We start from the raw sequence: 49,024 nt of genomic DNA, 5'->3' as shown, positions 1-49,024 counted from the left end.
GATGAAGAAGAATCGTTGCTCTGACCAGGAACCCTGGGCTCACACCGGTTCCTGGCAGCCGATCGAACCCGCGCGGACTCCAGTGGCCAACGCGGGGTCTGCGTTGTCGGCGGCACATCGTGGGTGAAGCTGTTCTCGCGCAACGGAAACGACATCTCCGCCTCGTTCCCGGATGTGGCGGCTGCGTTGTCGGACACGACTGCGGGTCGATCGGTGACCCTGGACGGCGAGTTGGTGGCACTGGATTCGGGCGGTCGGCCCGATTTCGGGCTGCTGCAACGCCGAATGCATGTCGCGCGCCCGTCGGCGGCGTTGCTGCGGTCGACCCCGGTGACGTATTTCGTGTTCGACGTCCTCGACATCGACGGCGAATCTGTCCGGACGCTCCCCTACACGCAGCGCCGTGAGCTGCTAGAGGGCCTCGGCGTGGCCGACGGGCGGCGAGTGCAGGTGCCGCCGAATATGACGGGAATCGACGGGGAGACGTTGATGGGCATTGCCGCCGACAACGGCATCGAGGGGGTCGTGGCGAAGAAAGCGGAGTCGGTGTACCGATCGGGGATCCGGTCGCCATCGTGGGTCAAGGTTCCGATCCGGAACACACGCGAAGGCGTGATCTGCGGATGGGTTCCCACTGGCGGGCGCGCCGGTGGGACACTGGCGGCGCTGCTACTCGGAGCGTACGACGAGGCGGGCGAGTTGGTCTACATCGGCCGTGTGGGAACGGGTTTCACCGATCGGATGCGCCGAGAGCTGCGAAGCACACTCACCGAGCGCACCCGTCCGGACAGTGCGCTACACGGTCCGGTTCCACGCACCGACGCAGTCGGAGTGTCCTGGGTGACACCGGAATTGGTGGCGACCGTGGAATACCGAGAACAATCGGCAACGGGGCGTTTACGGCATCCCGCATTCAAAGGAATCCGATCCGATATCACTCCCCGCGATGTCGTGACATGAAAGGGTGCAGCTTGTCGTCGCATTCTTTGGTTACGCTGGCCGGTACCCGAGTCCGTGACAAATGTGTGTGATCGAAAGGTTTTCCGGCTGTGGCCAAACGAGTGACAACCCAATTGGTGGACGATATCGACGGGTCGGTCATCGACGACGAATCCGGCGAAACGATCGAATTCGCGGTGGGCGGTGTCGAGTACTTGATCGACTTGAAAGCGAAGAACGCCACCGAGTTTCACAAGAAGCTCGACCACTACATCCAGCACGCGACGCGGGTCGGTGGCCGCAAGCGTAAGCCCTCCCCGAGTTCCGGGTCGACCGCGGCCGGCGGATCGGCCAAGCGCGATCCGGAGCAGACACGCGCGATCCGGCAGTGGGCGTTCGACCAGGGCTACGAGATCAGCGAACGTGGCCGAATTCCGGCCGACATCGTTGAGGCGTACAACGCCGCACACTGACGGGCGGTGAGCCGCCTGCGCGTCGTGAGCAGTGCGGTGGTGGGGCGTCGAGCGGGGGAGCTCGAGGGCGGCGGCAGCCCCCTCGACCCGGACCGGGGACGAGGCCACCGGCGGCGGGCACCCGGAGAGGTACCCGCCACCGATGCCGGTTCTAGTCGGTGATGCTCTCCTCGCTGGGTGCGGTGAGTGCGTCGTATGCCTGCTCGGGGGTGAGCGTTCCGGCCCCGACCTGTTCGACCACGGTCAGCACGTGGCCGTGCTGGTCGAGAAAGCCCAGGTAGTTGTCCTGGTTGGAGCCGCCGACTCGCTTCCACCAGTCTTTACCGGTCCCGCTCATCCGCGCTTCGTAGGCGGCGAGGATCTGCGCGAGCGCGATCACCTGTGCGCGTGCGTCGCTGGCCGTGTCGATCACCGGAGCCAGAGCGGTACGGGCGGCGCGTTCTTTCCAGTCGCCCCACAGGTGGCCTTCGGGCTTGCCGATCGTGATACCGAGCAACTCTGCGAGGTGCTCGGACGCTTTGTTCTGGGTGAGCAGTCCAGGCTCGTCGACGAGTGTGTCGGTGATCCACTTCGCGGCACCCTTCGGCAGGGTCTTGCGGGTGAGGAACTTCGCGAGCCATTCCTTGCGGACGATCGTGGCGGCGGCGCTGGCCTTGTTGAGTGCGATGGTGCGCCGACGTGCGAGCTTCTCGGCCTCCTTCGCCGCGAGCACTTTCTGTGCTGCTTCCTGCTCGCGCACTCTCTTTGCGGCTGCATCGGAGGACTCGTCGGCGGCGGGTTCGGCCGATGCGGCGGCGAGGATCGGACCCAGTTTCACACCGGCGGCATCGGGGTCGGCGGTGAAGTACTCCGGCACCCACACTTCGACGGACCCGACGTCCTTGTAGTGGTGCAGTCCCTCCTCCGCGTCCCCTGACAGATCGACCTGGGTGTCCCAGTCGATACTGTCCTTGTCGATGAACTCGCCCGTCGCGACGAGGGTGAGCTTCTCCTCTTTCGTCAGCCACACCGCCCAGTGCTCGGCCGCGGCCTCGATGATCGCTTCGGTGATCGGGTCTCCATCTGTAGTCACCAAGTCCTCAGCGGCGGTGTAGGGGTCGCCGTAGTAGGGCTCTTCCTCGAGGACCGTCAGTCCCTTCTCGGCGTATGGTGCGCTTGCTGCGGTGCGGGCCTTGCGCTCGGCGCGGTCGGCGAGCAGCTGCTGCGCTTCGGACCGGAACCACGACCCGGCATTGAGCAGTTGTGCGACGGCGTCGGTGTCGCCCTCGGCGTCGAACACGGCCACGATCGCGGCCTGGTCGAGGGTGAGCTGTCCCGCGTCGAGGGCATCGATCGCAGCCTGCGACCGGCCCGCTGCCCCTGCTGCTTTGACGGTCTCGCGCTTGACCTGGACGGCCTTGGCGATCTTGGGCACCGAGACACCGAGTTCGAGCATGTCGGTCACGGCCTTCGCCCGCTGGCCTGCGGTGAGGTCGATACGGCGGTCGTTGGCGACGACCTGCCGAGTGAGACGCTCGATTTCCCGGTCCTTCGCTGTGCTCGCGTCGGGCCGGATCAGCACCGGCACGCTCTCGGCCCCGGCTTCGATTGCGGCGAGGGTGCGAACCTGGCCGTCGATGACCACGATGAGGTCGCCGTCGCGGCGCGCGAGAATCGGTAGCAGCACTCCGTGTTCGATGATGGAGGCGACCATGTTTCGGAATGCCGTTGTGTCGGTGACGACCTCGTCGCGGACGTTCGGTCCGACCTCGAGGGCGGTGGGGTGCAGGCGGGCGTACTCCTCGCCCGCCCCCACGACCGGCGTGGTGCCGGTCGTGGGGGCTTCGGTTGCGGCGGTGGTGGTTTCGATGCTTGCGGTCATGGTGGTGTCTCTCTCCCTGGTAGATTCTTCGGTTGGAGACACCGGGCAGTTAGGAGCTGTCCGGTGTTTCTTGTTTTCCGGGGGCGGTGTGGGCCTCGGGGGTTACTGCCGGGCGGTGGCCACGTGGTGGTGGCCTGCGAGCCGTGCGGCGTGGATTTCGGCCTCACTGGCTCCGTGTTCGCGGGCGGTGCATGCCCAGAACGCGGCCCGCTCGAGGTGCGCGTCGACGGTGGTCGAGTTCGCGTCCGATGCGGCTCGGTTGACCTGCTCGGTGTAGGCGGTGACCTGTGCGAGTGCGTGGGTCTTGACCTGTACCGGGACTCCGGCGATCGCGGTCATGATCGCGGTGCGCAGTCCCACCGTCCTCGGTCCTGTGATGGTGTCGTGCATGTCGTGACGTCCCTTCTCAACTGGTGGCCTGGCCTTTTGCCCTGCCACGTTTTTCGCCGTTTCTGGCGTGAGGAGAGAAGTCAGCGCACGGGGACGACGGGGCAACCCCTCGGCCGGACAGTTTTCGTGGGAGCGCAGCGACTGCTCTACGAAAAGTGTTCGGAGCCTTCGGTCGTAGCGCAGCGGAGCGAGGGGTTGAGGCGGCGGGCACGGGTGATGGATGCTCGCCGGTAGCCAGAACCGCAGTGAAAAACGTCTTTGCTCTTCCACGGTGCGGAGCGCAGCGGAGCTCCATCCAGGGGACGCCCGCAGGGTGGCCGGCACCGCCGTCAGGCGGAATGCACCCAGCTCGTCGACGCCGGCGGAGTGCCCACCTCCCGGCCGCGGAGCTCGCGAGGCGATTGTGCGGGAGCGACGGAGACCGCCACGCTCGGTGTCGCGGTAGCGCTAGGGCGTCGGCTCCACGACGGTAGGTGGCCAGTCGTGTGGTTTGACGTTGTCCGGTTTGGATCCTTCGGCGGCGTAGGGGACTTCGGTGTCCCAGTCGAAGTAGACGTTATTCCACGCTCCCGGCGAGTTGAATAGCGTCTCACCGTGGAACTGCGCCTCGCTGAACGTCGTCTCACCGTGGAACTGCGCCTCGCTGAACGTCGTCTCACCGTGGAACTGCGCCTTTCCGAACGTCGTCTCACCGTGGAACTGCGCCTTTCCGAACGACGCCTCACCGTGGAACTGCACCTCACCGAACGACGCCTCACCGTGGAACTGTGCCTTTTCGAACGTCAACGCACCGTGGAACTGCGCCTCACCGAACGACGCCTCACCGTGGAACTGCGCCTCACTGAACAACGTCAACGCACCGTGGAACTGCGCCTTTCCGAACGACGTCCACATACCGTGGAACTGCGCCTCATCGAACGACGTCCACATACCGTGGAACTGCGCCTCGCTGAACGTCGTCTCACCGTGAAACTGCGCCTTTCCGAACGTCAACGCACCGCGAAACTGCACCTCACCGAACGACGTCCACATGCCGTGAAACTGCGCCTCGTCGAACGTCGTCTCACCGTGGAACTGCGCCTCACTGAACGACGTCCAATCACCGTGAAACTGCGCCTTGTCGAGGGTGGTTGTGCCGTAGAAACGGGCGTCGTTGAAGTCGGCGTTGTGGAAGTACGCGCCGGTGAAGTCGTAGTTGTAGTTGCTCCAGTTGTGTTGGTGGTCGGGTTTCAGGTGGGTGGCGATGGTGCGGGTGATGGCTTGCCGGACCGTGAGGTCGTCATGGGGGTGCTGGTAGGTGCTTTCGACGGTGGTGGCTGCGTCGACCGTGACGACGGTTTGGCGTAGGTGGGGGTCGTGGGTGGGTGGTGCGTATGGGCGGGTGAGGTAGCCACAGAGGTAGTTGATGCAGGTTTGGGCGTCGGTGTTTCTGTTGTGGTCGATCCAGTCGTTGGTGAGTGCTTCGAGGGCATAGACCCCGGCGAGTCGGACTTCGGGAGATGGGTCGGCGAATTGTGCTGAGGTGGTGACGAATCGCCGGCGTAGCTCTTGAATGTCGGCGAGCGTGTGGGTTGCTTTGTGGTGCCGATCTAGCTGTCTGCGACTGAGATAGCCGATGATGAAGGTTATGACTGCAGCGACGATGATTCCGACGCTGGCGAGAACAGTAGCGGCGGGTTGTGTGAGGTTGTCGAGGAACCACACGCCGATGCCTGGCGGGTCAACTGCTTCGACCGGCACGGTTGGAGTGGCCGGGGCAGGGGCCTGGGCGTGGAAGCTCACGGGGGTGACAGTAGCGGCTTGACCGTAGTTTTCCTGGTGGAGTCAACGCCGGTCGCGTACTGCTGACCGAGGCCGTGGCGGAGGGCAATTGCGCGGGCTGCCTGTTCGGCTATTTCGCCGGGTAGTGGTGGTCCGTCGAGGGTTCTGATTCGCATGGTGCCGAGTGTGGCAGTGGGTACCGACAGAAATGGTTCTCTTGCAACGACTTTAGCGGGGTCCGCGGCCGCACGGTTCTAGAGGTAGAGCAGGTGGGTGGCGGTGCCGTCGAAGTGTTCGAGGTTGTCGAGGACGCCGGTGTAGTTGGCGGGTCGGCAGGCTCCGAGGCTGACGATGAGGGCGCAGGCTCCGTCGATGGTGACGAGGTAGGTCGGTGGGGTGTTGGTGGGGCTGGCATCGGCGTGGGCCTGGGCGTCGAGGAGGGCGTAGCGGACGGCGTCGGCGGCAGCTCGTTTCGCCGCGTCGAGGCTGGGTTCTGCTCCTGCGGCGGTGATGGTTTCGGGTCGTCGGTCGGGGCGGGTGGTGACGGTCCAGGTGATCATCGGTGTCGTGTTCCTTCGGTGGGTGAGCCGGGCGACCTGCGGGTGCGGGGGTTCTTCCAGCATCGCGTACCGAGCGCCAGCGAGGTCCGCGATGCACAGGCATTTTCCGGAATCTGGGGATAGAGAGTTTCCCTGTGGATGGATACGACTCGGCCCCGGAGCCCGTGTCGGGTCCGGGGCCGCGTCCGTGCGCCGGGGTCAGAGGCGTCGTCGCCAGGGTGCGGCCATGTCTTCCTGGTGTTCGCGTTCGGCGTCGTCGAATGCGTCGGTGAGGGTGGTGGGGTCGCTGAGGTACTGGTCGCCGTCGGTGAAGATCGCGACGGCCATGCGGTGGACGTTTCGGAGCTCGTCGAGCATGGTGACGTAGCCGAGGCGGTCGATGATGCGCCAGGTGACCGGTCCCATGTGGACCTCGACCCAGTGCATGGTGCGTCGACGTGCGGGTACGTACTGCTCGCGTGGGGTGACGGCGGTTTCCGGTGGCGCGATCCAGACGACGGACATGGCGGCGCGGGCGTAGTCGTCGCCCGGTCCCCCGGGCTGGGGTGCCTGGTTGTCGATGCGGCCGATGAGGGTGCGGGCGTCGGCCAGTCCGGCGATGAACGCGTGGACGGCGGCGGCGGAGCGGAAGGTCATCATCAGGCGGCCCATGGTGACGATCATCTGGGCGTCGTCGGTGGCGGCGGCGTGGACGTTGACCACGGCGTTCTGGCGTCCGACGATGGTGGCGGTCGTGTGGGTGACCACTGCGCCGTAGTTGTCGGTGTCGGTGCTGCTGTGGGCTTTCTGGGCGGTAGTCTTCGGCATCTCGCGCTCCCCTACTCAACGTGGCGACCTCGCGGCCCGCCAATTTTTTTGCCGTTCTGGCAGAGGAGAGTTGGACCGGCATGAGGGGGCCGGAGTGCAATGGTCGGGCCGGAAAGTTTTCAGCCGGAGGCGTCTGTGAAAAGTTTCCGGAGCCCTTCGGGCCGGGAGCGCAGCGGACGCCGGCGGTTGCGCGGAGGTCACCGCCGGTCAAAATCGGAAGGCCAGAAGGGAAAACAAGAATTCTTTTCACAGGACGGAGCGCAGCGGAGTTCGATGCGGTGGACGCCCGCAGGGTGGCCCGGCCCCACGCGAGCCGCTGAGCCCTTATTGCGCAACGGATAAGGCCCGCACCCTGTGTCGGGTGCGGGCCTTATCGGTCTGCGGCTGGTGCCTGTGTCAGGTCAGCTCGGCGGGTGGGGTGGTCGGGCGCCCTTCGGCGGTGTCACGGAGCCACTGCGGCACCTCTCGGCCGGTGCGTTCGCGGAGCGCGATCGAGGCGCGGGCTGCTGCGGCGGCGACTCGGGGACGCTCGGCGGGGCGGTCGGTGCGCTTTTCGGTGGTGGTCATCATGGGTCCTCCTGATCGTTCTGGTTGTCAGTGTCCTCGGTTTGGTCCTGGTCCGCCAGTGCACGTCGGGCTGCAGCTCGATCGGAGACCGCGACCAGGACGTCCTGCTCGGTTCGGGTGATCAGTGCGGAGTCGGTGACGGTGGCGTAGATGTCCCATCCGAGTTCGGCTTCGGTGTCGTTGTCGCTGGTGGTGCGCTCGAGGCACCAGGTGATCCGTTGCCAGGCTTGGGCGCGTTTGTCGGCCACGGTGCGTTGGCGGACGGTCAGGGCGACGCCGACGACGGCGAGGACGCCGACGATCAGGGTGACCCATGCTTGAGCGGGCATCAGGGGCGTTCCTTCCAGGTGGTGCCCCGGTGCCGTCTGGCACCGGGGCGGGTGTTCTACCGGCGTGAGGTTCCGCGGACGATGTCGCCTTCGATGTAGGTGAATCCATCTCCGCGGCCGTCACGGAGCGCGAAGTGGTAGTCCGCGTGAATCCAGACGGTAGCGAAGTGTCCGGCGTCGGTGAGTGTGCCGAGTAGGTCTCGGTCGGCCCCGTTCGGGAAGAACGCCACTCCGGACGAGGGCGGGTAGTAGCGGTTGAGGGTGTCGATCAGCGATTCGACGCTCCGACATTCGGCGGCCGCGTCGAGGGCCTTGTCGTAGGTGGTCCAGTAGTCGTCGATGTCGTTGGCGGTCATGGCTTCTGCTCCTCGGTCGGTGCGGTTCGGATGGGTGAGCGGGCAGGGTCAGTAGTCCTCGTCCCAGTGCTCGCCTGCGTAGGTGGGGTCGAAGTCGGCGGGTGCGTGGGCCGGGTAACGGCGGCGGAGGTCGTCCTCGAGGTCGAGACGGCCTTGCCAGTGCTTGTCGCACCTCGGATGCGATACCCCGGTCCCGGACAGTGCGTCCCGGTATTCGACGTCACCGGTGCAGTCGGGGCCGTCCGCGATGCAGGTGACGGCGTCGGTGTTCGTGGTCTCGGTCATAACTGTTGCTGCCCTTCGGAACTCGTGCCGGGTCGGTGTTGCGTCCTCCCCTGCGTTCTTTCGCCGTCATCTGGCGTGGGGAGAGTAGGCGGCGCACGGGAACGGCGTCCTGCCCCTGGGCCGGGAAGTTTTCAGCCGGAGGCGTTCGTGAAAAGTTCTCGGCGCGCCCGCAGGGCCGGAGCATCGCGGAGTCAGGGGTGGGTAAGGCGGGCACGGGTGACGCAGACTCGATGGCAGCCAGATGCCCGAAAGAACGATGCTCTTCTACGGTGCGGAGCGCAGCGGAGCTCCACTCAGGGGACACCGCAGGTGGCCGGCACCGCCGGCAGGCGGAATGCGCGACCGCTCGTCGATGTCGTCAGATGGCAACCTTCCACCTGTGGAGCACTTCGGGTAACTGTGCGGGAGCGACGGGGACCGACCACGCTCGGTGTCGCGGTAGCGCCGCGAGGCTCGCTGGTGAGGCATACTTCTGCGTGCTCCAACAGGCATGATGCTTCAGACTATTAATAAAACTAGCTATAGTTCGTGCCACGAAGCTGGATAGTTTGCTACGTTCTCGGCATGACAACCAACGAAGACACAGTGGCAGTGTTCACCGGCAAGAGCCTCGACTCGATTCTGGGTGAGGGTGGGTCGCAGTCGTGGAAACTGGATGCAGCGCGAGCCAGGAAGTGCCAGTACGTGGTGTGCACGCAGAATGCACACAACGTCGAGGCGTATGCGGACGGCACCGAGGATCATGGGAGCGCTTTTTTGGTGGGGCGGATTTCTCGGCTGGTTCCCGCGACGGACGATAGGCCCGACCGGTGGAAGATTCAGTTCAGCGAGTACGCCCACATCAGCGTCCCTGATGTCTGGACGGGTGACCGAAATCCGGTGCGGTACACCACGTTGGACGATCTGGGAATCGACCTGGCGGATGCGAATTTCGAGAAATTCGACGATCAGTCCACGAGTACGCAAGCACCGACGACGGAGGTCGCCGCGTTGACGATCCGGCAGGCGAAGGCCGGTCTGGCGAAGACGTACGACGTCGATGTCGACGCCATCGAGATCGTCATCCGCGGATAGCCGAACGTCCGCCTGACTGTCGCAGGCGGCACCGGAACGTGTGTCGACTGCCTTACCCTCGCCCGTACGACGGACTGTGGGCGTCGATGACGAGATCTGTGTAAATAGGTCGGCGCTGGCCGGTAACGTCCGCTCTCATCGACCCAGAAGGGATCCACCGTAAATGGCGACGACGGACGCAGGCGATGTCGAGGTGCTCGTCGGTTACCTCACGGCTGAGATCACTGAGATGCACGCTGCCCCGGACGGATGGCCGGGGCATGTGGAATTGGCGTTGATCGATGCGGTCCTGTCGATCAGAGCGGTCTACGGAGTCTCTGCCGACACGGGCGTACGCGGCGCGATCAAGCGGTACAAGGCCGAGTCCGGCAGGCAAAGTTGGGACGACCTCGGTGTACTGGGCGAGGCCGACCCGCAGTGGCTTCAGACGGTGCTCGGCAATAAGCAGAAGACCGGGGGTGTGCCGAAGGCTGAGGCGATTGTCTCTGCTGCCGGCCGGCTCGCAGCGTCGGGCGCGCGCCACGCATCCGACATCGATCGGGACTCGGCAGCGCAGCGAGCCGCGTACTGCGGAACTCGCGGCTTGGGCCCGGTGACGTGGGACTACTTCCTCATGCTGGTCGGCCACGACGGCGTCAAAGCCGACACTCTCGTCACTCGATTCGTGGTGGAGGCGTTGGGTCGCAGACTCGGGAGCGAAGAAGTCTCACGGCTGGTGACCGACGCTGCGAGGCGAATGGACATGCCGGTGTCGGCACTCGACCACTCGATCTGGCGGCACATGAGTAGACCTCGGAAGAGCTAGTTCCGTTCACCTGTCCGATCGAGGGAGAATTTTCATGGCCATCGATTTCGAGTTCATCGGCATGTCGACCCATCGAGTGCGATGCTGCACGACCACCACGGGACCCGGTATGCGGCCGACGTGGCCGAATGCTCGTCGATCGAGCTCACGAACCGCTTCGACTCACTCGTGACAGCACCGAAGAGTGGCGACGAGCCCTTCACGCAGCAGGGGCAGTCGATCGGATCGGATCTTCACCAGTTCTGGCGTTGGGCGTGCTCGGATCTCATCGGGAACGCCCAACGCGGTGTTCTCGCCGAATACATCGTCGGACTCGCACTCGGATGCGTAGCCGATGGAGTCCGAGTGGAGTGGGATGCTTCTGATCTACTGACCGAAGGGGGAATTCGCGTCGAGGTGAAATCGTCTGCGTACCTGCAAAGTTGGAAGCAGGAGAGGTTGTCGACGATCAGCTTCGGGATCCAGCCAACGAACGGCTGGGACGCGACGACGAACACAATTGCCGCGCAACGGAAGCGGCAGGCCGACGTCTACGTCTTTTGCGTCTTCAAACAGACTGATCGGTCCACCGCTGACCCGCTCGACCTAGACCAGTGGGACTTCTACGTGATGTCCACCCAGCGCCTCAACTCCACGTTCGGGGAGCAGAAGTCGATTGTGTTGAGCAGTCTGCTCTCGCACGATCCCGTCGAATGTTCGTTCTCCGGACTCGCCAGTGCTGTCCAGGCCGCCGCGCGCGAACAATCCTGACTCCGACCGAGCAGGCTTCGTGGCGGCACGCCTGTTCGCACTCGAGGATTCGACACCGGAGCGTCCTGCGTCTGCGGCTCGACCAGGAAGACTCCGCTGGGCCACGACCTCTTCAGTGACCGAAACGCCGAAGAGTCCCCGTGGATGGCGGTTGTCGTCGATGTAAGCGGCATACTCGGTCTGATCGTCCCCGACGTTGAGGTGGTTTCGGTAGTCATGGCGAGTGTGCACGAGGTTATCGAAGCGTTCCGCGGTGAGCCGTCGAATTCGGAGCGGGGCACCAAGTTCGAGCAGCTGATGGTTCGATACTTCGAGCTCGATCCGACGCTGGCGCAGCAGTACGAGCAGGTGTGGCGGTGGATCGACTGGCCCGACCGTCAAGGTAAGGCCGACACCGGCATCGACCTGGTCGCCCGCGAACGCGACACCGGCGACTACACCGCGATCCAGTGCAAGTTCTACGAACCGACCACCACGTTGAGCAAAGGCGATCTCGACTCGTTCTTCACCGCCTCCGGACAAACATTTCCCACCGCCGATGGGGATCGGTCGTTCACCAACCGCGTGATCATCTCCACCACCGACCGGTGGGGAAAGAACGCCGAAGACGCCATCAACCACCAGACCATCCCCGTCCAACGGATCGGTCTGGCCGAGATCGCCGAAGCCCCGATCGACTGGGACATCGCATGGCCGCAGGGCGAACTGACGGTCGAGTTGAGTGAAGCGATCCGCAACGAACCCCGCCCACACCAGGTCGAGGCGATCGACGCTGTCTTCGCCGGATTCTCCGCCGGCAACGACCGCGGGAAACTGATCATGGCCTGCGGAACCGGAAAGACGTTCACCGCACTCAAGATCGCCGAACGCACGGCAGCCGAAGCCGGCGGCAGTGCACGCATCCTGTTCGCCGTCCCCTCCATCTCCCTGCTCTCGCAGACACTCCGAGAGTGGACCGCACAAACCCAGCTCGACATTCGCGCGTTCGCCGTGTGCTCGGACTCGAAAGTCTCCCGCTCCGCCGAGGACTACAGCACCGTCGACGTCGCGATCCCGGTGACCACCGACCCCGACAACCTCGCATCGCACATGGCGCACCGCAAACGCTCCAAAGGACTGACCGTGGTGTTCACCACCTACCAGTCCCTGCCGACGGTCGCTGCGGCGCAAGGACTGGGGGTGGATGCGTTCGATCTGGTGATCTGCGACGAAGCGCATCGCACCACCGGTGTCACCGTCGCCGGCGCGGACGAATCGAACTTCGTCCGCGTCCACGACGCCAAGTTCCTCAAAGCATCACGGCGGCTGTACATGACGGCCACGCCCCGGATCTTCGACGACGCCGTCAAGGAAAAAGCCGCCGACCACTCCGCCGAGTTGTCGTCGATGGACGACATCGACATCTTCGGCCCCGAGATGCACCGATTGTCCTTCGGTGACGCCGTCGAGCGCGGGTTGCTCACCGACTATAAAGTCATCGTGCTCACCGTCGACGAGGACCTCGTCGCAGCCCCTATGCAGAAACAGCTCGCCGGCAACTTCGCCGAACTCCAACTCGACGATGCCTCCAAGATCGTCGGCTGCTGGAACGGTCTCGCTAAGCGCGCCGGCCGCTCCCCTGACGGCGACGGGTTCGCGATCGGCGCACCCCCGATGAAACGGGCCGTGGCGTTCGCCAAGGACATCGCCGCCTCCAAGCAGGTCGCCGAAGTGTTCCCCGACGTAGTCGACGCCTACCGCGCCCTCCTCGAGGAAAACGAGAACGACGGCGAACAGGTCGACGCCACCAACCGAGACCTCGTCGTCTCCGCCCGCCACGTCGACGGCACATTCAACGCTCTCAAGCGCAACGAGCAACTGTCCTGGCTCAAAGCACCCGTCCCCGAGGGTGAATGCCGCATCCTGTCCAACGCACGCTGCCTGTCCGAGGGCGTCGACGTCCCGGCCCTCGACGCCGTGTTGTTCCTGCACCCCCGCAACTCCGTCGTCGACGTCGTCCAGTCCGTAGGCCGCGTCATGCGCCTTTCCCCCGGAAAGGACTACGGGTACATCATCCTGCCCGTCGCCGTGCCCGCCGGAGTGTCACCGTCGCAGGCCCTCGCTGACAACCGCCGCTTCAAGGTGGTGTGGCAGGTCCTCAACGCCCTTCGAGCGCATGATGATCGGTTCAACGCGATGGTCAACTCCATCGCCCTCAACGCCACCACAAAACAAGCAAAAGCCGGCCAGGGGAACGATCGCCTCCTCGGCGGACACATCGGCCCGACCACCGACTCCGACGAAACGATCGGCGACGGACACCCCACCCCGGACACGGATCCGAAGCAGGACAACGGCGAAGGTGGCGGTGGCGGGGTGGCGTCGCAGATGGCGTTGTTCGCACTCTCGGAGTGGCAGGAAGCTATCTATGCCCGCATCGTCGACAAGGTCGGCACACGCGTCTACTGGGAACAATGGGCCGCCGACGTCGCCGACATCGCCGCCGCCCAGATCGCCCGCATAAACGCGCTTCTCAGCGGTGCATCCTCCCAAGTGACGGAGCAGTTCGAGAGGTTCCTCACCGGACTACGTGACAACCTCAACGACTCCATCAGCCGCGACGACGCAATCAGCATGCTCAGCCAACACCTGATCACCAAGCCGGTGTTCGATGCCCTGTTCGCCGGCCACGACTTCGCCGCGCACAACCCCGTCTCGATCGTCATGCAGCAGATGCTCGACACTCTCGGCGACGCCAACCTCGAATCGGAGACCAACGGTCTCGACTCGTTCTACGACTCGGTGCGCATCCGGGCCTCCGAAGTGACCAGCGCTGAAGGCAAACAGCAGGTCATCGCCGAGTTGTACGAGCGATTCTTCCGTGTTGCGTTCAAGAAGCAATCCGACGCTCTCGGCATCGTCTACACCCCCGTCGAGATCGTCGACTTCATCCTCCGCGCCGCAGACCACGTCTCGAAGGAGCATTTCGGGAAGGGCCTCACCGACACCGGCGTACATGTCCTCGACCCGTTCACCGGGACCGGCACTTTCCTCACCCGACTCCTGCAATCCGGGCTCATTCTCCCCGACGACCTTGCACGCAAGTACCGGGAAGAGTTGCACGCCAACGAGATCATGCTTCTCGCGTACTACATTGCGGCAGTCAACATCGAGACCACCTATCACGCTCTGGCTACCCCAAATGGCGAGGACGGGCAGTACGAGTCGTTCGAGGGAATCGTACTCACCGACACGTTCCAGATCTCCGAAGACGGCGACAGTATGGACGCGATCATGTTCCCGCAGAACAACGACCGCATCGTCAAACAGGTCGAAGCCCCGATCAATGTCATCGTAGGTAACCCGCCGTACTCGGTCGGGCAGGACAGCGCCAACGACAACAACGCCAACCTCAGCTACCCCACTCTCGACGCCCGTATCGCCGCGACCTACGCCGGCCGCTCGACGGCGCAGCTCAAGAACAGCCTCTACGACTCCTACTACCGCGCCTACCGATGGGCCACCGACCGCGTCGGCGACCACGGAATAGTCGCATTCGTCTCCAACGGAGGATGGATCGACGGCAACACGGCCGACGGAGTGCGGCTGAGCATGGCCGACGAGTTCGCCCACCTGTGGATTTACAATCTACGCGGTAACCAACGCACAGCCGGCGAACTTTCCCGACGAGAAGGCGGCAAGGTGTTCGGCTCCGGAAGCCGTTCCACCATCGTCATTTTCGTCGGTGTTAAGAACGAAAAGCACACAGGACCCGTACAGATCCACTACCGAGATATCGGCGACTATCTCGACCGCGCCGAAAAACTCCGTCTCGTTGACACGAGCACTATCGAGAACCTCGAATGGCAGAGTGTGCAGCCGAACGCGCATGGCGACTGGATCAGCCAGCGAGACAGTGCTTTCAGCTCATGGCCGGCGATCGCGAGCCGCGGTGCTACGGGAGCCGTCGTCTTCCGAACTTTCTCGGGCGGACTTAAGACCAACCGAGATAGCTGGGTTTACAGCTTCTCCTTGAACTCGCTTCACGAACAGGTCGGCAGGACGCTCACCTTCTATCAAGCGGAACTTCATCGCGCAGAGGCTCAACGGGGGAACGAACGCCTTCAGGACGTGGTGAACCGCGATCCCCAAAGTATCTCGTGGAGCAGCTCGCTGTTGTCATCTATCGACGCGCGCAGGGTCATTCGCGAAGAGACTTCTGCATACCGCGAAAGCGCCTACCGGCCATTCCAAGGAAGCCATGTCTACTTCGACAAGTCCCTGAATGACCGCCCTGGCAGGCTCCCTTCGATGTTCCCAACGCCCCACCACCGGAACTACGGCATCGTTCTGACTGGACCGGCATCACACTTCGACTTCACTCCATTTGCGACCAATCTGATTCCCAACCTGCACCTCCTGGACACTGGTCAGTTCTTCCCTCGCTACACCTAAGAACGCATCGACGGTGCTGCGGGCGGCGGGTTCGACTTCGGATCGACGGCCGATACTTTTGGGGTCGATGAGTGGGGTTACCGGCGGGTGGACAACATCACCGATGAGATCCTCGAGGTCTACCGGACCGCGCTTGACGCTTCGGTGACCAAGGATCAGGTTTTCTGGTCGGTGTATGGGCAGCTGCATGTCCCCGGCTACCGGGAGACGTACGCGGCGGATCTGAAGAAAATGCTCCCCCACATCCCCACCCCTGAAAGCTTGGAGCGCTTCACCCAGCTCGCTAACGCCGGCGAGCAGCTCGGCACCCTTCATATGCAGTACGAGGACGTCGATCCCTACCCACTCGATGTCGAGATAAAGGCCGGTGTCGACGAACACGATCGTGAGACATGGCGAGTACAGAAACTGAAGTGGCGCAACAAGTCCGACCACACCGCAATCGTCTACAACTCGAAGGTCAGCCTCACCGGCATTCCACCCGAAGCCGAGGAGTACATGCTCGGTTCGCGGTCAGCGCTGGCATGGATCATCGACCGCTACCAGGTCAAGACCGACAAGCCATCGGGCATCGTGAACGATCCGAACCTATGGTGCGACGAGCACGACAACCCCACCTACATAGTCGAACTGATCAAGAAAGTCACCACCGTCGCCGTCGAGACCATGCGCATCGTTCGCGAACTCGACATCGAGAAGGCTGCCTGATGGTCCGGGCTCAGACAATCCAGATCTATCTACCCGGTGGGGATCCCGCCGGTATTCGGGTCGCGAGCCTGACCACTAGGACTGTCCGGGTCTTCGACATCCCGCGATCGCTGCTGAGCGAATTTGCAAAGCTACCGGCATCGACGCAGGTCGGGGTGTACTACCTGTTCGGAGGTAGCGATGACGAGCGGACCGCGTACATCGGCCAGACCGGGAACGTCGGTAAACGCTTAGGTGAGCATGGCGAGAAGAACTGGACCCGCGCGATGGTTGCAGTGTCGTTGACCAATGAATGGACGTCCACGCACGTCTCCTATCTGGAGTGGTTGTCGATCCGAACCGCCCAACGCGCAGACCGGTACACGCTGACCAATGGCAACGATGCGAGCAACCCGTTCACACCAGCACCGCTCGAGGCGGATTGCCACGAGTTTCTGGACACGATCTCCGTCCTGCTGACCACCCTTGGTGCACCGATCCTCGATTCGATTCGTCCAACGAAGGGTGAATCCAGAGCAGGTGAAGAATCGCCAAACCAGCCTCTGTTCTTCCGTGAGTCCGGATGCGACGCGCAGGGATACTTGACTTCCGAAGGCATTGTTGTGCAACGAGGTTCCCGTGGCCGACCGGATCTACGTGGCGCAGCTACCGAGCGCGTCAGGACTACCCGCGAGTCTCTTATCGCCAGCGGCCGCGCGACGATCGAAGATGACGCTTTCATTTTTCGCGACGACGAGCTCTTCGACAGTCCATCCGCTGCCGGCGCAGTGCTCGTAGGTGGAAGCAACAATGGACGCATCAGCTGGAAGAACGAAGCCGGCGAAGATCTGAACGTGTTAGAGGCCCGTGAGCTGGCCAGCGCTCAGGCGCAGCGTGAGGCGTCACCGGCGAGTGATTCCGTCGAGGTCGGAGCGGGAGTGCCAACCGCGTAGTTCTCCCCTCAGCTCTAGGATTGCGCAAAATGGCGGTACAGGGTTCGCCGACTCACTCCGAGGATTTCAGCTATGTCGCCGATAGTGCTGCCCTGGTTACGCATTCGGGTGGCTTCACGCTTCTTGGCGGTCGACAGTGCGGGTGGCCGGCCACCGATCTTGCCGCGTTCGCGCGCGGCGGCGAGGCCAGCGTTCGTGCGTTCGCGGAGCAGCTGCCGCTCGAACGAGGCGAGGGCACCGAAAATGTGAAAGATGAGTTCACCCCCGGCGGTGGCAGTGTCGATCTGTTCGGTGACCGATGCGAACCCCACTCCCCTGGATTTCAGCTCGGTCACGAGTTCGATCAAGTGCGGGAGGTTACGGCCGAGCCGGTCGAGCCGCCACACGCACAAGGTGTCTCCGGGCAACAGGGTGGCCAGGAGCTCGTCGAGCGCGGGCCTCGTGGTCGTGGACCCACTCGCAGTGTCGACGAAGAGCCGTTCACACCCGAACGCAGTCAGAGCGTCGCTCTGTAGCGCGGGTGTCTGATCAGTGGTCGAAACCCTGGCGTATCCGTATTTGTGCCCCACAGGGCTAGAGACTGCCACAACTCACTGACACGGCAGGTTCTGACACGATCGGTTTAGCTCACGTTTTTGGCACGACATTCGGGCTGGTCGCTTCCGCACCGGATGTCAGTTTCAGAAGTCGCGTTCACTGTGTCAGAAGTCGAATGCACTGAGCGCCAGCAATATGAGGCGGGGTCGGCTCGCCCTCCGGCTCGTCGGCGTTAGTGTTGCCTATGGGCATGTCGAAAGTGGTACCTGCGCTGCCGGTACGAGACATCGACACCGCTGCCGAGATATACGTCCGATCGTTCGGCTTCACGACCCGGTACACCGACCCGACTTTCGCGAGGCTCACCCGCGACGACGTCGAGATCCACTTGTGGGCCGCCGACGACGACAGCTGGGATACCCGTTCAGACCACGCGGCATGGCCGGTGTGCAGCGGAGCCGAGACGTTCCTTGCCGGCACCGCCAGCTGCCGCATCGCCGTGGACGAGATCAACGACCTTTACGCCGAGATGTCCCGCGCGGGGGTGCTTCACCCCGCAGACGTAGGCCGTCCCGTCTCGACAGGCTGGGGAACGACGGAGTTCGCAACTGTCGACATCGACGGCAATCTGATCACGTTCCATACCGAGAAGAGGCAACACGAGCCCAACACTCCAGGCGACGGCGCACCCTGACCCCACCCCCCTTCGAGGCAGCAACGAGCCCGACGTCCCTTGTGCTGCCGCGGACTCGATGGCGGGCCGGACTCGGCCGGTTTGCCTTCGAGCCGACTCGAACCTTTAGTCTGCGGTCATGTCTGCTCTGTTGATCTCGCAACTGTCCTCGGCAACCGGGGTGCCAGCGACAACGCTGCGCTTCTACGAGAGCGAGGGCCTACTTCCGGCGGACCGAGCCCCGAACGGCTACCGTGTCTACGACGAACGAGCACAGCAGCGATTGGCGTTCATCACCGCCGCGAAGAGCCTGAATCTCGCTCTGCCGCAAATCAAGTCGATGCTGCGTGTGTGGGAGAACGATTCGTGCGCCGCGGTGAAGTCCGGGCTGCGACCGGCACTGCGTGAACACATCGCCCGAGCAGAGGAGTCGATCGCGCAGCTGACCGTGCTGCGGGACGCGCTGACCGCCGCGCTGGTTCGTCTCGACGAGACCCCCGACGCGTCGACACCGTGCGACCCGCAATGCAGCTGGTTGGCGTCGACTTTGACCGCACCCGTGAGCGCGTCATGACCGAAACAGCGCGAACGTCGGCGGTGCAATGGTGGGACACCCACCAGATCGGCCTGTATCTACTCGCACTCGTCGCCGGCGCAGGGGTGGGGTTGTCCTTCCCCTCCGCAGCACCGACGTTCGAGCACGCCATCAATCCGGTGCTGATCGTTCTGCTCTACGCGACGTTCCTCGCAGTGCCGTTCGCCGCGATCGGCCGGTCCCTACGTGATGCCCGGTTCACCACCGCGGTGGTCGTTCTGAACTTCGCAGCCGTCCCCATCGTGGTGTTCGCACTGACCCGCATCATCGCAGGGAACGAAGCTGTCCTCGTCGGTGTGGTACTGGTGCTGCTCGCCCCCTGCATCGACTACGTCATCGTCTTCAGCGGACTGGCCGGCGCGGCATCGGAACGCCTCCTCGCCGGGGCACCGCTGCTGATGTTGCTGCAGATCGCCCTGCTGCCGTTGTGGCTGTGGTTGTTCGTCGGGGCCGAGACTGTCTCGATCATCGACATCGCCCCCTTTGCCGAGGCGTTCGTTCTACTCATCGTGATCCCGCTGGCGCTGGCTGCGGCGACGCAGCGGTGGGCGCGACGTCGACGTCTGGGCGAGCAAATCATCGAGGCGATGGCAGCGGCGATGGTGCCGGTGATGATGGTGACACTCGCGGTCGTCGTCGCCTCCCAGATCGACTCGATCCGCAGCCGTATCGACCAACTCGCCGCTGCTGCAGCCATCTTCGTGGTGTTTCTGATCGTGATGGCGTTCGTCGGTGTCGGTGCCGGGAAGGTGTTCGGTCAGGACGTGCCGGCGACGCGGGCGTTGGTGTTCTCCGGCGCCACCCGTAACTCGCTGGTCGTGTTGCCACTCGCCCTGGCGCTACCACCGGCGTTGAGCCTGGCCGCCGTGGTGGTCGTGACGCAGACCCTCGTGGAGTTGATCGGAATGGTGCTCTACGTCCGCTACGTGCCGCGTCTGGTGCCGGGCGAGACCACCGCCGCGACAGGACAGTCGACGCAGTGAGGGACGTCATCACACGCGCCGAGCGAGCATCGATGTCATGGACAAGGCGTGTGTCGAGCAACGTCCGGTCGACTGCTTCTACGGCGGGGCAATCGGTGTGCGGCGGTTCGTCCTGCTAGACCCCGACTTCGGCGGCAGAACCCACTCATGCTGATTCACCGTGCACAACACCATCACCACACGAGCGGTGATCGTCCTGAAATACAGGCGTGCAGGACACGTTCACCCGCGCGCAGTCAGGCCACGGTCAGATAGATCAGTGCAATGTTGAGTGCGACGACGATTCCCGCGATGAGCCATGCCGCGTATGCGGTGATCCGGTGATTGACATCGCTGCCCATCAGGATGCGGTCCGATGTGAACCGCACCAAGGGAATCAACGCGAACGGGATACCGAACGACAGCACGACCTGCGAGACGACCAGTGCCCGACTGGGGTCGACTCCTGCTGCCAGAATTGCCAGTGCGGGAACAAGGGTCACCAGTCGTCGCACCAGAATCGGAATGCGCTTACGTAGTAGGCCGTCCATGATCATCGCGCCGGCGTAGGCCCCGACCGATGTCGATGCAAGGCCCGAGGCCAGCAGGCCCACCGCGAACAGCAGCGCTACGACCGGCCCCAGGGTGTCCCCTACCGCTGCGTGGGCTCCTTCGATGGAGTCGACGCCCTCGCGGCCCCCCAACGTCGATGCCGCCAACAGCAGCATCGACATGTTCACTGCCCCGGCCAGCAGCATCGCCAACCCGACATCGATCCGGGTGATCCGCAACAACCGCTGACGGACAGGCCCTGCCTCGGGGTGTCCGTGCCGGTCACGTGCAAGGCCGGAGTGCAGGTACACCGCGTGCGGCATGATTGTCGCACCGAGCATCGCGGCGGCGATCAACACGCTTTCCGCGCCGTCGAACCGCGGAATCAGACCGGCCGCGGCCTCGGTGAACGATGGCGGTTCCACGACGACGCTGGCAAGAAATCCGACGGCGATGACACCGAGTAGCCCGAGAATCACGAACTCGAAGGGCCGTTGGCCCCGCCGATCCTGGACCACCAGCAAGATCATCGATACGGCCCCGGTGATGAGGCCGCCGATCAGGAGCGGCAGGTCGAAGAGCAGGTAGAGGGCAATTGCACCGCCGACGATTTCGGCGAGGTCGGTCGCCATGGCGACCACCTCCGCTTGCCCCCAATATGCCAGTCGCACAGTCCTGCTCGACTTCTCGCGGACTACTTCGGGCAGTGTCATTCCGGTGACGATGCCGAGTTTGGCGGAGAGGAACTGGACGAGACCGGCCATCACGTTCGCGGCAACGATCACCCAGACCAGCAGGTATCCGAACTGCGCACCGGCACTGACGTTGGAGGCGACGTTGCCGGGGTCGACGTAGGCGATCGCTGCGACGAAAGCCGGGCCGAGCAGAACCAGGCCCGACCGAAACCTCGAGGGCGGCCGAGACGATCGGCGCTGCAGCACAGACATGACCACACCCTCCAGCACCAACAGTATGTCAGGACCCTGAAAATATAGTTCGGCTACCCGAACAATGCAATGCGGCGTGGTGGTTCGGCGACATCTCGATCAGATGGGCAGGATCACTGCACTGACGAATTCGTTGCGGATCCAGGCGATGAACAACCCCCACACTCCGGTCAGCAGCGCCACGCCGACGGCGATCATGATGACACCGCCAGCGATCTTGATCTTCTGTGAGTTCCTTCGAAGCCACCCCACCCCGCGCATCGCCGAACTCGAACCGAACGCGAGGACGACGAACGGTAGGCCGAGTCCCATGCAGTACGCGACGATGAGAGTGACCCCGCGGGCTGCGGTTGCACCTTCGGTTCCTGCCGCGACAGACAGAACGCCGGCGAGGGTGGGGCCCAGACACGGTGTCCAGCCGAGCGCGAACACACCGCCGAGCAGCGGCGCTCCGGCGAGGGACGAGATCTGCTGAGGTGCGAATCGGGTGTCGCGTTGCAGTGCGGGTATCAATCCGATGAACGCTGCACCCATGATGATCGTGATGACGCCGCCGACTCGTTGAAGTACTTGCTCGTTGATGCGCAAGGTGCCGATGACTCCGAAGATCGAGGCTGTGGCGAGGACGAAGACGATCGTGAATCCGGCGACGAACAACGACGCTGCGCCGGCCACACGCCAGCGATTCGCCAGCTCCGTCGACGACGTGCCGGTGGTCGACGTGCCGGTGGTCGAGGTGCCGGGCGATCGGGTATCGGCCGATTGGGCGTCGGCACCGGCGATTCCTGCCAGGTAGGACAGGTATCCCGGCACCAGCGGCACCACGCACGGTGAGGCGAACGAGACCAACCCGGCGAGCATGCATGCCGCGATCGCGAGCAGCAGTGGCCCGCTCGATGCCGCGTTCTGGAAGGCCGAACCGATGTCCTGGGCGAGAAGAGTCGTCATTCCGCGGCTATCCGTTCGACGACGGGAAGGAGGTCGTCGGTGAGCAGGGCGCGCATGAAGACCGCGGCCACGCGGTGCTGACGGTCGAGTACCAGCGTCGAGGGGATCACGCTGGTCGGGTAGTTCCCGCCGAGAGCGATCAGGGTCCGCATCGAAGGGTCGTAGATCGAGGGGTAGGAGACGTCGTTGTCGACCACGAAGTCCTGCGCTTTGTCCTTCTGTGGATCTCTGACGTTGAGGCCGAGGAACTGCACGCCGCGCTCGCGGGTGGTCTCGTAGACCTCTTCGAGGTCGTCGGCTTCGCCGCGGCAGGGGCCACACCACTGACCCCAGAGATTGATCACCACCACCTTGCCGTCGTAGTCCGACAGAGCGGTCGTCTTGCCTTCCTCCATCAGATCGGGGCCGGCGAGTTCGCCTATGGTACCGCGTGTTTCGGGGGGATCGTAGACGATGTCGGTTCGACCGCCGGGGGCGACGAAGTCGAAGCTACCTCCCGTGGATGCAGCCTGTGCGCCGTCGGAGCATCCGGAGATCAGTAGTACGACGGCAAGAATCGATCCCATTGCCGCGGTGGGCGTGGAGCCTTGACGGCGCGCACCGACCCGCGCAGGGAAAAAACGTGTCATGAGGTGAAATCCTTTACTGCAGTGCGGATCTGGTCTGTCGTCTCGAACACTGTCGGGTCGGTGATGCGCTCGATCGTTCCGTCCGGGTGGAGGAGAAAGCTCAGGGGAAGGACCGGCGGTGCCGAGAGCGCGTCCAGGACGCTGCCGCCGTCGATGTAGTTCGGATAGCGGACGCCCAGTTGCGTGAGCAGCGCGGCCGCGTCCTCGGGTCGGTCCTCGACGTCGATTCCGATGACTGGGATCGCGTCGGGTTCTGCGGCGTAGGCATCGAGTACGGGCATCTCGGTGCGGCACGGGCCGCACCAGGATGCCCACAGGTTGATCAGCGTCGCCTCGCTGCCGAGAACGTCGGCGAGATCGACATAGCTGTCGCTGCCGATGCAGCGCGCTATCACTCCCGCCAGCGGACCGCCTTCGCGTGGTACCGGCGGCGGACACATCGGTAGCGCTGTTGCTCGTGCCGCGTCATCCGGCGGGCGGGACAATGTGGGTTCGGGTCCGACCGGAGCGACATTGTTGGCGATGACGTCGGACGGGCCGCCCTCGACGCCACCGGAGCGGGGCCACAGTGCGACGATCGATGCAACGACAACGACGAGCATGACGATCGACCAGCCGCGCGTCATCGCCGTGACCTTCTTTCTCGAGAGGGCGGCAGAGGGGCGAACGGTACGTCGCGGATCATAGGAGCGTGGACCAGTACGACCAGAAACGCTGCGCGATCAGGGCGATGAGGACGAGAAACCACACGGTCAGCGGAATCGAGTGATTGCGAATCAGCGAGTCAAGCCATAGCCGAAACCATTGCCCAAGAGCGGATTTCGACCTGGCGCGGTCGAGGTTGCGCAGCGTGACGTACCAGAAGATCGGTACGGTGACCGCCCACACCGCCATGCAGTAGGGGCACAGGGCGCCGATCTCGTACAGGCTCTGCGCGATCAGCCAGTGCACGAAGACTGCGGCAGCAGTGACACCGACCTGCACTGCGCCCCAGAACCACTGTGCGAACACCGCACCGGCGAGAAGGGCGGCACCCACTGCCGCCACGACGGCGAAGCCTGCGATCCCGAGAAGGGAATTGGGAAATCCGAACGCAGACGCCTGCGGGGTGTCCATCACCGATCCGCAGTTGAGCACCGGGTTGATGCTGCAGGTCGGGGCGTAGGCGGGATCGAGCGCCAGAGCGAACTTTTCTACCGTGAGCACGAACGCGGCAGTCAGGCCGATCAGGCCGCCCACCAACAGCAGCCAGGGCAGGCTCCGGCCGAACGATCCACCTTGTCGGGTCTCGTTCGCTGGGAGGTCAGCCGAGTGCAGCGTCGAGGGCATCGGCGAGGTCTCCGTAGGTGGTGGGTTCGATCTTGGTGCCGTTGAGGAAGAACGTCGGGGTGCCCTGCACGCCGAGCGCGATCCCGTCCGCGACGTCGGCCTCGATGCGCGCGAGCGTCGCAGGGTCGGTGTAGGCGGCATCGAAGGCGCTCATGTCGAGCCCTTGCTCGACGGCGAAGCTGCGGAACAACTCGTCCTGCGGAACCTGCTGTTCGCCCCACTGCGCCTGCGTTTCGTACATGCGCTGATACATCGCCTCGAATCCGCCCTGCTGGGCCGCGGCCTCGACTGCGCGTGCGGCTCGTTCGGCATTGAAGTGCGAGGCGATCGGAAAGTAGCGGGCCACGAAGCTCACCCGGTCGCCGTACTCTTCACGCAATTGCTCGATCGCCGGGTAGGCCGATCGGCAGGCCTCGCACTCGAAGTCGAGGAACTCCACGAACGTGACCCGGCCGTCGGGCACCGAGTTCAACCGATGACTGTTCTCGCGCACCGCAATCGAGGCAGGGTCGGTCGCGGCCTGCTCGGCGGCGGCAGCATCCGGAGACCCCGATCGATCCACCACCAGAAATACAGCCAACGCGGCGGCGAACACGATCACCAGGGACAAGGAAATCTTCAACGCTCTGCTCATACAACCACCTTCTCGATTCGTTCGGATTGATCAATGGGCCCGATATGGGCGTTTCGACCGCTATGACACTAACAATCGTACGAACGTTGACTAATGGTCCTTCCCTAACGATCGCATGATTGTTAGATTGTGCCCATGGCCTTGGAACCTCTGGACTCGTGCGATCTGTTGTGTATGGACCTCCCTTACGCCGAGAGAGTGCGCGCTACTCTGCCCGCGGTCGGCGATATCGAACCGGTAGCCGACGCTGCCCGAGCATTCGGCGACCCCACCCGACTGACCATCGCGCTCGCGTTGAACGCCGGCGGGCAGATGTGTGGCTGCGACATCGCGTGGATCGTGGGACAGAGCCAGAAGCTGGTCTCCCACCATCTCCGCAAACTCAAAGCCGCGGACGCCGTCACATCGAACAGAGACGGAAAGTTGGTCATGTATTCGCTCACCGACCGCGGCACCCGACTGCTCACGACACTGACCGAGGCACTGCCCACCGCCTCGGCCACCGCTGATCTCACCGGGGTCGATCATGGCTGACGCGTGCTGCGGACCTACCCCGGCAGCGCCGACCACCGAATCCACTGCTGACGGTGCGGACACGGGAGGTCCAGCTCCAACCGATGCACTCCCGAGGTTGTGGCAGGTCCGCGAGCTGCAACTCGCCTCGGCCGCCACGATCATCCTGGTCGCATCGTGGTTGCTCGGTCGAACGGGTGCCGATGCGGTTGCGACCGTCGGCGCTCTGATCGCTGCCGCGATCGCCGCCGTCACCTTCGTTCCCGCGACGGTGAGAAATCTGCGACACGGACGCATCGGTGTCGGCACGCTGATGACGATCGCGCTCCTCGGTGCCATCGCATTGGGCCAGATCCCCGAGGCCGCGATGCTCGGTATCTTGTTCTCCGTCGCCGAGGGACTCGAGGAATACGCGGTCACCAAGACCCGCCGCGGACTGCGCGCACTCCTGTCGTTGGTGCCGCCGACGGTATCTGTCCTGCGCGGTGGAACCGAGCAGGCCCTGTCCCCCGACGATGTCGTGATCGGGGACATCATGGTGCTGCGGCCGGGTGAGCGAGCTGCCACGGACGGCACCATCGCTCGCGGTTCGACGAATCTGGACGTGTCTGCGATCACCGGCGAGTCCGTGCCCATCGAAGCCGGTGTCGGTGACGAGGTGCATGCCGGTGCCATCAACGGCGGCGGGGCCATCGAGGTCACCGTCACCGCGCCGGCATCGGAGAGTTCGCTTGCTCGCATCGTCCGCATCGTCGAACAGGCCCAGGACCGAAAAGGGGCCGGCCAACGGCTCGCGGACCGTATCGCACGTCCGCTCGTGCCCTCGATCATGGTTCTCGCCGTACTCGTCGCCGGCGTCGGTGCGGTGCTCGGTGACCCCATGTTGTGGCTCGAACGCGCACTGGTGGTCCTGGTCGCGGCATCACCGTGCGCGTTGGCCATCTCGGTGCCGCTGTCGGTGGTGGCGGCGATCGGGGCTGCGAGCCGCAACGGGGCATTGATCAAAGGCGGTGCAGCAGTGGAAGAGCTGGGCCGCATTCGCGTCGTCGCCTTGGACAAGACCGGCACCCTCACTGCGGGACGACCGGAGGTCGTCGACGTCGTCACCGCTGCGGGAATCGGCCGCGACGCCGCGCTGGCTGTTGCTGCTGCGCTCGAAGCGCGCAGCGAGCATCCACTCGCCCGCGCCGTACTGGCCTCCGTGTCGACCGTCGCGGCCGCTGATGATGTCACTGCCATCGCCGGGCACGGCCTGACCGGCACCCTCGACGGTGCCGCGATCAGGCTCGGGAAACCGAGCTGGTTCGACACACACCCCAGCTCCGAGGTGTTCCGCGCCGACGTCGCTCGTCTGCAGAGCAGCGGTGCCACAGTCGTTCTCGTCGAACGCGCCGGAGTTCTGATCGCTGCGATCGCCGTCCGCGACGAACTGCGGCCCGAGGCCGCCGAGGCTGTCCGCCAACTCACCGCGCTCGGTATCGACACTGCGATGCTCACCGGCGACAACGCGCTCACTGCGCAGGCTCTGGCGACCCAGGCGGGCATCACCGCCGTCCACGCCGAACTACTGCCCGAGGACAAAGCGGCCCTGCTGACCGACATCGCGGCCGGACGCAAGATTGCCATGGTCGGCGACGGCATCAACGACGCTCCCGCCTTGGCGACCGCCGATGTCGGTATCGCCATGGGCGCGATGGGAACCGACGTTGCCATCGAGACCGCCGATGTTGCCCTCATGGGGGAAGACCTCCGGCATCTACCGCAGGTGCTGGCCCACGCTCGACGCGCCCGGCGCATCATGATCGAGAACATCGCCTTGTCGATTGCCATCATCGGCGTGCTCGTCCCACTGGCTGCTACCGGTGTCCTGGGCTTGGCCACCGTGGTGCTCGTCCACGAACTCGCCGAAGTCCTGGTCATTGCCAATGCGATTCGCGCCGCCCGCACCACGCCCTTGGACGGTTTCGTGCCCCCGCCCGCGGCGTCCGGTGCCCTCAACGTCACGATCGCACCCGCAGCGGCCTTCGCGGATGCCTGCTGCGCTCCGGCTCCGACGCCGAGGAACACCGCACCTGCATCTGGGAACCTACTGGCCTCCACCACCGCAACGTCACCATCGGCGATCGGAGCAGACGATGGCAGCTCCGGGTGCTCGGATGGATGTACCTGCTGCACATCGACCCCCGCGTACGGCGAACTCTTCCGCGGAAAAAGGTAAAGACCTGTGAGCGGTGATCGAACTGCACGCAGGCTCTACAAGATCGAAATGACCGCAGCAGCAGGGGCATCGACAACAGAGGTGCGCTGGTACCACCTCGAACGAGCACACATCCTCTCGCAGCCCTATCCGTGGTTGCATACTCGCAACCACGCCGCGATGTTGAAAGCTGCGGTGACAGAACACGATCGGCGCGAATCCTGGGGCCAGTTGATTCGGATCGTGGTCGCTGCTCCAGGATCGTGGTCGGGGCGATACCCGGCCGGTAACACCGGCCGGGTCGAGGCGGGACTGATGTCGCCGATGCCCATTCCGCAGGACCTTGCGGACGCGCTGGGGGGCACGTAGCGGGAGTCATCAGTTCAGGCCTGCGTAGGAGTGCAGCCCGGAGACGACCATGTTGATGATGAACAGGTTGAACAGCATCGCCACGAATCCGGCGATGTTGATCCATGCTGCGCGGGTGTTGCGCCATCCGCTGGTGGCGCGGGCGTGCAGGTAGGAGGCGTACACGATCCAGGTGATGAAGGAGACCGTTTCTTTCGGGTCCCAGCCCCAGAATCGGCCCCATGCGGCTTCGGCCCAAATGGCACCGAGGATGACGCCGACGCCGAAGAGCGGAAATGCGAAGATCGTGGTCTTGTACGCCACGATGTCCAGAGTCTGAGCGGAGGGCAGACGGGCGACGATCCGGCTGGCTCGACTACCCGAGGCCTCGGGATGCTTCATGCGGATCAGGAACAGCGCGCTCGCAACCCCGGAGATCAAGAACACCCCGCTGCCGAGCGAGACGATCGAGACGTGCACCGGCAGCCAGTACGACTGCAGTGCCGGTACCACCGGTGCTGCGTTGGCGTACAGCACGGTGCCGGCGACGAACAGGAGAATCAACGTCGGCACCAGGACGAACAACCACAGGGTGCGCAGTTGCTTGGAGCGCAGCACCACCAGTGCAGCCAGTACACCGGCCGCGCAGGTGACCGAGACGAATTCGTACATGTTGCCCCACGGCGGGCGGCCGGCGGCGATCCCGCGAAGAACGATCGACCCGACATGCAACGTCAGCGCCACCATCACCAGCCCGAGTCCGGTACGGCCCATGCGTTCGGACGGAACCCGCCGGGGTGCGTCGGGAATGCGACCGGGCGTCGACGATGTCGCTGCGATCACCCGCGTGCGCAGTCGCTCCATATTGTGCAGCTCCGCGCTACGGGTCGTCGCGAGCTGACCGAGGAATGCGATTGCTGCGAGGAGATAGACCACGAAGGCGGTCTCGAAGCTGATGTCGCTCCAACGGGCGAGGGTGTCGTCGATCGGCATGGTGTTACACCGTTTCTCTGTCGTGGGTCTCGGAGTCGCTCGAAGTTGCCTGCGGCCAGATCTGTGACCGGAGGGTCTGGAATTCGGGTCCCCAGCCGGCGTGATCGGTGCGAGCCAGGCCGCCCATGTCCACTCGCGAGAGACCGTGTTCGCCAAGGTGGGCCCGGAACCAGACGCGGCGGCGTGTGATGACCAGGGACACCAGCAGTCCGGTCATCATCGTGACCGCGAACACGAGGACCCACCGCTGCGCGGGGTCGTATCCGACCTGGAGATTCGCGAATTCCTTGGCACCGTCGAACCGGACGAGAGTGCCGTCGGAGAGGGTTGTCGATTCTCCGGGCCGCAGGTTGACCCGGTCTTGTTTCACCAGCCGGCCCTGGTTGATCATCTCCTGGTCCAGGGAGAAGATCGACTGCGGGATGCCGGTGTCGAGACCGGTGTCGCCCTTGTAGATGTCCACTGCCACAGCGGGATCGACCAATTCCGGGAAGCGGGAGGAGAGCAGATTTCCGTTGAATTGCGCGGTGGGCGCGAAGAGTCCTTCGATGGCGATCTGCCCTCGGCGGCGTTCGGCGGCGGTGGCGTAGGTCCCCCCGGGTGGGTCGAATCGCAGCGCGCCGCTGCTGAGGAACGTGGTGGCGTCGTCGGGGCGGAACTGCAGGGCTTCGGTGCGGGTCTGGCCGTCGGGGAAGGTGACGGTGAACTCGGGGGCGTAGCCGTGTCCGGTGAGGTAGATGCGTTCGTCGCCGAGCCGGAGGGGTTCGTTGACTTTGAGTTGATACTCGCGCCAGGTGTCGGCGGCGATGTCGTCGGCGCTCTGGTAGGAGATGTTCGAGGTGAACATCTCGGCCTGACCGTTCTCGAGGTAGTCGGCGGTGAAATCTCTGACCCGGATACAGAACGGCTCGAGTCCGGTGCCGTCGGTGCTGTTACCGGCGCGAAAGGAGTCGTAGATCGCGGGCGAGGTGTTGCAGAAACCGGGCCCGTTGTCGGCGATGACGATGACCGAGCCTTCGTAGCCGAACAGTTTGCCGATCGCGATAGCGGCGAGCAGACCGATCAGCGAGAAGTGAAACAGCAGGTTCCCGGCCTCGCGGGTGTAGCCCTTCTCCGCCGAGAGAGTCAGTGCCCCATCGGGCTCGGGTCGAACGGCGGTACGCCACCCTTTCAAGTGCCGCGCGATGTCGGCGATCACCTTCTCGGGGTCACCGGCGAGGGTGCCCGAATGATGCAACGGTAGTCGAGTGAGGTTTCGCGGTACTCGAACAGGTTGTGCGCGAAGAGCTTTGCCGTGCTCGATCAACCGGGGAGTCAGACAGCCGATCAGCGAGACGAACAACAGGACGTAGATCGCGGTGAACCAGGAACTCGCGAACACGTCGAACAATTCCAGCGTGTCCATCACCGGCCCGAGAACCGGACGCGCGGCAATGAAAGAATCGACGGCCTGGGTATTGAGATTGCGCTGCGGCAGCAAAGCGCCGGGGACAGCTGCGGCGGCGAGGAGGAACAGCAGCACCAACGCTGTCCGCATCGACGTCAGTTGTCGCCACCGGTTGCGCAGCATCGCCACTGTTCTGCGCACCAGTCCCGGCGAGTGCGCACGGGGGTGTTCGTCGATCGTCATCTCCGCACGCCCTTCACCGACCACCATCTAAATACTACGCGACATAGTAGTTTGCGGGGTTCGGTGTGATGGAGCGTGGTCGGCGCAGCAGCGAGAACGCCAGTGCTGCACCAGCGCCGGTGGCGGCAATCCATTCCGGAACGCTGCCGGTGATCGTCGCCGGGGTGAGGGTGGTGCTCAGTGACACCTCGGTGACGACAGCTGCGGGGGTGAACAGCTCCGTGCGCCCGACGACCTCCCCGCGTGCATCGATGACGGCGCTGACGCCGCTGGTGGCCGACACGACGACGCTGCGCCCGTGTTCGACCGCTCGTACCCGCGACATGGCGAGTTGTTGATAGGTCATGTTCGTCCGACCGAAAGTGGCGTTGTTGGTGGGCACTGCGATCAGCTGGGCACCGGCGCGCACGGAGTCGGTGAGCAACGAGTCGAAGGCGACCTCGTAGCAGGTGGCCACCGCCACGGGCACTCCGGCGAGGTCGAGGACGCCGTTGCCCTGGCCCGGGGTGAAGTTTCCTGCCTGGGCGGCATAGGGAGAGAGTGCGGTGACGATCGTGCGCATCGGCAGGTACTCCCCGAACGGCACCAGTTGCCGCTTGTCGTGCCTCTGCCCGGGCCCGGTGACCGGATCCCACACGATCGAGGTGTTGCTCGTGGTGCCGTCGTCTCGGCGGAGAACCGTGCCGACGAGAATGGGCACACCGACGGCGCGGGCCGCGGCGGCGATACGTGCGGCGGCATCGGGGTTGCGCAGGGGATCGATGTCGGAGGAGTTCTCCGGCCAGATGACCAGATCGGGTGCGCGTACGCGGCCGGAGTCGATGTCGTCGGCGAGCTCGATGGTGCGCTGAACGTGGTTGTCGAGCACCGCTCGTCGTTGGGCGTTGAAGTCGAGACCGAGCCGCGGGACGTTGCCTTGCACCAAGGCGACGGTGACCGTGTCCTGCTGCGGCGGAGCGAACAGTGGGGCCACCATCGTGAGCGCCCCTACAGCAGTGGCCGCACCGATGCACGACGCTGCTGCAGTTCTGCGGGTGATGCGATCGGAGGCAACAGCGCCGGCCAGAGCGGACCCGATCAGCACCACGACGAACGACAACCCCGGTGCGCCGATCAACGCAGCCAGAGGCAGCAGCGGCCCGTCGGATTGACCGAATGCGATGCGGCCCCAGGGGAATCCGCCGAACGGGATCCTAGATCGTGCCGCTTCCATCGCCACCCAGGCGCTCGCCACCCAGACCGGCCCCCACGGCAGTCGCGACATCCGATCCGCTACTGCGCCGAACATCGCCACGAAGAGGGCTTGAACGACGGCCAGCGCCAGCCACGGCACCGATCCGACGTACTCCCCCACCCACGGCAGCAGAGGCACGAAGAACGCCGAGCCGGCAACGAAGCCGTAGCCGGCCCCCGCACGCGCCCCTCGCCCGCGCACAGCCAACAGCAGCATTGCAATTGCTACCGGAGCGAGAAACCACAGATCTAGGGGCGGGAACGTGGCGTACATCGCCAGCCCCGAAGTTGCCGCTGCGGTCAGACGTGCCCAGGTTCGGGGCCCTTCACCTCGACTTGTCCGATACAGCCGCCACACTCGACCTCGGTCGACGCAGGACGGTCCGGGCCCGGGTTCGGCATCGGGCATCGCCCTCATGACGAGGGTGCCGCCGCCCTCACGGCGACACGACGCATCGGGTGGCGGAGAAATCGACGGTATTCATCAACTACTATGGTGCATAGTATTTCAAGTGTTGGCAAATCCGGGGTCACCTGCACCGTCTGCGGTGCACCCGGACGTACGCACGGTGTACACCCGAGAACGAGGACCAGTGACCCGCTCCCCCATCGCAGCCGCTCGGCTCCGCGCCGCCGCAACCGCCCTTGTCCTGGCTCTGGTCGCTGCCGCTCTACTGGTCGACTACTGGGCGCAGGCGGCGTTGCCCGGCTCGACGATTCCGCTGCGGATACTCGAGCTGCGACTGGCCTTCAATCGCGGAATGGCGTTCAGCCTGGGTGATTCTCTGCCCGTGTGGGTCGTCGTCGCCGTGACGGCGTCGATCACCACCGGGTTGGCGATCTACGGGTGGCGTACCGCGCCTCACGCGGGTCCGGTCACCACGGCAGCGCTGTCGTTGGTCCTCGCCGGTGCACTCTCGAATGTCCTCGACCGGCTCCTCGACGGCGCGGTCACCGATTACTTTCACACCGGTTGGTGGCCGACATTCAACCTCGCCGACATCTACATCACCTGCGGGGTGGTGCTGATGATCGGGGCGGCACTGTTCACGCGAGAGGCCACAAAGATTACCCCTCGGCCCGCAGTGCCCGACAGCGCCGAATCGTGAACTTGCATGAGATACCTCGGTGCTCGAATCGAATGCCCAGCAGTGCAGACACATTCGCGACAGGACAATCTTGCTGATTCGCTCGAACAGTGAGAGTGATCGACACCGGAACGGCTCGAAACATATTCGACCACAACCACCGACAAGCGATCGTCGCCTCTCGCTCACCGAGGCGCACCGAGGCGCACCGAGGGGAACCTGCTGCATGAGCGACAACATCCCGGCGCTACCGCGCCGTATTTTTCTCGCTACGAGCTGCGCTACAGCGTGCCTGGCTGCCGCCGGATGCAGCGTCGGCGAAGCCCCGTCCGGTGAGGACACCGCTTCCGACGGTCCCATCACCTTGTCGGTGAACGATGTTCCTGTCGGCGGTGGAATCGTGCTCGCCGACCGGCAGGTCGTCGTCACCCAACCGGAACCCGGTACCTTCCGGGCCTTCTCGGCTATCTGTTCTCACCAAGGGTGCACAGTGAACCGAGTCCGCAACGGCACGATCGAGTGCCCCTGCCACAACAGTGCCTTCTCGATCACCGACGGGGTGGTCGTGCGCAGCCCCGCTACCGAGCCACTGCCGAACCGCGCCGTGACCAGAACCGTAGATACCCTCACAGTCGACTGATCCATCACCGGGCGGCCGAACATGCGAGGTGGACGGGTTCGGGGTGAACGGTGTCGACCGGGCCGATGTGCGGCAATCGAGGACCCACTCTGTGCCCCCACCCGACTGGTGCCGGTTCCGGTACATCGCTGCCGTGTCGACGACAGCACGGCGTGCCGATCTCGCACCGGGTCGAGACCTGCCTACCAATTGACCTCTCGGCAACGGCCTTCGCCTTCCTGGGGTTCGACCTGCACAGTGGCGTGTTCGAGACCGAACTCGTCGCGGAGAACCTGCTGCGCTGCAGCGAGCACCCGGGGTGTCTCGGCCTCCGGGGCGACCGTCAGATGCGCCGAAGCGACCTCCATCCCCGACGTCAGTGTCCAGATGTGCAGATCGTGTACCTCTTCGACATCGTCGACACCGGTCAGGGCCTTTTCCACGGCGGCGACATCGATGCCCGACGGAGCGTGTTGCAGCAGAATTCGTACGGCATGACGCCCCAGAGTGAATGCACGCGGCAAAACGAACAACCCGATGGCGACCGCGATGACCGGGTCGGCGTACCGCCACCCGAACACGACGGTGACCAGTCCGCTGACGAGCACTCCGATCGAGCCGAGCATGTCCGCCATCACCTCCAGATACGCACCCCGAACATTGAGGCTCTCTTTCGCACCACTACGCAGAAGGAGGAACGCGATGAGGTTCATGGCCAGACCGAGCAGTGCCACCAACATGACCGGAATCCCGGGCACCTCCGGTGGGTTCGTGATGCGTTGCGCGGCTTCGTAGAGAATCCACCCAGCGACACCGAAGAGCAGCACTGCATTGAACAGAGCCGCGAACACTTCGGCTCGATACAGTCCGAACGTGCGGCCGGTCTTGCGAGACTGCCGCTGTGCGAGTGTGATCGCCACGATCGCCATCAAGACCCCGAACACGTCGGTGAACACGTGTGCGGAATCGGACAACAACGCCAGCGACGAGGTGGACAGACCCACTACCACCTGCGTCACCAACGTAACCGCCCCGAGACCGACAGCGATCCACAGTCGCCCGAGGTGCTTACCGGATGCGCTCGCCGGCGATCCCGGCTCTATCCCGTGGCCATGTCCGTGTCCCATCGTGGGTACCCCTTCTCGGCGTGGTTCGATAGCAGGAACACAACATATTGCGATATGCGCATATATGCAAGTGTCGTGTTCGCTGGAAGCTGCTGCCCGCGCGGCCGCACTGCGTCGGCGCAGAACTATGATTCGTAGTAGTTCGATCTCGGTTGCGCGACTTGGTCGCGCAGCCGTGCCGATATTGCCGGCCGACAGTTTTCCCGCCACACATCATCCACGTAAGGGGTGCCGCGTCATGGCCACCGACGACATGGCCACCGAAGCCGCACTCTCGACCCGCGGTCCGGTGAATCGACGCTCCGGTTCGCAGGTGATGCTGCTGTGGGCCGCGATCGCGGCAGTGGTGGCCGCTGCGCTCGCGGCGTTGTCGACGTCGCAGGCGCTGATTCTGCTCGGGCTTCCCGATCCGGGACCGATCACGACCTACGGTATTCCGGCGCTGACCGCGCTCGGAGAGGTAGCCGCGGTCGTGGCGGTGGGGTCGTTGCTTCTCGCAGCGTTCCTCGTTCCTCCCCAAATGTCGGGTGTGCTCGCCATCGACGGGTACATCGCCGTCCGCACCGCGGCGAAGGCCTCCGCTGTGTGGGCGGTGTGCGCGGCGGCGTTGGTGCCGCTGACACTCTCGGACGCGTCGGGTCAACCTGTCGGATCCGTTGCGGCGCAACCGGTGCAGTTCCTCGGTGCGATCGGCGATGTCGAGGCCTCCACTGCATGGGCCATCACCTCTGCGGTCGCGGCGATCACCGCCGCAGCATGCGCGGCAGTGTTGCGGCATCGGTGGACCCCCGCCTTGTTCGCCCTGTCGATGCTCGCGTTGATCCCGCGCGCGGTCACCGGCCACTCCTCGACCGGCGGCAATCACGACATCGCGACGAACTCGTTGATCCTGCACATCCTCGCCGCCGCTCTGTGGGTTGGCGGACTCCTCGCACTTCTCGCTCATGCGCTGCGCGGGGGTGGACACCTTGCCGTCGCGACCCGCCGCTACTCGACGCTCGCTCTGGTTGCGTTCGTGATCATGGCGGTCTCCGGAGTGGTCAACGCTGCCGTGCGAGTACCCGTGACGTCGCTGTGGGATTCGACGTACGGCGCTCTGATACTGGCGAAGATCGCAGCCCTGGCGATCGTGGGGACCCTCGGGTGGATACAGCGACGACGAACGGTCGGCGCTCTGGCCCACGATCCCGAGAACCGCAGATCCCTGATCACGTTGTCGATGATCGAGACCCTCGTTCTCGTCACCACAGTGGGCCTGGCGGTTGCACTCGGTCGCACTCCCCCGCCCCCGCCGCAGGACGCCTCGCTACCTCAGGCGCACGAAGAAGCCTTGGGCTACGTGTTGGACGGCCCGCCCACCGCTGCGCGGTTGGCGTTCGAGTGGCGTTTCGACCTGGTGTTCGGCTCCGCTGCGGTGATCGCGGCCGTCCTGTACCTGGTGGCCGTGCGGCGCCGCCGGCGGGTAGGCCTGCCATGGCAGAGGCGGTGGACAGCGAGCTGGTTGATGGGCACTGCGGTGCTGCTCGTGGCGACCTCGTCCGGGGTCGGGCTCTACAGCCCGGCGATGTTCAGCGTGCACATGGCGGGACTGACCGCGGTCGCCATCGCCGTGCCGTTGCTGTTGGTCCTCGGCCGACCGGCCACCTTGTTCGCCTCGGTCCTGCCGACCGCGCCGGCAGCCGACGCACCGGGCTCGCGCGAATGGCTCCGGGCTGCATGGCACAGCCGAGCAGCCCGGATCGCGATCCACCCGTGGGTCAGCACCACGGTGTTCCTGAGCAGCTTCTACCTGCTCTACCCCGGCGGAGTGTTCGACACCGTCGCCGACTCGCATGTGGCACACATGGTGATGAAGGGCTGGTTCCTGACCGTCGGGATGGTGATGTTCTGGGGCACGGTCGGCGAAGACCCGGTACCGAGACCGATCGCGGGACTGACGAAGTTGCTCGCGAGTATCACCGCGTTGGCCGGGTTCGCATTCTTCCTCGTCGTGACGATCGATCTCGAGACCGCGCTCGGAGCGAGCTTCTACAGCGGACTGCGTCTGGATTGGAACGCCGACCTGCTGGCAGACCAGCGGCGCGGCGGCACTCTGGCGTGGGGCATCGGCGAGTTGCCGTTGCTCGCTGCCGCGGTTCTCGCCGCGGTCCGGTGGTCGGCGGCCGACGAGAGCGCTGCACGGCAACGAGATCGCCGAATCGACGATCAAGGTGATACCGAACTCGAGGCGTACAACACCATGCTCGGTGGCCTGTCCTCTCGGCGGGATCACCCCTGATACCCGCAGAATCCGTTCACGGTCAGAGTCGCCGCAGTGCGGGGGATGTCCTCCGAGGACCGTGACCAGCGGTATGGGCGAATCCGGGTCGAGTGGGATGGAAAAACTATGGTCGATAGTAGTAACCTGTGGCCTGACCGTCACCATTTCGTTATCTCGAGCGAGGCCTCGGCCTCGTAGCCACCAAGGATTGTGATCTTGGCCCGACACCGCACACCCGATCCGATCGACGACGACTGCGCAGCGCCGGCGCGCGCCGGCGTGATCTCGATGCCCGTCGGCCACAGGCCGACGGCGCTCACCGATCGCCCCCGTCATCGACGGGCCGACTTCGCACCCTCACGTTTCGTGACCGAGTCGCCCGCCGATGCCGGGTACTCCGACACTCTGTCGGAGGACGAGCACACGCCCGCGGCGCAGACGCCCGCACCGGATGGAACCGCTCACGCGGTCAGCGACGCCTGGGACACCGCGGGCGCGGGCGCTACCGCGTCGATGTGGGCGGCGCACGTGGCCGGTCCGGACGAGACGACGCACAACGAGGGTGACCGCGATGTAGTCCAGCCCGTGTCGCGAAGTGCTCGCCGCGGACTTCATCGCCGCCGGGTGCCGAAGCCGGGTGGCCGCGCCATCGCTGCGTCGGTCGCGGTCGGTGCCTTCCTTTCCGCGGCAGCGACGTCTCCGAACACCGGGTCGCAGGACAGTGTGGCACTGAGCGCTGCGAGTATCGATCGACCTCCCGCCGGCGTCCTGCCGCCGAGCCCGGTCGTTGCCTCACCCCCGCAGGTGTTGCAGTTGCCCGATCTCGACGTCGGCCGACTCGCGCAGCGCATGACCGAGCAACTCGCCGAGGGGGGAGTTCGGGCGGCGGAGCGCGCAGCACGCGACGCCGAGGCGCGCCGCCCGCTCTCGGTGGTGCCGGTGTCGGGCACATTGACCTCCGGTTCTGGGCCACGTTGGGGGACAACGCATTACGGACTCGACATCGCCAATACGATCGGGACGCCGATCGTATCGGTGACCGACGGTGAGGTCATCGAATCAGGGCCGGCGCAAGGGTTCGGCCTGTGGGTGCGTATTCGTCAGGACGACGGCACGATCGGGGTGTACGGGCACATAGACCAGGCGCTCGTCACCGCCGGTCAACGCGTGAAAGCCGGCGAGCTCATTGCTACGGTAGGCAACCGAGGCCAATCCACCGGACCCCACCTGCATTACGAAGTGTGGCAACCCGACGGTGCCAAGTCCGACCCGACGGCGTGGCTGTCGGCACGCGGAGTCGATATCACCTGACACGACAAGGAAAGAAGATCTGGCGATGAAAAGGCTCGGTGATCTCGAAGCGGAGGTGATGAACGTGCTCTGGGAATGTGACCGACCACAGTCGGTCCACGACCTGCGTGAACTCATGGCCGACAGAAACCCCGCCTACACCACGATCCTGACCGTCGTGACCCATCTCCACGAGAAGGGGTGGGTCGAGCGGACCAAGCAGTCACGCGCGTACCTGTACTCCCCGGTGCAGTCGCGCGCGGAGGCCACCTCGCAGGCGCTGCGCGAAATCCTCGACACCAGTACCGATTCGGCCGCGGTGCTGATGCATTTCGCGAAAACCGTCACCGACGACGAGCTCGACGCTCTGCGGGGGAACCTGCCGGACGTGAACCGGTGATCGTCGCGCTGGTGTTGCTCCTCGCGGCGATCATCGCGGCCGTCGCCCTGCCGCAGCCGTTGACCTCTCTCACCCGCACCGTGAGCCCTACTCTCGCCTTGACCGCATGGATCGGCAGCATCGCCGGGGTGCTGTTTCTCGTGGGATCCGCGGTAGCCGTGTTGCTCTGGCCCGGCCATGCGCCCGCTGAGGGCATGGTCGAACTTGCCGTCCGCTGTCTGGGATCGCTGCAACACGCGGCCCAGCCGTGGATCGGGGAAGCTGTAGCCGGGGCATCGGTCGTCCTCGCGGCGTCGGCGTCGGCGCGCGTCCTGCGCTCGACTCGCCGTCAGCTTCGAGCCCGGTCCAAAGTCCGCGACTATCACCGCGATGTCATCGCCGTCGTCGCGCGCACGGACCCCGGACCCGAACCGATCATGTGGCTCGACCACCCGCTCCCGCTGGCCTACAGCATCGACGGTCGCCCGGGCTACGTCGTGGCCACCGAAGGCCTGCTCGCCCATCTCGATCCCGATCAGCAGCGAGCTGTGATCGCACACGAACGTGCCCACCTGCGCGGGCGCCACCACCGCATCGTCAACATCTGCGAGATCCTGGCCAAAGCACTTCCTCGCGTTCCCCTGTTCGCCGCAGCACCTGCAGCGGTGCGGGTTCTGGTCGAGGTCGCCGCGGACCGGTCCGCGGCCGCGGTCACCAGCGCCGACACTGTGCGTTCGGCCTTGTCGACGGTCTCGCAGGCGCATTCAGCGCGGCCACTGTGGGCGTTGGGCCTGATCGGGGACTCGACCGCCGCGCGGTTGCATCACCTCGATACGAGCGCGCAAACACCGAGCCGAACCGGAGCAGGCGCTTACGCTGCCGCCGCCGTGCTGCCGCTCGTGGTGCCGGCCGCCATGGCAATCCTCACCCTCAGTGCGGTCTCCGCCGCAGCGTGCGCGGTCCTGCTGACTTGAACCACCCCTAAATACTATGGTGCATAGTATTTGAGTTAGGCTGTCGGACGCGTCCTGTAATTCGCGTGCGATTCGAAGGTGGTTCCATGACGGCGCTGACATCTCCTCCGGCTGCGCCGGCGGTTCGCCCCTATCCACCCCGCGGGGCCCGCAAGGGGTCGTTCCTGCACACGATGGTCACCACCACCGATCCGAAGGTCATCGGATTGATGTATCTGGTGACCTCGTTCGGATTCTTCCTCGTCGGCGGCCTCATGGCCTTGATCATGCGCTCCGAACTCGCCGTTCCGGGAATGCAGTTCCTCTCCAACGAGCAGTACAACCAGCTCTTCACCATGCACGGCACGATCATGCTGCTGCTCTACGCCACCCCGATCGTCTTCGGCTTCGGCAACTACATCTTGCCGCTGCAGATCGGCGCACCCGATGTCGCCTTCCCCCGGCTCAATGCCTTCTCCTACTGGCTCTATCTGTTCGGCGCACTGGTCACCACCGCCGGGTTCATCAGCCCCGGCGGTGCCGCCGACTTCGGCTGGACCGCGTACACCCCGTTGAGCAGCGCCGTCTACTCCCCCGGTATCGGATCCGACCTGTGGATCGTGGGCTTGCTCGTCGCAGGCCTGGGCACCATCCTGGGCGGGGTCAACATGGTCACCACCGTGGTGTGCCTGCGCGCACCGGGAATGACGATGTTCCGCATGCCGATCTTCACCTGGAACATCCTGGTGACCTCGATCCTGATCCTGCTGGCGTTCCCACTGCTGACCGCGGCGCTGATGGGCCTGCTCGCCGACCGGAAACTCGGCACCCACATCTTCGATCCCGCCAACGGCGGGGCGTTGCTCTGGCAGCACCTGTTCTGGTTCTTCGGTCACCCCGAGGTCTACATCATCGCGCTACCGTTCTTCGGAATCGTCTCGGAGATCTTCCCGGTCTTCTCCCGCAAACCCATCTTCGGGTACAAGGGTCTGATCTACGCCACCGTCGGCATCGCAGCTCTGTCCATCGCGGTGTGGGCGCACCACATGTATGCCACCGGCGCCGTGCTGCTGCCGTTCTTCTCGTTCATGACCTTCCTCATCGCCGTGCCGACCGGGGTGAAGATCTTCAACTGGATCGGCACCATGTGGCGCGGCCAGGTCACCCTCGAATCCCCCATGCTCTTCTCCATCGGATTCCTGATCACGTTCGTCTTCGGCGGGTTGTCCGGAGTGCTCCTGGCGAGCCCGCCCATCGATTTCAACGTCACCGACACCTATTTCGTCGTCGCGCACTTCCACTACGTCGTGTTCGGAACGGTCGTGTTCGCGACCTATGCGGGCATCTACTTCTGGTTCCCGAAGATGACCGGCCGCATGCTCGACGAACGACTGGGCAAGTGGCACTTCTGGATGACGTTCCTCGGATTCCACGCCACCTTCCTCGTCCAGCACTGGCTCGGAGCGCAAGGAATGCCGCGCCGCTACGCCGACTATCTCCCGTCCGACGGGTTCACCACCCTCAACCAGGTCTCGACCGTGGGATCGTTCGTTCTCGGAGCCTCGACGCTGCCGTTCATCTGGAACGTCTTCAAGAGCTACCGCTACGGCGAAGTGGTCACCGTCGACGACCCCTGGGGATTCGGTAACTCCCTCGAGTGGGCGACCAGTTGCCCACCACCGCGGCACAACTTCACCGAGATGCCCCGAATCCGCTCCGAGCGGCCGGCGTTCGAGCTTCACTATCCGCACATGGTCGAACGCATCCGCGCCGAGCAGCACGTCGGTGGCCCGCACTCGGATTCGATCGCGCCCTCGGAAGTGATCACCGAAGCCATCGCCGGCCGTGAACGATCCGATCCGCCGGACCCGGTGAAATAACCATCGCCGCAGAAGTGACCCACCGCTAAACCGCCCTCCCTACTACTATGTCCCGTAGTTGTTGGGTCGGGCTCGATACAGAGGAGTACCCCACGTGAAACGTCTGATGCTGATCGCTGTGATGATCTGCGGGACAGCATTGTTCGCTGCAGCGCCGGCGTCGGCGCACAGTGAGCTGGTCAGCTCCGACCCGCCCGCCGATGCCACACTCGAGTTCGCGCCGATCGGTGTCGGTCTGGTGTTCAACCAGGACATCAACGAATCGTTCGCGACCATCAGCGTCGTGGGTCCTGGCGACACTCAGTGGGCACAGGGAACGGCCACGGTCGAGGGCCCCGACGTATCGGTCCTGCTCCAGGACGGACTCCCCAACGGGGAGTACACCGTCGGCTACCGTGTCACCTCCGCGGACGGGCACCCGATCACCGGGTCGTACGGTTTCTCCGTCGACGTTGCGGCGACCGCCACCCCTCAGGACGCCGCTGCACAGCAGTCGCAGAGCGGTGCGACCTCGACCTCGCCGACTCCTGTTACCACGGCTACGCAGCCCTACGATCCCAACAATCCCTCCGCCAGCGAAGACCGGCCACCGAAACAGAACACCATGATGCTGCTCTCCATCGTGGGCATCACGGTTATCGCGCTCGCCGCTATCGCCCTGACCCTGGTGATCCGAGGCAAGAACAAACAATGACAGGGTGCCGATGAACATCGCTGCCGTCGATCCCCCACAGGCTCCCCCGACGCTGGCAGCGCTACTGAGCTGGGATCTTCCACCGCTCCCGATCCTGCCGATCGCCGGCATCGTGATGGCCGGGCTGTACTGCTGGGGACTGATTCGGATCCAACGCCGCGGTATCGAATGGTCGCGCGGGCGCAGTTTCAGCTTCCTCATCGGCTGCGCGGCGCTGGTCCTGGTGACCGGACTGCAGATCGAACGCTACGGCTACAGCCTGTTCAGCGTGTTCATGTTCCAGCATCTGACGTTGTCGATGCTTGTTCCACCCTTGCTGGTGGTCGGCTCCCCTGGACGGCTACTGCTGCGGGCCACCTCCCACTACGGCGTCGGCCGATGGGTACTCATCGCCGCCTTGACAGGTTTGCGGAGCCGCGCCGGGCGCATCGCACTACATCCAGGTCTGACGATCCCGCTGTTCCTCTTCAGTTACTACGGCCTGTATCTGTCGTCGATCTTCGATGTTCTCGCGGTCACAGTCATCGGCCACGTGTCGATGGAGATCTTCTTCTTCGCCAGCGGGCTGCTGTTCATCATCCCTGTGCTCGCCGTCGGCCCCCTCCCCGTTCGGCAGAGCAATCTGGGCCGTTTGTTCGACCTGTTCGTCGAGATGCCGCTGCATGTGTTCTTCGGTGTCATCTTGATGATGTCGAGCACCCCCATGCTGGCCACATTCGCCTTCCCACCCCCGGACTGGGGTGTCGATCCGGTAGCCGATCAGAAGCTCGCCGGAGCGTTGGCGTGGTCCTACGGTGAGCCGGTGGCATTGCTGGTCGTGCTCATCTTCTGTATTCGGTGGAACCGGGACGAAAAAGAGGAATCGGCTGCCGCGGACCGGCACGCCGAAGAGGACGGGTACAGCGAACTCAACGCCTACAACGATTTCCTGAAAAAGATCGGTAGCGAGACCAGTCAACGCACCTGAGCTGTCGCGGCCGTCCTGCGCTCGGGGACTGCCGCGACCTCATCGCCTGATCGCGCTTACTGGCAAGGGCACGATCGGGCGCATTCATCGCGCACGTGTGCCCGCCCCGATTCTGGCTCCCCGCTCACCGAGCCAGGCTTGCGGATCGACCTTCTGCCCCGCGGGAGATGTGGTCTCGAAATGCAGGTGCGGACCCGTCGAATTACCGCGGTTCCCGACCTCTGCAATCCGATCGCCCTTACGGACGCGCTGACCCACCGTGACCGAATTTCCGTTGTTGTGCCCGTAGGTGGTGATCGATCCATCGTCGTGTCTGATCCGAACCCACAGCCCGAAGCCCTGCGCGGGCCCGGCGCTGATGACAGTCCCGTCGGCCGCGGCGACGATCGGCGAGCCCAGTGAGTCGGCGATGTCGACACCGCCGTGTTGTGTCCCGCTCCGGGTGCCGAAGTTCGAGGTGACCAGTCCACCGCTGGGTGCGACAGCAGACGCAGTACCTCGGGAGGTGGCCGAGCCACCGGACGTGGAACCTCGCTGCTGTGCTGCATCAGGAACAGAATCTTCGGGCGCAGTCGTCTCAGGCACACTCGTCTCAGGCGCAGTGGTGTCTGGCACGGGCGAATCGCGGCCGGTGTTGCCCGTCACCGGATCCTGTTCCCCCCCTCGGTCGCCGTCGTGCGGGACCGCGGGGTCGAGGGCGTCGACCTGGAGCGATGTGGCGATACGAAGGGCCAGGAGTGGGTCGAGAGTAGCCAACGGGGCCAGGCAGGACAGGGACTGCGCCGGGGCATTCGACACTCCTCGGGCGATGGCGTCGACGATGCATCCTGCCGACGCGGACACGGGGCCGGCGGTGTCCGCGATGACACCGCCGGCCTGGGCGGCGGCCCACGACGAGGATGCGAAAGCTGCGAGATCTGCCACCGCGATCGGATCGGTACCGATTGTCGCGGCCCGATCGGCCAGGCGGATCAACCGGCTGACGGCGTCGGCGGTCTGCTGACCTTCGACCTCGTCCCCGGACTTCGCGGCCGGTTGACCCGGATTCGCTCCGGCTACCGGGGCGTGCAGGAACACCGCACCGAGTGCGACACCGACGATCACGTATGTCCGCGCACCTCGGCATGCGCGACGTCGACCGCCGCTCGGCGTCGTCTTTCCCGCGTTGTTCACGTGGTCACCCTTCTCGTTGAATGCCGGTCGCGACCGCAGTGGATGCCGTGTCGGCCGTGGGTCAGTGTTGCGTGGTCCCATCGACACCACAAGCCCCTTCTGTCACACGCTCGACTGAATTCATCGCTGTTTCGCCTATCGCGTCGGCGTCGAAAGTGAGTGCATTGCACAGTAACTCGACGATTCGACGCCGTTCCATGCGTGCCGGTGCCGGTCATGGGGGTCATCCCAATCGTTATTACTATGCAACATAGTATTTCGATATGGGCGTCAGCTCTCCGGCAACGGTGAGACCCCGTGTGCGCTCAGTAGGGCATCGATCTGACCGACCTCGGCGGTTTGGGTCGAGGCGATCGAGCCTGCGAGCGCGGCGACAGCGGGAACTGTCGCGTTCGCCGCTCCCAGCTCTGCCATCGGGATTCCCCCACGATGGTGGCGGCGGAGCAGTTGCAGATACCGGCCGTCGAATTCTTCGGCGTTCATCCGGCGAAGTGCCGTCAGCTCGGCGGTACTGGCCATGCCGGGCATCGACCTCGCGTCCTGTCCGCTGTCGTTCGCGGACGCGCTCATGTCCATCGGGTGACCCTCTGTCGAGCTGGCCTCGGTCATCCACGTCATCGGCGGGCCGTCTGGCAGATATGGCCTGTCCCACAGTGTCAACCAGCCTTGCATAGTGCCGACTTGGCTCTGCTGCGAGGTCAACACGTCGAAGGCGAGGGTCCGGATGACCGGATCCGTCGAGCGTCCCAACGCCATCGCCGACATCTCGATCGCCTGGTTGTGATGGAGCGACATGTCCTGCGCGAAACCCACATCCACCGAATCCGATGCGGGTACGGCCACTCGTGCGCCGTCCGGTGTGAGCAGTACGCCGATGAGGACGCCGGACAGGACGAGGGCTGTCACCGCCAAGCCGATGAGCAGTGCCCTGGGCCTGGATCTGGGTCCCGTTTCCGCGGCGTCATTCTGTGCATCGTCGATCTGGGCATCGTCGGTCCGGCCGTGCACGGTCATCGACTCCCCTCCCCCATCGGCGCTGGCGCACTGTCGAGGGCCGGGTCTTCCTCGAGGGGCACCGCGTCCGGTCCTGGCTCGCTGGCGTCGAACGGCGGCGGGTTGTCGGGATCGAACGCGCCGGGAATGGTCGAGCAACTGGCTCCGCTCTCGGGGTGGGTCGAGGGGTTCTGTCGCAGAGCAGCGACGAACTGAGTGATGCGCCGGTCGGAGGCATTGTCGAGCTCGAGTCGATGACCCCACGACTGCAGCGTGATCGGTGCCGTCAGGCCCGGGTAGGGCGACATCATCGTGTAGGGCTCGCCCTCGACCCGCCCGGCGAGTGAACCGACCTCGTCGGAGGAGACCCGGTTCGGGTCGTACGTCACCCACACCGCCCCGTGTTCGAGCGAATGAACCGCGTTCTCGCTGCGTAGCGGGACGGGGTACACCACTCCGGTACACGTCGCCCAGGTCTGGTCGTGAGGGCCGCCGAACGGCGGACTCCGATCGTAGGCAACTCTCTGAGCTGGTTCGACGTGCCGCGCTGCCGGATACTCGACCTCGACGACGCCGTCGATGCCGCGCGAGGGGTCCGGGTCGTCGGCGGTCGGCGCGAACCGCTCGGCCTGATTGCGTTCGAGGACGCGGGGGGCCAGGTTGTATCCGATCGCACCGACGAGCACGACGATGACGACACCCGCGCCGATCACCGTCCAGGGAGCGCGTACGCCCCCGGGCACTCCGGCTGGGCGTGATCGCCGAGTCGAGCTCCGTCGGCCTCGGGCGGGGTTTCTGCTGCTGTTCATATTGCTCCTCCGTCAAATACTATGCACCATAGTATTTGATGGAAGGTCCAAGAAAGTCCCTACGCACGACAGGACGGCCCATGCCGGTGTTCCGCGCACCCTCAACTGCTCGCGGGCAGCTTGCCCTTCATGTACTGGCGTACAACGGTGCACGCCTGCTCTTCGTGTGTGTCGCCGCAGGAGTACTTTTGGCCGTCGACGCGCTGACGAGCCTTGACATTTCCTTCGTGTTGGTTCTTCTTGGCGCACTTGCAGCAAGCCTGCCGCTGTCGGCACTGACCCTGAGGAAGCTTCGCCGAACCATCAATGCGGACATCGAAGCAGTCGATCGCACGCGCTCGATCAAGAAACGAGGCCCCGCGGCGGGACGACCCGGCACCGACAAACCGTGACGTCGGCGTACGGACTTCGGCGTTGGCGTTGGCGTTGGCGTTGGCGGATCGTCCGTGTCGGTCACTGTTCGCCAACCCACTCGATGGGTGCTTCGGCGTCCGGCTCGATGTCTAGTAGTTCCAGGGTGCGGTGCATCAGAGCCTCGATTCGATACTCGAGATCGTCGACGAGGTCAGGCACATCAGCCAGAGCGGCGTGGGCACGGCCGCGGGCTTCGACACCGATTCGGTAGTAGTCCGAGCCTGGTGCAGCTGACACCGGGTGCGGTGGTGGGACGGTCACGTCCGTTTCCCGCTCGCCACGACCGCGTCGCCACGACAGGGGCGGGCGCGGGTCGTGCCGGGGCGGTCGCCCGGAGCGGTGAGCAGCGATGACCGCCCCGACCGCTGCCGGGGTCATCGGGTCGGCGGGGAACGGCATGTGACCCCACCGGTCGATCGGAACGGCGACGGGGCCTGGACGCACCGGCCACCTGGACATATCGGGAAAAGTGTCCCCCTGTACGTGCTCTGTGAGTAGTGCCGTCGAGGGGTAGCGATCCGAGAACCGCAGGACAGTACGCCAGCGTTCCCAGATCTCGGCGGGGTTGAAGCCTTCCGACTCATCGGCTGCGATCCAGATACTGTGCCGCCCATCGATCCACACACCATCGCCGTCGACTGCGATGTCCGAGCGATCGAGCGACGCAATAGCTCTGTGCGACAGGCCAGCTCCGGACAGCAGAAGTAGAACTGCGTCCCTGCGGCCGAACAGCGCCTGCGTCGATCCCAGGAAGGGCAGCGCTGTGGCCAGTTCCCGGTAGTGTTCGGCGCGACGTGCCACGCGTGCGGTCCGTCCGGAGTCGAGCGCCATACGCAGCGCTGCCGCACGCCCGGGCGGGGTGTGACCGGCATCGAGATGTCGGCGGTTGATCGCGGCGACCCTGCGGAGCTGCACAGGATCACTGGCTGGATTACCGGTCAGGAACTGCGCCAACGTCATAGCCGAGGCAGGGAGTGGCTCGACGTCGGTTGCGGCGCACCAGTCGGCAAACAGTGACCACTCGTAGCGGTAACCGCTCGGCGGAGTAGCGCTGCGTTCGGGCGACACGGTCAATGACGCTACCCACCTGCACCGACACCGCTGAGTCGAAACACTCAAAACTCGTTTCCCGCCAGAGCAGATTCCGACCATCCCCGGGGGTGCTGCGCCGGTCTGGCGCAATATTGAACCGCCGAACATGCCCAGGGATGGAACTGACCACGCGCGGTTGGGCGGCGAGTTCGTGTTGCGTGAGCACGCAAATCACACCCCTGGGTGGGCTTGTCACTGTCGTCGGCAGGCGAGGGCCAGGCGGCAGTTCGATTGCTCCCGAAGTGAATACGAAGACCGAAGAGCCACCGAGTGAGCTGCACCTCATCGACTTGCGGCACCGTCCACAGCCCGGAGACTCGAAACATGACATCTTTTGTGGCGCTCAGCCGCGAAACAGCCATCGGCGCGGAGGCTCGACTGTCGTGGATACTGTCCGCGCTGGCCGGAATGGTGGGTGCTGTCGCATTTCTGCATTCGGCGGGGTATTTCGTGACGTTCATGACCGGCAACACCGAACGCGCCGTCATCGGCCATTTCGGCAGTCCGGAAGGAAAGCCCGTTGCACCCGGCGCATCGCCGTGGGCCGCACTGGCGTTGATGGGTGCCTTTCTGGCGGGAGTGGTGATCGCGTCGATCTGCCGCCGCCGATACTGGTCAAATCACCCGCACGGAGCAACGGTTGTCACGACCATCGCGCTCGCCGTGGCAGGACTCATCGACATCGGAGTTTCCGGCTGGTCGTCCGACGGCGTAGATTTTTATCCCATTTTGTTGGTTGCGTTCGCCCTCGGCGCGCTGAACACTGCATTCACGAAACGAGAAGAAACCTACATTCCCCTGAGCTACGTCACCGGCACCGTCGTCAAACTGGGCCAAGGGATCGAGAGACACCTACTGGGAGGCGGTACCTACCTCGACTGGCTTTGCTACGCAATGCTTCTCGGCTCCTTCGCAGCCGGAGGTGCAGCCGGGGCTCTGATCGGTGTCGTGATCACCGGACCTCAAGTACTCCTGGTTACCGCAGCCATCAGCCTGCTGGCAACCATCTTCACCTTCACCCACACCGAGCGACGATCCCTGTGGGGATAGGCCCTCTTCCCGTCCGGCGAAAATCTACGGGTCCGCACTCCCGAGACTGTTCTGCTCGAACCGGTTGAACCCGCCCGGACTCGACCGACGTAACACTGGCGCAACGTGAACCGATCGGTTCGGACGTGTGGAGAGGATGCTCGGCTCGATACACATCATTTCTCACTTGGTCCTGATCTCGATGCCACGCGTCAGCGATGCCGTTAGTTGCATCGGATGGAGTTGCGCTCGGCCGTCACGGACCGAGTTCGGTGACGGCGTTGCCGACGAGCGGAGCGTTCTCGCGGGCATAGATTTCGACCAGGCCCGGGGTGGCGTGTCCGGTTTGACGCATGATCGCGTGTGCGTCGGCGAAGTTCCAGATCAGGCCGTCGGTGAGGACGACGTCGGCGTTCTTCCTGGTGTCGTTGTGGAATGGCGCAGAGGGAGTCGTCGACGCCGGCAGCGAGCTCGACTTCAAGATCTACAGCAACCAGAGTTCGGTT

The 49,024-nt window shown here is 64.6% G+C and carries 49 protein-coding genes and 1 pseudogene; 24 read left to right on the top strand and 26 right to left on the bottom strand.

Features of this window, described 5'->3' with window-relative positions; genetic code table 11:
* The first annotated feature begins 33 nt into the window (after nucleotides 1-33).
* Both CH262_RS14660 and CH262_RS14655 read left to right on the top strand, forming a co-directional pair.
* Complete coding sequence (locus tag CH262_RS14660) at nucleotides 34-960, top strand: ATP-dependent DNA ligase (RefSeq protein ID WP_306436780.1); 927 nt, start codon at nucleotides 34-36, stop codon at nucleotides 958-960.
* A gap of 89 nt (nucleotides 961-1,049) precedes the next feature.
* A complete protein-coding gene (locus tag CH262_RS14655) occupies nucleotides 1,050-1,412 on the top strand; it encodes a histone-like nucleoid-structuring protein Lsr2 (protein WP_094629921.1) in 363 nt (120 codons plus the stop codon).
* A 151-nt stretch (nucleotides 1,413-1,563) separates the two neighbouring features.
* Here the strand turns inward: CH262_RS14655 and CH262_RS14650 are convergent, their stop codons facing one another.
* From CH262_RS14650 to CH262_RS14615, 10 genes are all read right to left on the bottom strand, one after another.
* Nucleotides 1,564-3,273, bottom strand: a complete 1,710-nt coding sequence (locus tag CH262_RS14650) for a ParB/RepB/Spo0J family partition protein (RefSeq protein ID WP_094629922.1) — start codon at nucleotides 3,271-3,273, stop codon at nucleotides 1,564-1,566.
* Nucleotides 3,274-3,375: 102 nt separating this feature from the next.
* On the bottom strand, nucleotides 3,376-3,663 hold the full coding sequence (locus CH262_RS14645; RefSeq protein WP_094629923.1) for a hypothetical protein: 288 nt from the start codon (nucleotides 3,661-3,663) through the stop codon (nucleotides 3,376-3,378).
* A 447-nt stretch (nucleotides 3,664-4,110) separates the two neighbouring features.
* On the bottom strand, nucleotides 4,111-5,445 hold the full coding sequence (locus CH262_RS14640) for a pentapeptide repeat-containing protein (protein WP_141214654.1): 1,335 nt from the start codon (nucleotides 5,443-5,445) through the stop codon (nucleotides 4,111-4,113).
* Nucleotides 5,442-5,600, bottom strand: a complete 159-nt coding sequence (locus CH262_RS27670; RefSeq protein WP_176459082.1) for a hypothetical protein — start codon at nucleotides 5,598-5,600, stop codon at nucleotides 5,442-5,444. Before CH262_RS27670 ends, CH262_RS14640 begins: the two co-directional genes overlap by 4 nt.
* A 78-nt stretch (nucleotides 5,601-5,678) precedes the next feature.
* Nucleotides 5,679-5,984 carry a hypothetical protein gene (locus tag CH262_RS14635; protein WP_037154365.1) on the bottom strand — a complete coding sequence of 102 codons (306 nt, stop codon included), beginning with the start codon at nucleotides 5,982-5,984 and terminating at the stop codon, nucleotides 5,679-5,681.
* 198 nt (nucleotides 5,985-6,182) lie between these two features.
* A complete protein-coding gene (locus CH262_RS14630) occupies nucleotides 6,183-6,791 on the bottom strand; it encodes a hypothetical protein (protein WP_052058739.1) in 609 nt (202 codons plus the stop codon).
* A gap of 396 nt (nucleotides 6,792-7,187) precedes the next feature.
* Entirely contained in the window at nucleotides 7,188-7,358 is a 171-nt protein-coding gene (locus CH262_RS27665) for a hypothetical protein (RefSeq protein WP_165839653.1), read from the bottom strand.
* Nucleotides 7,358-7,687 (bottom strand): hypothetical protein, encoded by a 330-nt coding sequence (locus CH262_RS14625; protein ID WP_037146804.1) that lies wholly within the window; start codon nucleotides 7,685-7,687, stop codon nucleotides 7,358-7,360. The genes CH262_RS27665 and CH262_RS14625 overlap by 1 nt, the downstream gene beginning before the upstream one ends.
* A gap of 56 nt (nucleotides 7,688-7,743) precedes the next feature.
* Nucleotides 7,744-8,043 carry a hypothetical protein gene (locus tag CH262_RS14620; RefSeq protein ID WP_037146805.1) on the bottom strand — a complete coding sequence of 100 codons (300 nt, stop codon included), beginning with the start codon at nucleotides 8,041-8,043 and terminating at the stop codon, nucleotides 7,744-7,746.
* A 48-nt stretch (nucleotides 8,044-8,091) separates the two neighbouring features.
* Nucleotides 8,092-8,328 carry a hypothetical protein gene (locus CH262_RS14615; RefSeq protein WP_037146810.1) on the bottom strand — a complete coding sequence of 79 codons (237 nt, stop codon included), beginning with the start codon at nucleotides 8,326-8,328 and terminating at the stop codon, nucleotides 8,092-8,094.
* Between the two features lie 564 nt (nucleotides 8,329-8,892).
* On the opposite strand from CH262_RS14615, the gene CH262_RS14610 reads away from it, so the two are divergent.
* From CH262_RS14610 to CH262_RS14590, 5 genes and pseudogenes are all read left to right on the top strand, one after another.
* A complete protein-coding gene (locus CH262_RS14610; RefSeq protein WP_052057729.1) occupies nucleotides 8,893-9,402 on the top strand; it encodes a hypothetical protein in 510 nt (169 codons plus the stop codon).
* 163 nt (nucleotides 9,403-9,565) lie between these two features.
* Nucleotides 9,566-10,207: a hypothetical protein gene (locus CH262_RS14605; protein ID WP_052057730.1), complete on the top strand. Its 642-nt coding sequence runs from the start codon at nucleotides 9,566-9,568 to the stop codon at nucleotides 10,205-10,207.
* A 168-nt stretch (nucleotides 10,208-10,375) separates the two neighbouring features.
* On the top strand, nucleotides 10,376-10,957 hold the full coding sequence (locus CH262_RS14600; protein ID WP_256986477.1) for a hypothetical protein: 582 nt from the start codon (nucleotides 10,376-10,378) through the stop codon (nucleotides 10,955-10,957).
* A gap of 216 nt (nucleotides 10,958-11,173) precedes the next feature.
* Nucleotides 11,174-16,099, top strand: a pseudogene (locus tag CH262_RS14595) (DEAD/DEAH box helicase).
* 155 nt (nucleotides 16,100-16,254) lie between these two features.
* On the top strand, nucleotides 16,255-17,031 hold the full coding sequence (locus CH262_RS14590; protein WP_242640282.1) for a GIY-YIG nuclease family protein: 777 nt from the start codon (nucleotides 16,255-16,257) through the stop codon (nucleotides 17,029-17,031).
* A 14-nt stretch (nucleotides 17,032-17,045) separates the two neighbouring features.
* On the opposite strand, the gene CH262_RS14585 is transcribed toward CH262_RS14590, so the two are convergent.
* Nucleotides 17,046-17,600, bottom strand: a complete 555-nt coding sequence (locus CH262_RS14585; RefSeq protein ID WP_037190569.1) for a recombinase family protein — start codon at nucleotides 17,598-17,600, stop codon at nucleotides 17,046-17,048.
* Nucleotides 17,601-17,818: 218 nt separating this feature from the next.
* Between CH262_RS14585 and CH262_RS14580 the strand changes: the two genes are divergently transcribed.
* From CH262_RS14580 to CH262_RS14570, 3 genes are all read left to right on the top strand, one after another.
* Entirely contained in the window at nucleotides 17,819-18,262 is a 444-nt protein-coding gene (locus CH262_RS14580) for a bleomycin resistance protein (RefSeq protein ID WP_237606111.1), read from the top strand.
* Nucleotides 18,263-18,380: 118 nt separating this feature from the next.
* Nucleotides 18,381-18,815, top strand: a complete 435-nt coding sequence (locus CH262_RS14575; RefSeq protein WP_094629840.1) for a MerR family transcriptional regulator — start codon at nucleotides 18,381-18,383, stop codon at nucleotides 18,813-18,815.
* Entirely contained in the window at nucleotides 18,812-19,819 is a 1,008-nt protein-coding gene (locus CH262_RS14570; RefSeq protein WP_094629841.1) for an arsenic resistance protein, read from the top strand. Before CH262_RS14575 ends, CH262_RS14570 begins: the two co-directional genes overlap by 4 nt.
* A gap of 236 nt (nucleotides 19,820-20,055) precedes the next feature.
* Here CH262_RS14570 and CH262_RS14565 read toward each other — a convergent pair whose 3' ends face one another.
* From CH262_RS14565 to CH262_RS14540, 6 genes are all read right to left on the bottom strand, one after another.
* Nucleotides 20,056-21,297, bottom strand: a complete 1,242-nt coding sequence (locus tag CH262_RS14565; RefSeq protein WP_094629855.1) for an Nramp family divalent metal transporter — start codon at nucleotides 21,295-21,297, stop codon at nucleotides 20,056-20,058.
* Between the two features lie 99 nt (nucleotides 21,298-21,396).
* A complete protein-coding gene (locus CH262_RS14560; protein ID WP_094634691.1) occupies nucleotides 21,397-22,245 on the bottom strand; it encodes a cytochrome c biogenesis CcdA family protein in 849 nt (282 codons plus the stop codon).
* Nucleotides 22,242-22,811, bottom strand: coding sequence for a TlpA disulfide reductase family protein (locus CH262_RS14555; protein WP_094629843.1), 570 nt, complete (start codon nucleotides 22,809-22,811; stop codon nucleotides 22,242-22,244). The genes CH262_RS14560 and CH262_RS14555 overlap by 4 nt, the downstream gene beginning before the upstream one ends.
* A 59-nt stretch (nucleotides 22,812-22,870) precedes the next feature.
* Nucleotides 22,871-23,500: a TlpA family protein disulfide reductase gene (locus CH262_RS14550; RefSeq protein ID WP_094634692.1), complete on the bottom strand. Its 630-nt coding sequence runs from the start codon at nucleotides 23,498-23,500 to the stop codon at nucleotides 22,871-22,873.
* Between the two features lie 55 nt (nucleotides 23,501-23,555).
* Entirely contained in the window at nucleotides 23,556-24,203 is a 648-nt protein-coding gene (locus CH262_RS14545; RefSeq protein WP_094634693.1) for a vitamin K epoxide reductase family protein, read from the bottom strand.
* On the bottom strand, nucleotides 24,178-24,837 hold the full coding sequence (locus tag CH262_RS14540; protein ID WP_032370897.1) for a DsbA family protein: 660 nt from the start codon (nucleotides 24,835-24,837) through the stop codon (nucleotides 24,178-24,180). The genes CH262_RS14545 and CH262_RS14540 overlap by 26 nt, the downstream gene beginning before the upstream one ends.
* Nucleotides 24,838-24,972: 135 nt before the next feature.
* Between CH262_RS14540 and CH262_RS14535 the strand changes: the two genes are divergently transcribed.
* From CH262_RS14535 to CH262_RS14525, 3 genes are read left to right on the top strand one after another with little or no spacing between them, the layout of a single operon-like run.
* Nucleotides 24,973-25,371 carry an ArsR/SmtB family transcription factor gene (locus CH262_RS14535; RefSeq protein ID WP_027494226.1) on the top strand — a complete coding sequence of 133 codons (399 nt, stop codon included), beginning with the start codon at nucleotides 24,973-24,975 and terminating at the stop codon, nucleotides 25,369-25,371.
* A complete protein-coding gene (locus CH262_RS14530; protein WP_094681416.1) occupies nucleotides 25,364-27,568 on the top strand; it encodes a heavy metal translocating P-type ATPase in 2,205 nt (734 codons plus the stop codon). The genes CH262_RS14535 and CH262_RS14530 overlap by 8 nt, the downstream gene beginning before the upstream one ends.
* 6 nt (nucleotides 27,569-27,574) lie before the next feature.
* Complete coding sequence (locus tag CH262_RS14525) at nucleotides 27,575-27,916, top strand: DUF3703 domain-containing protein (protein WP_254924065.1); 342 nt, start codon at nucleotides 27,575-27,577, stop codon at nucleotides 27,914-27,916.
* Nucleotides 27,917-27,925: 9 nt separating this feature from the next.
* Here CH262_RS14525 and ccsB read toward each other — a convergent pair whose 3' ends face one another.
* The 3 genes from ccsB to lnt are packed head-to-tail and all read right to left on the bottom strand — an operon-like array spanning nucleotide 27,926 to nucleotide 32,025.
* Nucleotides 27,926-28,888: a c-type cytochrome biogenesis protein CcsB gene (ccsB, locus tag CH262_RS14520; RefSeq protein WP_094629849.1), complete on the bottom strand. Its 963-nt coding sequence runs from the start codon at nucleotides 28,886-28,888 to the stop codon at nucleotides 27,926-27,928.
* A 4-nt stretch (nucleotides 28,889-28,892) separates the two neighbouring features.
* Nucleotides 28,893-30,518, bottom strand: coding sequence for a cytochrome c biogenesis protein ResB (gene resB, locus CH262_RS14515; protein WP_254924066.1), 1,626 nt, complete (start codon nucleotides 30,516-30,518; stop codon nucleotides 28,893-28,895).
* 34 nt (nucleotides 30,519-30,552) lie between these two features.
* Nucleotides 30,553-32,025 (bottom strand): apolipoprotein N-acyltransferase, encoded by a 1,473-nt coding sequence (gene lnt, locus CH262_RS14510; protein ID WP_254924067.1) that lies wholly within the window; start codon nucleotides 32,023-32,025, stop codon nucleotides 30,553-30,555.
* Between the two features lie 319 nt (nucleotides 32,026-32,344).
* Here lnt and lspA point away from each other — a divergent pair, with 319 nt between their 5' ends.
* On the top strand, nucleotides 32,345-32,860 hold the full coding sequence (gene lspA, locus CH262_RS14505; protein ID WP_052054828.1) for a signal peptidase II: 516 nt from the start codon (nucleotides 32,345-32,347) through the stop codon (nucleotides 32,858-32,860).
* 205 nt (nucleotides 32,861-33,065) lie between these two features.
* Entirely contained in the window at nucleotides 33,066-33,479 is a 414-nt protein-coding gene (locus tag CH262_RS14500) for a Rieske (2Fe-2S) protein (protein WP_057479439.1), read from the top strand.
* 182 nt (nucleotides 33,480-33,661) lie between these two features.
* On the opposite strand, the gene CH262_RS14495 is transcribed toward CH262_RS14500, so the two are convergent.
* Complete coding sequence (locus CH262_RS14495) at nucleotides 33,662-34,585, bottom strand: cation diffusion facilitator family transporter (protein ID WP_032370892.1); 924 nt, start codon at nucleotides 34,583-34,585, stop codon at nucleotides 33,662-33,664.
* A 238-nt stretch (nucleotides 34,586-34,823) separates the two neighbouring features.
* On the opposite strand from CH262_RS14495, the gene CH262_RS14490 reads away from it, so the two are divergent.
* Complete coding sequence (locus tag CH262_RS14490) at nucleotides 34,824-36,863, top strand: cytochrome c oxidase assembly protein (RefSeq protein ID WP_094681417.1); 2,040 nt, start codon at nucleotides 34,824-34,826, stop codon at nucleotides 36,861-36,863.
* Nucleotides 36,864-37,003: 140 nt separating this feature from the next.
* Here the strand turns inward: CH262_RS14490 and CH262_RS27660 are convergent, their stop codons facing one another.
* Nucleotides 37,004-37,165, bottom strand: coding sequence for a hypothetical protein (locus tag CH262_RS27660; protein WP_179275013.1), 162 nt, complete (start codon nucleotides 37,163-37,165; stop codon nucleotides 37,004-37,006).
* A gap of 193 nt (nucleotides 37,166-37,358) precedes the next feature.
* On the opposite strand from CH262_RS27660, the gene CH262_RS14485 reads away from it, so the two are divergent.
* The 6 genes from CH262_RS14485 (at nucleotide 37,359) to CH262_RS14460 (ending at nucleotide 43,008) form a co-directional block, all read left to right on the top strand.
* A complete protein-coding gene (locus CH262_RS14485) occupies nucleotides 37,359-38,156 on the top strand; it encodes a M23 family metallopeptidase (RefSeq protein WP_094681483.1) in 798 nt (265 codons plus the stop codon).
* 25 nt (nucleotides 38,157-38,181) lie between these two features.
* Nucleotides 38,182-38,535, top strand: a complete 354-nt coding sequence (locus CH262_RS14480; protein WP_032382574.1) for a BlaI/MecI/CopY family transcriptional regulator — start codon at nucleotides 38,182-38,184, stop codon at nucleotides 38,533-38,535.
* Entirely contained in the window at nucleotides 38,532-39,488 is a 957-nt protein-coding gene (locus CH262_RS14475; protein WP_094681418.1) for a M56 family metallopeptidase, read from the top strand. The genes CH262_RS14480 and CH262_RS14475 overlap by 4 nt, the downstream gene beginning before the upstream one ends.
* Before the next feature lie 86 nt (nucleotides 39,489-39,574).
* A complete protein-coding gene (ctaD, locus tag CH262_RS14470; RefSeq protein ID WP_052054829.1) occupies nucleotides 39,575-41,347 on the top strand; it encodes an aa3-type cytochrome oxidase subunit I in 1,773 nt (590 codons plus the stop codon).
* A gap of 94 nt (nucleotides 41,348-41,441) precedes the next feature.
* The gene (locus CH262_RS14465; protein WP_052054830.1) at nucleotides 41,442-42,041 is read left to right on the top strand and encodes a copper resistance CopC family protein; all 600 of its coding nucleotides are present in this window, start codon (nucleotides 41,442-41,444) and stop codon (nucleotides 42,039-42,041) included.
* Nucleotides 42,042-42,051: 10 nt separating this feature from the next.
* Nucleotides 42,052-43,008, top strand: coding sequence for a cytochrome c oxidase assembly protein (locus CH262_RS14460; protein ID WP_032382576.1), 957 nt, complete (start codon nucleotides 42,052-42,054; stop codon nucleotides 43,006-43,008).
* An 84-nt stretch (nucleotides 43,009-43,092) separates the two neighbouring features.
* On the opposite strand, the gene CH262_RS14455 is transcribed toward CH262_RS14460, so the two are convergent.
* From CH262_RS14455 to CH262_RS14445, 3 genes are all read right to left on the bottom strand, one after another.
* The gene (locus CH262_RS14455; protein ID WP_235581815.1) at nucleotides 43,093-44,181 is read right to left on the bottom strand and encodes a M23 family metallopeptidase; all 1,089 of its coding nucleotides are present in this window, start codon (nucleotides 44,179-44,181) and stop codon (nucleotides 43,093-43,095) included.
* Nucleotides 44,182-44,451: 270 nt separating this feature from the next.
* On the bottom strand, nucleotides 44,452-45,195 hold the full coding sequence (locus tag CH262_RS14450; protein ID WP_094634702.1) for a DUF305 domain-containing protein: 744 nt from the start codon (nucleotides 45,193-45,195) through the stop codon (nucleotides 44,452-44,454).
* Nucleotides 45,192-45,983 carry a DUF3105 domain-containing protein gene (locus CH262_RS14445; protein ID WP_057479448.1) on the bottom strand — a complete coding sequence of 264 codons (792 nt, stop codon included), beginning with the start codon at nucleotides 45,981-45,983 and terminating at the stop codon, nucleotides 45,192-45,194. The genes CH262_RS14450 and CH262_RS14445 overlap by 4 nt, the downstream gene beginning before the upstream one ends.
* An 80-nt stretch (nucleotides 45,984-46,063) precedes the next feature.
* Here CH262_RS14445 and CH262_RS14440 point away from each other — a divergent pair, with 80 nt between their 5' ends.
* Complete coding sequence (locus tag CH262_RS14440) at nucleotides 46,064-46,375, top strand: DUF4229 domain-containing protein (RefSeq protein WP_008720486.1); 312 nt, start codon at nucleotides 46,064-46,066, stop codon at nucleotides 46,373-46,375.
* 61 nt (nucleotides 46,376-46,436) lie between these two features.
* Here CH262_RS14440 and CH262_RS14435 read toward each other — a convergent pair whose 3' ends face one another.
* The gene (locus CH262_RS14435) at nucleotides 46,437-47,465 is read right to left on the bottom strand and encodes a hypothetical protein (protein WP_053068873.1); all 1,029 of its coding nucleotides are present in this window, start codon (nucleotides 47,463-47,465) and stop codon (nucleotides 46,437-46,439) included.
* Nucleotides 47,466-47,813: 348 nt separating this feature from the next.
* Between CH262_RS14435 and CH262_RS14430 the strand changes: the two genes are divergently transcribed.
* Nucleotides 47,814-48,539, top strand: coding sequence for a YoaK family protein (locus tag CH262_RS14430; protein ID WP_048320416.1), 726 nt, complete (start codon nucleotides 47,814-47,816; stop codon nucleotides 48,537-48,539).
* Nucleotides 48,540-49,024: the final 485 nt, after the last annotated feature.

This window comes from Rhodococcus sp. 05-2255-1e (assembly GCF_002259025.1).
Taxonomy (GTDB): domain Bacteria; phylum Actinomycetota; class Actinomycetes; order Mycobacteriales; family Mycobacteriaceae; genus Rhodococcoides; species Rhodococcoides fascians.
The sequence above is the reverse complement of the archived record's forward strand: the minus strand, read 5'-3'. Positions and strand labels throughout refer to the sequence as shown.

Bases quoted from the DNA above. Each gene is read 5' to 3' on its own strand.
- CH262_RS14535 (WP_027494226.1), top strand. From the start codon at position 24,973: ATGGCCTTGGAACCTCTGGACTCGTGCGATCTGTTGTGTATGGACCTC.
- CH262_RS14565 (WP_094629855.1), bottom strand. From the start codon at position 21,297: ATGTCTGTGCTGCAGCGCCGATCGTCTCGGCCGCCCTCGAGGTTTCGG.
- CH262_RS14500 (WP_057479439.1), top strand. From the start codon at position 33,066: ATGAGCGACAACATCCCGGCGCTACCGCGCCGTATTTTTCTCGCTACG.
- ctaD (WP_052054829.1), top strand. From the start codon at position 39,575: ATGACGGCGCTGACATCTCCTCCGGCTGCGCCGGCGGTTCGCCCCTAT.
- CH262_RS14440 (WP_008720486.1), top strand. From the start codon at position 46,064: ATGCCGGTGTTCCGCGCACCCTCAACTGCTCGCGGGCAGCTTGCCCTT.
- CH262_RS14575 (WP_094629840.1), top strand. From the start codon at position 18,381: ATGTCTGCTCTGTTGATCTCGCAACTGTCCTCGGCAACCGGGGTGCCA.
- CH262_RS14570 (WP_094629841.1), top strand. From the start codon at position 18,812: ATGACCGAAACAGCGCGAACGTCGGCGGTGCAATGGTGGGACACCCAC.
- CH262_RS14560 (WP_094634691.1), bottom strand. From the start codon at position 22,245: ATGACGACTCTTCTCGCCCAGGACATCGGTTCGGCCTTCCAGAACGCG.
- CH262_RS14430 (WP_048320416.1), top strand. From the start codon at position 47,814: ATGACATCTTTTGTGGCGCTCAGCCGCGAAACAGCCATCGGCGCGGAG.
- CH262_RS27665 (WP_165839653.1), bottom strand. From the start codon at position 7,358: ATGACCACCACCGAAAAGCGCACCGACCGCCCCGCCGAGCGTCCCCGA.
- CH262_RS14620 (WP_037146805.1), bottom strand. From the start codon at position 8,043: ATGACCGCCAACGACATCGACGACTACTGGACCACCTACGACAAGGCC.
- CH262_RS14645 (WP_094629923.1), bottom strand. From the start codon at position 3,663: ATGCACGACACCATCACAGGACCGAGGACGGTGGGACTGCGCACCGCG.
- CH262_RS14630 (WP_052058739.1), bottom strand. From the start codon at position 6,791: ATGCCGAAGACTACCGCCCAGAAAGCCCACAGCAGCACCGACACCGAC.
- CH262_RS14605 (WP_052057730.1), top strand. From the start codon at position 9,566: ATGGCGACGACGGACGCAGGCGATGTCGAGGTGCTCGTCGGTTACCTC.
- CH262_RS14615 (WP_037146810.1), bottom strand. From the start codon at position 8,328: ATGACCGAGACCACGAACACCGACGCCGTCACCTGCATCGCGGACGGC.
- CH262_RS27670 (WP_176459082.1), bottom strand. From the start codon at position 5,600: ATGCGAATCAGAACCCTCGACGGACCACCACTACCCGGCGAAATAGCC.
- CH262_RS14480 (WP_032382574.1), top strand. From the start codon at position 38,182: ATGAAAAGGCTCGGTGATCTCGAAGCGGAGGTGATGAACGTGCTCTGG.
- CH262_RS14545 (WP_094634693.1), bottom strand. From the start codon at position 24,203: ATGCCCTCGACGCTGCACTCGGCTGACCTCCCAGCGAACGAGACCCGA.
- CH262_RS14650 (WP_094629922.1), bottom strand. From the start codon at position 3,273: ATGACCGCAAGCATCGAAACCACCACCGCCGCAACCGAAGCCCCCACG.
- CH262_RS14610 (WP_052057729.1), top strand. From the start codon at position 8,893: ATGACAACCAACGAAGACACAGTGGCAGTGTTCACCGGCAAGAGCCTC.
- CH262_RS14450 (WP_094634702.1), bottom strand. From the start codon at position 45,195: ATGACCGTGCACGGCCGGACCGACGATGCCCAGATCGACGATGCACAG.
- CH262_RS14460 (WP_032382576.1), top strand. From the start codon at position 42,052: ATGAACATCGCTGCCGTCGATCCCCCACAGGCTCCCCCGACGCTGGCA.
- CH262_RS14490 (WP_094681417.1), top strand. From the start codon at position 34,824: ATGGCCACCGACGACATGGCCACCGAAGCCGCACTCTCGACCCGCGGT.
- CH262_RS14625 (WP_037146804.1), bottom strand. From the start codon at position 7,687: ATGCCCGCTCAAGCATGGGTCACCCTGATCGTCGGCGTCCTCGCCGTC.
- CH262_RS14555 (WP_094629843.1), bottom strand. From the start codon at position 22,811: ATGGGATCGATTCTTGCCGTCGTACTACTGATCTCCGGATGCTCCGAC.
- lnt (WP_254924067.1), bottom strand. From the start codon at position 32,025: ATGTACGCCACGTTCCCGCCCCTAGATCTGTGGTTTCTCGCTCCGGTA.
- CH262_RS14580 (WP_237606111.1), top strand. From the start codon at position 17,819: ATGTCGAAAGTGGTACCTGCGCTGCCGGTACGAGACATCGACACCGCT.
- resB (WP_254924066.1), bottom strand. From the start codon at position 30,518: ATGACGATCGACGAACACCCCCGTGCGCACTCGCCGGGACTGGTGCGC.
- CH262_RS14550 (WP_094634692.1), bottom strand. From the start codon at position 23,500: ATGACGCGCGGCTGGTCGATCGTCATGCTCGTCGTTGTCGTTGCATCG.
- CH262_RS14485 (WP_094681483.1), top strand. From the start codon at position 37,359: ATGTGGGCGGCGCACGTGGCCGGTCCGGACGAGACGACGCACAACGAG.
- CH262_RS14495 (WP_032370892.1), bottom strand. From the start codon at position 34,585: ATGGGACACGGACATGGCCACGGGATAGAGCCGGGATCGCCGGCGAGC.
- ccsB (WP_094629849.1), bottom strand. From the start codon at position 28,888: ATGCCGATCGACGACACCCTCGCCCGTTGGAGCGACATCAGCTTCGAG.
- CH262_RS14540 (WP_032370897.1), bottom strand. From the start codon at position 24,837: ATGAGCAGAGCGTTGAAGATTTCCTTGTCCCTGGTGATCGTGTTCGCC.
- CH262_RS14530 (WP_094681416.1), top strand. From the start codon at position 25,364: ATGGCTGACGCGTGCTGCGGACCTACCCCGGCAGCGCCGACCACCGAA.
- CH262_RS14635 (WP_037154365.1), bottom strand. From the start codon at position 5,984: ATGATCACCTGGACCGTCACCACCCGCCCCGACCGACGACCCGAAACC.
- CH262_RS14445 (WP_057479448.1), bottom strand. From the start codon at position 45,983: ATGAACAGCAGCAGAAACCCCGCCCGAGGCCGACGGAGCTCGACTCGG.